Raw genomic sequence first — 57,671 nt, 5'->3', positions numbered from 1 at the left:
TGTGGACCGAATCGCTGACCGCAGCGCCGGGCTCGGTGAGCCAGGTGCGCGAAAGCGCGGCGCGGCTGGTGCGCTTTGCCAAGGAGACCGGCACCGCCGTGTTCCTGGTTGGCCATGTCACCAAGGAGGGCGGCATTGCCGGCCCGCGCGTGCTCGAGCACATGGTCGATGCGGTGCTGTATTTCGAAGGCGAGAGCGGCAGCCGGTTCCGCTTGTTGCGCGCGTTCAAGAACCGCTTCGGTGCGGTGAACGAGCTGGGCGTGTTCGCGATGGGCGAGAAGGGCCTCAAGGAGGTCTCCAACCCGTCGGCGATTTTCCTGTCCGGCGGCAGCACCCAGCAGCCGGGCAGCTGCGTGATGGTCACCCGCGAAGGCACCCGGCCGTTGATGGTGGAGGTGCAGGCGCTGGTGGATTCTTCCCCCTTGTCCAATCCGCGGCGGGTCGCCGTGGGGCTGGAGCAGAACCGCCTGGCGATGTTGCTGGCAGTGCTGCATCGGCATGGAGGCATCGTGGTGGGCGATCAGGACGTATTCGTCAACGTGGTGGGCGGTATTCGCGTGCAGGAAACCGCGGCCGACCTGCCGGTGCTGCTGGCGGTGCTGTCCTCGTTGCGCGACCGGCCGTTGTCCGAGAAGACCATCGCCTTTGGCGAAGTAGGCCTGTCCGGCGAGATCCGCCCGGTGCCCAACGGCGAGGACCGGTTGAAGGAGGCCGCCACCCACGGCTTCAAGCGCGCAATCGTGCCCCGTGCCAACGCGCCCAAGACCGCCAGCATCAAGGGCATGGAGATCATCGCGGTGGAGCGGCTGAGCCAGGCGCTGGAAGCGGCGGCGGATTAGCGGCATTCCGCTTGATTCGTGCAGGCAGCCTGCACGAGGACAACCCGGTCGGCCCGTTGCCGGGCGGGGCACCGCGAGCAGCTGCAGCAGGCGGTTGCGCTGTCGCGAGACACCGAACGCCTTGCGAGCCCAGCCTGCCGGACAGTGCGCCGTCCCGGCAGAAACGGCCTCTACCTAGGCTGCGACCGTCTGTCGGCTGGCCCGGTGTCATCCGCATCTGTGGGGACGGAAACCGTTTTCACCCGATGTGCGCTATGGCAACATGCGCGGCCGCTGCATCGAGCAGCGGATCACAAACACCGCTGACTGCCCGTACTGGAGAAACACAATGGAATGGATGTTGTTGCCGCTCAAGCGCTATGCCGACTTCGAAGGGCGTTCGCGTCGCAAGGAATATTGGATGTTCATGCTGTTGCAGGCGATCACCCTGGTCGTCCTGACCATCATGTTCGGTATTGCGGCAGCGGTCATGGGCGGCGACGGCAACCCCGGCCCGCTGGCGTGGCTGGTGTTCGCCATCATGATCATCGTGGTATTGGCGATGATGGTGCCGAGTATCGCGGTGACCGTGCGTCGCCTGCATGACCAGGACAAGTCGGGCTGGTTCTATCTGATCAGCTTCGTGCCGTACGTCGGCGGTCTTGTCGTGCTGGTCTTCATGTGCCTGGAAGGTACGCCCGGCCCGAATCAGTATGGCGAAAACCCGAAGCTGTAAGCAGCTGGTTCAAGCGTGATCGAACGATGGCGCAGGCATCCCCTGCGCCATCGTCGTTTACGCGGCCGGATGTCTACGGCGCGGCGCGTGGCATGGGGCACGACCTCATCGGCAGCTTGCTCAGCAGGCGGCGGAATGATGCGCAGTGGTTGCACTCAGGCTCTTGCCTGGCAAAAGCGGATCCTTGTCTGATGAGGCAAGTTCCAGCTTGTATCCGTGCGAATACACGGTCCGGATACGTACCGCACCACTGTGATTGCACAGCTGCAGTTTCTTGCGCAGCTTGTAGATGTGCTGTTCCATCGTGCGGTCGGTGAATTCGGTGTGGCTGCCCCAGACCGCCTTTGCCAACTGGCAGCGGCGGAAGCACACGCCAGGGCTGGAGAACAGGAGCCAGGCAATCGAAAATTCGCGCGAGGTCAGCACGATCGGCTTGCCATGCAGGTAGACGGTGTTCTCCTCGCGCACGAGTTGGTACGGGCCGACACTCAGTTGCTGGACTTCCTGGCAGGCCTGGGGCGCCGGGCTGACCGCCAACGCCGCACGCACCTGCAGCTCGTGCGAGTTGAATGGGAGCGCTAACACTTCCTGTGCGCCGGACTGGTACCAGGCCAGGATGTCGTTCGGGCAGTCGAACCGCCCCAGCACGATCAGTGGCGTGGGATGGCCGCTGTGGCAGCGCTGCCAGGCCAGCACCGAGCTGTCGTCCGAGGCCACGCAAGTGGCGTCGAAGATCAGCAGCTCGCAGGGCGAATGCCGCAGCGTCCGCAAGAGCTCCAGTTCATCGGAAAACACCGCAACGTGGGGCGTCAGCGGGGCGAGGCTCGCATTGACCTGCGAGGCCAGGCGCGCGTCCTGCGTCAACAGGAAAGCCGATCCCTGCTTCCCGGAGGCGTTGCCGTGCATCAGCCGGCCTTCCCGTACTGGCACGCAGACAGGCCATGTACTGAATGCCGGCAACGGGCGGTTGGCGCCATGATGAAACCCACATCTCTGGATAAGTGCATCGCCATACCATCGGGCTGCCGGGGGAAGGGTCTGACCGAGGTCGGACGAATGGTATGTACCATTCCAAGGGCAGAAAGTTTCACTGCTGCGCACTTTTCTTCGGGTTCGGGTAGGCGCGCTTTAACTTGCGCTCATGTATGCGTAACGCAGCTCTTACACACAGGGCATGCGCGATACGAAAGACGCATAGACGCGCAGTTGGCAGCGGAATCCTGGCGGCTCTAGCTGCGCAGGTGGCTGGGCAGCAGCCATGGAATTGGTCGTGAGAGGTCTAGACCAGGGTATTGCGATTAGGACGCTCGCGCATCGCACTTGGAATAGGTTTGCGGGGTCGGTAACCAGAAGGTGACTTCGGTTATGAGTGGCCGACGCGCGTGCGTTGAATGCTCTGGAGCATCACACGTGCCGATGCGCAGCGACTGCTAACCGCCCAAAATCCATATCGAGGTGATGTGTTGGCAGACGTTGTGCAATGAGCGCGCAGGAAGTGGCGCCAACGTGTCTTCGATGCACGCTTGAATCGGTTGCAATGTCCTGCGCTAGACATTCTCTGGCGTACGCAAACGGCAGCGGCGCTTATGCAAAACGCACGGCAGGGCCGGTGGTGGACAGAGTGAGGTTTTTTGATTTTTGCGGCGCTCCAAGGTGAGAAATTCCATTGGATCCGCTGCATACAATCGTTTGCGCCAGCGAGAGCGGCGCGCTGTTGTCATTTGCTCATCCCCCTATGAGAGAGCCCGGCATGATCCTTACCACCTACTTCGCAGCGATTTCTGCCCTGTCGTACGCAGATCGTCTTCCTACCTATACAAGCAGGATGCTGGTTGGTGCCTGGCCGCAAGGTCTGCAACATCTTCAACAACGCCGCGATGGACAGGCCGCGCCCGAGGGAACCGACGATGAAGTCGCCCTGCTCGGTGCCAGTGGCGATGCGTTGTTGATCCTGGAGTACCAGGAAGAGGCCGAAGACGCCTACCGCCACGCCCTGAAGGCAATGCGTGGCCATCAGCGGCAACTGCGGCTGCTCTCCTGCCGCAATACCGCATGGTTGATGCTCAGCCAGCGCCGACTCAGCGCCGCACTGAACTGCTTCGCGCAGCTGGCGATGGATCGCGACACCCCCGCCTGCCTGGGCGGCGAGAGCCTGCTGGGCAAGGCGCTGACCCATTTCCACCTTGGCCAGAGCACGCTGGCACTGCAGACCCTGGAGCGGGCGCACGAGGTGCTGGCGGAGCTGGAAAGCGGAGCCTCGGACTGGCTGCGGATCACCACCGCGTTGCGGCTGGACATGATCGCGCAGCTGCGCATCCGCCGTGCCGACCGCATGAGCGACCACGTGTTCTGGCAGGCCACGCTGCGCCAGGAAGATGCCGCGCATGCGTTCGAGCCCAGCGAACTGCGGGCCTGCATTGCCGATCTGGCCGAGAGCATGCCGGTGCTTGCACAGCGCATGCGGCATGTCCGCAACCTGCTGCGGATTGCCGGCGGCGACACGTTCGGCTTCGACGCCCAGATCGATGCATTGCCGGCGGCGGCGAACGGCTGCCCGCCGTGCGCGCGGCAGGATGCGCAGGTGGAGCTGGCGCTGGCGGCGCTGGCGGTGGGCCGGGCCGATCTGGCCGAGCGTGCGCTGGCCGGTGCCGGGCGGCATCACGCGCCACGCTGGAATCTGGAGTACGAGTATTGCCAGGCCAAGATCAGCCAGGCGCTGGGTCGTACCGAACAGGCCTTGCTGCTGTACAACCGCTACGCGCTGGGTGCGGTGCAATGCCTGCGCAGCGAAGTGCAGGCGCCGCGGCTGCTGGAAAGCGGCACGCCTGCGCATGTGAGCGACGACATCTCCGCGCGGTTGCCGGCCAAGTACCGGCGCGCGTATAGCTACATGATCACCAACGCGCACCGCTCGGATCTGTCGATCAATGAAGTCGCCGCGCAGATCGGGGTCACCGGGCGCGCGCTGCAGCAGGCGTTCAAGTCGGCCACCGGGCTGTCGCCGACCCAGGTCCTGCGGCGTTACCGCATGCAGAGCATCCGCGACGAACTGCTGGCCGACGGCGGTTGCGGCAGCGTGCTGCAGGCAGCCAGCCGCTGGGGCGTTGGCAGTCGTTCAGCGCTGGCCAAGGGGTACCGTCAGCACTTCAACGAGGCGCCGATGGAGACCTTGCAGCGTTAGTCGACCCGGCCACGGCCCGGTGCGCATGCCGGGCCGTGGCGCGTCGTTTTCGATGACCGGAGACAGGCGCCGTTGGCTGTACGCACGGTAGGGCAGGAGCCGAAGTGAGACGTGCGTACAAGATGGCCAGCGGCTATCCTTGCCGGCTCGCACTGCCATCAGGAGGCGCGTCCGAGGACGGGCGTGGCCGCCAAGGAAACGACGACGATCATGCAAGATCCTATCTCCGAGGCGACGGACGCCTCACAGATCCGCCGCGCCGGCGTCGATCTCAATGGACTGATGTCCGTGCTCAGCAAGCATCTGTATTCCACGCCGGTGGTCGCGCTGCGCGAGCTGGTGCAGAACGCGCACGATTCGATTCTGCGCCGCCGCCTGGAGCAGCCTGATTGGCATGGCGAATCGCGCATCCATGTACAGGCCGATCCGGCGCAGGGCATCGTGCGCATCATCGATACCGGTGCCGGGCTCACCCAGCAGGAAATCCACGACTATCTAGCCACCGTCGGGGTGGGATACACCCGCGGGCTGCGTCAGGGCGGGCATGAAGACAGCGGTTTGATCGGCATGTTCGGGCTGGGGTTCTTGTCTGCCTTCGTGCTGGCACGGCGCGTCACCGTGCGCACCACCTCCTACCAGAGCCCGACGTTGGGACATTGCTACATCTCCAGCAATGCCGAGCACTACACGGTGAGCCCGATTCCGGCGCGTGCCCAGGTGGGCACCGAGGTGGTGCTGGAACTGCATGAGCAATATCTGCCATTGGCGCAGCAGGGGCGGCTGCACGAGATCCTGTCGCGTTACTGCGCATTGCTGCGCGAGCCGATCTGGGTCGGCGCCGATGCGCAACCGATCAATCCCGAGCCGCCGCCGTGGCGCACGCACGATGCGGTGCCGCTGCATCCGGTGCAGGCGTGGCGCCGGCAACGCGAGTTCGCGGCACGCTTCGAGCGCAACTTCGAACCGCTGTGCTGCATGCCGGTACGTGCCGACGATGGCAGCGATGCGGTGGGCCTGCTGTGGGTGCAGGACGGCGCAACCTATGGCACCAGCGACAACCGCAATCTGTCGGTGTTTTTGCGTGGCATGTTGCTGGACGACAATGCGCGCGAACTGCTGCCGCCGTGGGCGGGCTTCATCGGCGGGGTGATCGAATCCAACCGCCTGACCCCGACCGCAAGCCGCGAGGATCTGCAGCGCGACACGGTTTACAGCGCGGTGCAGCATGCCTTGTCCGAAGCCCTGGTGCAGGGGCTGGCGGAGGTGGCGCGCCAGCAACCGGAGGCGTGGCGCCGCATCCTGTTGCGGCACAACGAAGCGTTGCTCGGCGCGGCGCTGTGCGATGAGCGCCTGTTCGAATTGCTGCTGGAACACGTGCGCGTACCCACCTCGCAGGGCGACCTGCCGGCGCAGCAATTGCCGGCGCGTGGCGCGGTGCATGTGATCCTCGACAGCGACGGCGGTTTCGAGGAAATGCTGTTCCGTGCGATGGGCGTGCCGGTGGCCTATGGAAACCGCTATGCGGTGGTGCCGTTTCTGCGTCGCTGGGCGCAGGCCAAGGGGGTGCGGCTGGTCGAACTGGGCACCGAGCACGGCAACCGCCAGCTGTTCCATCTGGACACGTTGCCGGCCGACGAACTGGCGTGGCTGGAACAGCACCTGGGCGATGGCGAAGCCCTGGTGCCGGCGCGCTTCAGCCCGGAAGAACTGCCGCTGGTGGTGGTGCCCGACCGCGAGGCCGAGCTCAAACGCCGGCTGGAGCAGGACGAAAACGACAAGCGGGTGTCCACCGCCGCATTGCGGCTGGCGCGCCAGTTCACCGCGCGCATCGGAGCACGTCAAACCCAGCGGCTGTATCTCAATCTGGACAATCCGGCGTTGCAGGCGTTGCTGGCCGCGCAGCGCGCCGGCAACCCGCAGGCAGCGGTTGCCGCGCGCCTGCTGCGCTCGCTCAAGGTGATCGTGTCGGCACAGGGGCGCACGCAGCCGCCGCCCGGCGGCGGCGCATCGGGCGGTCCGGATCTCAACCAGGCGTTCGGCGATCTTGCCGGGGCCGTGACGCAATTGCTGGCGCGCTGAGCGCCGCACTGAAGGACGCACGCGATGGAAATCTGGAACTGGGTGGAAAAGCTGCAGGACGACCTGGGCGACGCCGGGCAGCCGCAGAACGCGCAGCTGCTGACGCGCCTGACCGACCATATCTGCGATCTGCAGATCGAGCGCGCCGAGGCCCTGTTGCCCGAGGCGCGTGCGCTGGGCAAGACGCTCGCCAACCCGTGGCTGGAGGTCTTCGTCGGCCACTGGGAGATGCGCAACCGGGTCGGCAATCTGTGCGAGGGCGAGCGTGCGCTGGGCGATGCGGTGGCCTTGTTCGAGCGGGCGCACCGTGCCGATGCAGTGGAGTGCCCGCAATCGGTGTGCGTGACGCAGGATCTGGCGGCGTGCTACGCCAATATCGATGGCCCTGGCTGGGTGCAGGAGCGTATCGAGGTCTGCGACGAAACCCTGGGCCGCATCGACCCGAGCTGGTCGTGCTATCAGTGCCTGAGCTGCGAAAAGGCCGATGCCCTGCTCGACGACGGTCGCGGCGACGCTGCACTGGCGTACCTGGATCAACAATCGCAGACCATCGTTGCGCACGGCGGCGAGATCTTTGATGGCGTGCCGGACATGCGCATCTCGATCCTGCTGTCGCTGGGGCGTGCAGACGAGGCGCTGGCTCTGATCGAACAACGCGAACGCGACGCGGCGCGCGAAGGCGCGGAGTGGGCCAATTGCAGCCAGCCGCGTCGCTTGCAGAAGGCGCGCGCGCTGGCCATGTTGCATCGCGATGACGAAGCGATGGAGTCGCTGCTGCCGTGGCGCGAGGTGGCGCCGCGGTATCGCCTGCACTGGCTGCGCGCAGTGGCGGTGCTGGCCGCGCGCGCGCCTGCACGCAACACCTGGGATCTGGGCAGCCGCCTGCAGCTGATGCTCGATCATTACGCGCAGGTCGGTGCGCATCGCATTCTGATCGAGGCGGCCGAGCTGGCGATCGACCTGGCACTGCAGCGCGGCGCGGTGTGGACCGCGCGCCGGCATCTGGTCCTGGCACGCACGCATGCGTCCAAGCTGCGCCAGGACCGTGGCGCGACGCAGGCGCTGGATGGCTGGGCCGCGCGCATCGAGGCGGCCTCCACCGGCGAGGCGCCACCGGTGCCAGCCGCACAGTTGCTGGCGTGGTTGAACGCGCAGGGCGACGAGGTGGTGCGTAATCCGGAACGCGAAGCGCAATGGCTGTTGCAGGCGGCCGCCGAGCGCCCCGACGATGCCGAATTGGTCGACACCGCGGCATCGGCGCTGAGCGCCTGCGCGGCGGACGAGCAGGCCATCGCGCTGCTGTGGTCTTTCGTGCAGCGGCATGCCGACCACGAAACCAGTCCGACCTTCCGCCTGATGAACTTATTGCTGGGCCGTGGCGACGATGCCGGTGTGCGCCGCCTGGCGCTGCTGTATCGCCCGCAGGTGCCGGTGGTGGCGTTGTGGTGCGAGGCGCAACTGGCCCAGCGGCTGGCCGACTGGCCGGCGCTGGAGCAGGCCTGCACGGCGCTGCTGGAACTTTCCCCGGGCTCGCATGGCGCGCGCGGATTGCTGGCGCGCATGTATCTCACCACCGGCCGTTTTACCGAGGCGGCCGCGGTGTATCGCCAGTTGATCGCGGTGCTGGAGGAGCCACGTTCGGCGTACTGGGACCACATGACCGCGGCCAGCGCCGCGCAGGACTGGGACGCGGTGCGGGCCTCGGCAGCGGCGATCGGCATGGAACTGAGCAGCACCAGCGGGGTGGTCGAGGAAGACTGGGGCTGGGTGATCGTGCGTTGCGTCGACGATGGCGAAGTGGCCGAGTACTACGCGCGCCGCACCGGCCCGGTGACGGCGCGCATCATCGAAAACGCGCCCGCGCACCGCCGCCAGCATGTGGGCGATTGGGTCGTGTTCGATGCCGAGTTGCTGTACCCGGCGCCGGAAGACGATGCCGAGCGCGAACGCTTCGTGCCGACCTATGCACAGGTGCACGTGCTGCAGACCGGCGGCTACGGCAGCAGCTGGCTGGTGGATGGTGTGGACCCGGGAGAAGAGGTGGTCGAGGCCTTGCGTGCCGACCTGGAGATGCGTGGATGGAAGCTGTGGCGGCATAGCCGCGCGGACTACCGCGTGGTCGACCCGGAACACCCGGAGGCGTTCGACCCGGAGGACCCCGCCTCGGGTCTGCCGGGGGTGTTGTTCACGGTGGCGCTTCCGGAAAACGTCTCGCCGCAGGAATTGCATCGCGTCTTGCGCTGTACGACCTCGCGCTGGTCGCACCCGATGTGCTGGCTGCGCCTGGCCGAGGCCTGCGATCAGGATCCGCGCCCGCATCTGGATGCGGTGGAGCGCTACGGGCTGTAAGGCAGTCGGTAGATAACACGCTGCGCTGGCTGCGAGGCTGCCGCATCCGGCGGCACCCTTGCCGCATGCCGACGATCAACTGTGTGTGCCGTAGCGCTCCAGCCAGTGCGCGCAGGAGGCCGGCAGCACCTACGACGGGCCTACCTGGCCCAGTGCCAGTGCCGCCGGAGACAGCCACTGCGGGTTGGCCAGGTGCGCGCGGCCGATCATCAGCAGTGCCATCTGCCCGTCGGCCGCCACCCGGTCTGCATTGTGCGGGTCGTCGATATTCGCGGACGAGGCAACCGGCAACTGCGGCTCGCGGCTGACGCGTTCGGCGATCTGCGCCAACAGCGCCGGCCCCCACGGAATCTGCGCACTCGGCGTGCTGAAGCCCTTGCTGACATCCAGCAGGGCCAGGCCGCTGCGTTTGACGTTGCGGGCCGGCTCGATGGCCCCGGCCAGCATCTGGTAGTCGCGGCCGTCCACTTCGGGACGCGCCCATGCAAAGGACGGATGCAGGCTGGCGCCGTTCGCACCCGATGCAGCAGGGCAGCGGCACACCGCGGTCGCGGCGGCCCGCTCCGGTGGCCATCGATGCGCCGCGCGGGCGTTGTCTGCAGGCGTGGCCCGGCGCACGTTCGGTGGTGGCGCCGCAATGTCAAACTGCCGAGGTGGCGTCCTCTGACCGCTACAGATTTGCTTGCTGGTTGCCGAATCTGAATTGCTTTACTCTGCTGCGCATCGGCGTGGGGGCGCCGCGTCGGACAGGGCGCAGTCCAGCCCGCATGCCCAGCCTCTCTACTTTTTACTTTGGCGGGTGATCTCATGGTGGCACTGCAGCAGCGCTCGATCGACGCGATTCGTGACCAGGAAGCCGCGTTGCTGGCCGCCTGGCTGGGGTCGGGCCTTGGCAACGATGCGCGCATCTCGCGGCAGGATCTGCAGGCCCAGGGCGCGGACTTCCTGCGCTTGCTGGTCGCCTCGCTGAAGGACGACGGCAGCAGTCTCGACAGCGCCGAGTGGAGCGAAGTGCGGCGCTTCCTGGAGACGCTTTCGCGCGATCGCGCCACGCGCGGCTTCGATTCGCAGGAAACCGCCAACTTCATTTTCTCGCTCAAACGCGTGCTGTTCGAGCTGGTGCAGCGCGAATACGCCAGCACCCCGGAAGACCTCGGGCAGCAGCTGTGGGCGCTGTCCGAACTGCTGGACCGCCTGGGCCTGTACACCGTCAAGGCGTTCCAGAAGACCCGCGAAGACATCATCGTGCGGCAGCAGGAAGAGATGCTGGAGCTGTCCACGCCAGTGGTGAAACTGTGGGAGGGCGTGCTGGCGCTACCGATGATCGGCACGCTGGATTCGCAACGCACCCAGGTGGTGATGGAATCGCTGTTGCAGCGCATCGTCGACACCGGTTCGGAAATCGCCATCATCGACATCACCGGCGTGCCCACCGTAGACACGCTGGTGGCGCAGCATCTGCTCAAGACCGTCACCGCAATCCGGTTGATGGGCGCCGATGCCATCATCAGCGGCGTGCGCCCGCAGATTGCGCAGACCATCGTGCATCTGGGACTGGATCTGCAGGGCATCGTGACCAAGGCCAACCTGGCCGACGCGTTGGCGCTGGCGCTCAAGCGCACCGGCCTGACCGTCAGCAGGGCAGACTGACATGGAGCGCATCCCGATCCTGCGGATGGGCGACCTGTTGCTGGTCACCATCCAGGTGGACATGCACGACCAGCTCGCGCTGCAACTGCAGGAAGACCTGTCGGAAAAGATCAGCGCCACCTCGGCGCGTGGCGTGCTGATCGACATCTCCGCACTGGATATCGTCGATTCGTTCATCGGCCGCATGATCAGCACCATCTCCGGGCTGGCCGCGCTGATGGGCGCCAGGACGGTGGTGGTCGGCATGCAGCCGGCGGTGGCGATCACCCTGGTCGAGCTGGGCCTGACCCTGCCTTCGGTGCGCACCGCGCTCGATGTCGAACGCGGCATGCGGCTGCTGCAACAACCCGACGCATCGTCATGAGCGCCGGCTCGCAACCGGTGCGCACCGAGCAGGATGTGGTGCTGGCGCGGCAGACCGTGCGCAAGCTGGTGGTGCAGTGTGGCCTGCGCCTGGTCGACCAGACCAAGCTGGTCACCGCCGCCAGCGAGCTGGCGCGCAATACGGTGATCTACGGCGGTGGCGGCGACATGGACTGGGCAGTGGTGGAAAGCGGCATCCGCAAGGGTGTGCAGCTGACCTTCCGCGACGACGGTCCGGGCATCCCCGATCTGGAACTTGCGCTCACCGATGGCTGGACCTCCGGCAGCGGGCTGGGCCTGGGCCTGTCCGGCAGCCGGCGGCTGGTGGACGACTTCGTGCTGGACAGCGCTGCGGGAAAGGGCACGCGCATCACCATCACCAAATGGAAGTGAATGTTGCCGGCGCGCTCACCCAGGTCATCCGTGTCGAGGAAGTGACCCAGGTGGGGCAGGTGCGCCGTGATGCGGTGGCGCTTGCCCAGGCCAGCGGATTCGACCAGGACGCCTGTGGACGTGTCGCACTGGTCGCCACCGAGCTGTGCACCAACCTGCTCAATCACGGCGGCGGCGGGCAACTGCACCTGTGCACCGTGGCCGGGCGCGGTGGCCTCGGCGTGGAGCTGTGTTCGATCGACCAGGGCCCGGGCTTCGTGCTCGCCGATTGTCTGCCTGACGGCTATTCCACCGGCAGCACGCCGGGCAACGGCCTGGGCGCGGTGCAGCGGCATGCGGCGGTGCTGGATGCGTATTCGGATGCCACCGGCGCGGTGGTGCTGGCGCGGGTGTATGCCGATGCACAAGCCACGCCCGACCTGCCGTATGGCGCGATCCGGCTCTCGCTGCACACCGAAGTGGTGTGCGGGGATGGCTGGCACCTGGGCGTCGATGGGTCACGTGTGACGGTCACCATGATCGATGGTCTGGGCCATGGGCCGGGCGCGGCCGATGCCGCCGATGCCGGCACCCGGGTGGCGGCATCGGCCAGCGGTGAGCCCGGCGAGCGCATCGCGCGGCTGCATGCGGGCATGTGCGGCACCCGTGGCGGTGCGGCGGCGGTCATGCAGTTCGACGTCAGCAGCGGGCAGGTGCGCTTTGCCGGTGTCGGCAATCTCGGTGCAGCGCTCTGCGATGGCGATGGCGCGCGCGGCATGCCCTCGCATCCGGGCATCGTGGGGGTGCAATTTCGCAAGGCGCAGCCGTTCGATTTTCCGCAGGCCGCCGGCAAGTTGCTGGTGATGCACAGCGACGGCCTGCAATCGCGCTGGAACCTGCGCGACCACCCTGGGCTGTTGTCGCGCCATCCACGCATCATCGCCGCCGTGCTGTTGCGCGACTACGCGCGCGGCCGCGACGATGCCTGCGTCTTCGTCATGCGCCTGGGAGGCATGCAATGAATTCATCCGATGCGGCATCGGGCCACGCGCCGGGCACCGAGCTGGCGAACTTGCGCCAGCAGAACCAGGCCTTGCGCGAGGAGCTGGAAGAAACCAACCAGGGCGTGCTGGCCCTGTATGCCGAGCTCGATCAGCAGGCCGAGCAACTGCGCGAAGTGTCGGAGCTCAAGAGCCGGTTCCTGTCGTACATGAGCCACGAATTCCGCACCCCGCTGGGCTCGATCCTGAGCATCACGCGGCTGCTGGAAGACGGCATGGACGGCCCGCTCAACGACGAACAACTCAAGCAGGTGCGCTTTGTCAGCGCGTCGGCACGCGAGCTCACCGAGATGGTGGACGACCTGCTGGACCTGGCCAAGATCGAGGCCGGCCGCATCACCATTTCGCCGGGCTGGTTCGACCTGATGGACCTGTTCGCCGCGCTGCGCGGCATGTTTCGCCCGCTCACCGATGTCGGCACCACCACGCTGATCTTCGAAGATCCGCCGGTGCTGCCGATGCTCTATACCGACGACAAGAAGCTGGCGCAGATCCTGCGCAACTTCATTTCCAATGCGCTCAAGTTCACCCCGCAAGGCCACGTGCGCGTGCTGGCGCAGCTGGAAGGCGACAGCCACGTGCGCTTCAGCGTGCAGGACACCGGCATCGGCATTGCGCCCGAGCTTCACGACGCCTTGTTCGAGGATTTCGTACAGGTGGACTCGCCGCTGCAGAAGCGCCTGACCGGCACGGGGCTGGGGCTGTCGATCTGCAAGCGGTTCGCCGAGCTGCTGGGCGGCCGGGTGGGCATCAACAGCGTGGTCGGGCAGGGCTCGGAATTTTTCGTGGTGCTGCCGGTGACGCTGGCAGCGGAGAACGCAACGTGAGCAGCAGGCACCACATTCTGGTCGTCGACGACAACGCGGTGACGCGGTATTCGGTGCGGCGCGTGCTCGAACACCACCGGTTCGTGGTCGAGGAGGCCGGCACCGGCGCCGAGGGTCTGGCCAAGCTGGCCGCCCAGTCGTTTGCCGGCGTGGTGCTGGACGTCAACCTGCCGGACATGAGCGGCTTCGACATCGTGCGCACCTTGCGCGCCGAGCCACGCACCGCGCTGCTGCCGGTGGTGCATGTGTCGGCCGCCTCGATCGCCACCGGCGACATGATCACCGGCCTGGATGCCGGTGCGGATGCGTACCTGATCCATCCGGTCGACCCCAACGTGCTGGTCGCCACCTTGCGTACGTTGTTGCGCGCGCGCAACGCCGAGGAGGCACTGCGGGTCAGCGAGGCACGCTTTCGCGAGATGTTCGAACACATCAGCGCGCCGATTGCGGTGGTCGATGCCAACCTGCAGACGCACGAACTCAACGCGGCCTTCCAGCGCCTGATCGGCAGCGCCACGCCGGGCGAGGCGATTCGTGCGGCCGGGCTGGATCAGGCGGCCACGGTGCAGGCGCTGACCACCGCACTGGCCCGGCGTGAGCGCTGGAGCGGCGCGTTGTCGCTCCTGCGCGAGGGCAAGTTGTGCGAAACCGAATGGCGGGTGTCGCCGTACCGCGAGCCGGACCTGGGCCTGCTGCTGGTGGAAGATGTCACCGAACAACGCCTGCGCGAGCGCGAACAACGCCAGGAGCTGGATACCGCCACCACCGAGCTGGCGCACCAGATCGCCGAGCGCCAACGCACCGAAATCCAGCTGCTGCAGGCGCAGAAGATGGAAGCGCTGGGCAAGCTCACCGGTGGCATCGCGCACGACTTCAACAACCTGCTGACCAGCATCATTTCCGGCCTGGACATGATCCAGCTGGCGGTGGAATCCAACCGCATCGAGCGGGTGCCGCGGCTGGCCGAGATCGCCACCGGATCGGCGCACCGCGCGGCGGCACTGACCCAGCGCATGCTGGCGTTTGCGCGCAAGCAATCGCTGGATGCGCAACCATTCGACGTCAACCTGCGGGTGCGCTCGCTGGAAGACATGCTGCACCGTTCCATCGGCGAGAACATCGCCTTGGAGCTGGAGCTGGCCGACGCCTCCCTGGTGGCGATTGCCGACGCCAACCAGCTCGAGAACGTGGTGCTCAACCTGGTGATCAACGCCCGCGACGCACTGCAGGGGCAGGGCACCATCCGTGTGCAGACGGCCGCCTACACCGCGCACCAGGACCCCGAGCTGGACGACGGCGAATACGTGGCGGTGAACGTCATCGACAACGGCAGCGGCATCGCGCCGGCCATCCTCAACCAGGTCTTCGAGCCGTTCTTCACCACCAAGCCGATCGGCGAAGGCACCGGGCTGGGCCTGTCGATGACCTACGGGTTTGCCCGCCAGTCCGGTGGCACCGCGCGGATCAGCAGTCAGGTCGGGCAGGGCACGACGGTGGCGTTGCTGCTGCCGCGGGGGCTGTCTGCAGGCGAGGTGGCACCGGCGCCGGCGCCGAGCACGCCGCGCGCGCGCAACGAGCGCATCCTGCTGGTGGACGACACCGATGTGGTGCGCATGATGGTGAGCGAGGTGCTCAGCGACGCCGGGTATCAGGTGGTCGAAGCCCAAGATGCCACCGGCGCGTTGGAGCAGCTGCGCAGCGATGTGCCGATCGACCTGGTGGTGTCCGATGTCGGTCTGCCGGGCATGAACGGGCGCGACATGGCCGATGTGGCGCGCACGTTGCGGCCCGCGTTGCCGATCCTGTTCATCACCGGCTACGCCGAAAACGCAATCACCCGGCAGGAATTTCTGGCCGACGGCATGGCCCTGCTGCCCAAGCCCTTCAGCCTCAACGACCTGCTCAACACGGTCGGGCAGATGCTCGACAGCAGCGCGCAGGCGCGCACGTAGGGCGCAGCGGCGCGCGCCAGTGCAGTTGCCGCGGCCTCACCGCCAATGGCGCCGCAGCGCGACGGCGCGCTTGTGCGGCTCGCATGGCGTTGTGTCTGCCGCGGGCTGCGTAGTGGCAGGCAACCGCGATGCGCGTCTATCCAACGGCCCGGATCGCCAATCCCCCGTCGTCAGCAGTGACCGCCATCAGCGCGAATACGCATACGGCCCGAACGTGGCGCCCAGAAACCCGCCGGCGGTCTGGGTGCTGAGCAGCGTGGCATCGCCCTGCTCCAGCAGCGTCTGCCACTGGCCTGCGCCAACCGCGTAGTCCACATGCACCCGCGCGGCATCCAGCGTGACGCGCAGCTGCACCGGCTGGCTTGCATCGGGCAGCGGCGCGCGCGCCAGCACGGTTCCGGGGCCCGGGTCCTGCACGCCGGCGCGGCGATACAGCACGACCGCGGCAGCGGCGTCGTCGCGCACCAGCATGGCCGCCAGAAAGTGACTTTCCTTGGCGACCACGGCCAGACCTGCCTGTTCGCCGGCTGCCAGCGCGCTGCCATCCACGTGCGCGACCAGGGTGGCATGGTGATGCTGCAGGCGATGGCCCAGATAGGCCGGCTGACCGCGGCCAAGGTCGCCCAGCGCCACGTTCGACGGCGTGATGCGCAGACCCTGCGGGCCAGGGAGATACCACGGCGTGGCCGGTGGGTGGATGGTCATCCATTGCATCGGCACGTGCGCGTCCTGAAAGCGCTCGCTCCATTGCATCGGGCCACTGGTGGGTATCGCCTGGGTGCCAGCCGGCAGCGGCGGCCGCGTGGCCACCGGAGGGACTGCGCTGCCATGCGGCAGCACCACCGGCCAGCCATCGCGCCATTGCACCGGCAGCAAAAAGGTTTCGCGGCCCAGGGCGTAGTGGTTGCCCTGGTACGGGCGCGTAGCCAGGAACACCGCCCACCATGAGCCGTCCTTGAGTTCGACGAACTGCGCGTGCCCGGCCGAGGTGATCGGCGCGTGGCGCGTTGGGTCCAGGTCGCGCTGGGTCAGCACCGGATTGCCGCTCCAGGTTTCGTAGGGCCCGCTGATCTGGCGGCTACGGTAGATCATCTGCGCGTGCTGCTCGCCGGTGCCGCCTTCGGCGGCGGTGAGGTAGTAATAGCCATCGCGGCGGAACAGGTGCGGGCCTTCGATATGTTCCGGATTGGTCGCCGGCTGGAAGCCGGAATCCACGATCACCTGGCGCGGGCCGACCAGTTTCATGCGCGCCAGATCCAGCTGCTGCAGCCAGATGGCGCGGTGCCCGTCGTAGCGCAGCTTGCCGGCGGGCACATCGTTGTTGACCAGCCAGGCGCTGCCGTCGTCATCGAAGAACAGCGAGGGATCGATGCCCTTGGCATCCAGCCAGATGGGGTCTGACCATGGCCCGGCCGGGTCCTTGGCGGTGACCAGGAAATTGCCGCCATCGCAGTAAAAACAGGTGTTGGCGATGTAGAAGGTGCCGTCGTGGTAGCTGATGCTGGCGGCGAACAGGCCGCGGGTCAGTTCGTCGTTGCCGTAGTTGATCTGGGTCGGGCGATCGATGGCGTTGCCGATCTGGGTCCAGTGCACCAGGTCGCTGCTCTTGAACACCGGCAGGCCGGGAAAGTAGCCGAACGTGGAGTTGACCAGATAGAAGTCGTTGCCGACCCGGATCGCGGACGGGTCCGGATGGAAGCCGGCCAGCACCGGATTGCGGTATTGCGCCTCGGTGGGCAACGGCCCGTCGTCGTCGCCCTGATAGTCCACCTGGGTGATCAGCGCGCTGCCCGCGTAGGCCAGCGGGCAACTCATGGCGGCCAGCAGGCCCATCATCCATCCGACGCGTTTCAAGACAGTTCTCCGATGCTCAGCCCTGGCGCTGCGCCAGCCCGGCCAGCATGACAGCTCGCGGCCGGGCGAGGGCATGAGGGAGCGAGGTGCTGCGCGCGGTGGCATGGCGTCCGCGACCGCACCGATCTGCGTCGGTGGACGTCTGCCACGCCGCTGCAACATTGCTGACATATCGTGCGCGCGGCGCCATGCTGCGCCTCCCCCCGGCATGCCCATGCCGAACGCACTCACTTCCGCGTCTCATCCCAAGGATCCTCCCGCATGTCGTTGTACTCGTCTGTCTCCCCGTCGCTGACGTCCGCCGCCCCGCACGCCGCTGCTCGCAGCACAGCTCCGCAGCGCACGCCGCTGGCGCGTGCCTGCGCCGGCCTGCTGCTGGCCTCGATGGCGGCCGCCGCATCGGCGCAGCAAGCGCCGAGCAGCCAGGGCGAGGGCAGCCCGACCGCTTTGGATGCCGTCACCGTCACCGCCGAGCACCGCGAGCAGAACCTGCAGGAGGTGCCGGTGTCGGTGGGCGTGGTGCAGGGCGCGGCGATGCGCGAGTACACCGCCGGTGGCGACGACACGCTGCTGGCGCTGTCCGGCCGCGTGCCGGGCTTCTATGCCGAGACCACCACCGGGCGCATCTTCCCGCGCTTCTATATCCGCGGCCTGGGCAATATCGACTTCTATCTCGGCGCCTCGCAGCCGGTGTCCATCATCCAGGACGACGTGGTGCTGGAGCACGTGGTGCTCAAGTCCAACCCGGTCTACGACGTGGACCAGGTCGAAGTGCTGCGCGGCCCGCAGGGCACTCTGTTCGGCCGCAATACCACCGCCGGCATCGTCAAGTTCGACACCGTCAAACCGGGCGATACCTATACCGGCCGTCTCGATGCCAGCTACGGCAGCTACAACACCGTGTCGCTGGACGGCGGTTTCGGTGGGCCGATCAACGACGTGCTGTCGTTCCGCGTGTCGGCCCTGTACCAGCACCGCGACGACTGGGTGGACAACACCTTTGCCGGCAGCAGCGCCGATGGCACGCGTACCCCGCGCAAGGACGCCATGGGCGGCTACAACGACCGCAACGTGCGCCTGCAGGTACTGCTCAAGCCCAACGATGCGTTCTCGCTGCTGGGCTCGGTGCACACGCGCGACTACGACGGCACCTCCACGCTGTTCCTGCGCAACGCGGTCACCCGCGGCAGCGACAAGGTCGATGTGCCGCGCGACCGCGTGGCCTACGACGAAGCGCACGACAACCCGCAGGCCTATCAAACCGACGGCGGCTCGATCAAGGCGGTCTACGATTTCGGCGGCGTGTCGCTGACCTCCATCACCGCCTACGAAACCACCTCCGGCTTCAGCCGTGGCGACACCGATGGCGGCGCGGCTGCCAATTTCCCGGTCAACGGCGTGCCGAACGGGTTCGGCCAATCGATGGGGCAGATCCGCGACCTGGACCAGTACACCCAGGAGTTGCGCCTGGCCAGCGAGGGCGACGCTGCGCTGCAATGGCAGATGGGCGCGTTCTATTTCGATGGCCGCGACACCACCGATTTCTATCAGCGTGCCTTCTTCCTGCAGACCGCCGCGCGCAACCCGAACAACTGGGTGCGCCTGCGCAACACCAATACCTCGTGGGCCGGTTTCGGCCAGCTCAGCTACAAGGCCACCGACGCGCTGACGCTCACCGCCGGCATCCGCCAGACCAAGGACACCAAGCAAACCCGCCTGCTCAAGACCGCCGACACCGCCGCCGGTGCGGTGACCTACCGTGGCCGTCGCGACGTGCGCATGTCCGACACCCAGCCCAGCTGGGACCTGAGCGCGATGTATGAAATCGACCCGCAGCTGAGCGTGTACGCACGCGTGGCACGCGGCTTCCGTGGCCCCACCATCCAGGGCCGCAGCGCGGTGTTCAATTCGGATTTCACCACCGCCGATTCGGAAACCATCCTGTCGTGGGAGGCCGGCATCAAGAGCAGCCTGTTCGACAATCGCCTGCGTTTGAATGTCAGCGGCTTCACCTACACCGTCGATGACATCCAGCTCAACGGCAACGACTCGGACGGCAATGGTGTGCTGTTCAATGCCGACAAGGCCAAGGCCTACGGTCTGGAAGCGGACCTGGACTGGCGCCCGATCTCCAACCTGTCGCTGACCGCCGGCCTGAGCCTGCTGCACAGCGAAATCAACGACAAGCGCGTGTTCGCGCAGGCCTGCGCGCTCAATGGCGTGGTGGTGTGCACGGTCAACGACCCCACTATCCGCGTGGGCGCCAACACCTTCGCGCAGATCGACGGCAACCCGCTGCCCAACGCGCCCAAGTACAACCTCAACCTGGCTGCGCGCTATGACATCCCCATGGGCAACGATGGCGCGTTCTTCGTGTCCACCGACTGGAACAAGCAGGGCGAGACCAGCTTCGTGCTGTACGACTCCACCGAGTTCCGCGCCGACGGCAACTTCGAAGGCGGCCTCAAGCTGGGTTACACCGGCGGCTACGGAGCATGGGAAGTGGCGGCGTTTGCGCGCAACATCACCAACGAAAAGAACGTCAAGGGCGTGATCGAAAACTACATGGCGGCGGTGTACAACGAGCCGCGCATCGTGGGCGTGTCGGTCAACGTCAACTGGCAATAATGGGTTGACACGTTAAGTGCAGTCACTGCGGCGGATGCGTCGCAGTGATAGTTGCCGTGTGTCCATAGGCCAGCTGCGTGCATGCGCAGCTGGCCTTTTTGTTGGCTCATCGATTGCTCAGGACCGACCGCACCCAGCTGACGATCTGCGCACTGCTCACTGCGCCGGAATGCCGGCCGATCTCATGCCCGCCCTGGATGACCAGCAACGTGGGGATGCTGCGGATGCCAAAGCGCGTGCCCAGCGCCGGATGCAGGTCGGTGTCCACCTTGGCCAGCCGCACCTGTGGTTCCAGCGTGGCAGCGGCTGCGGCAAATTGCGGCGCCATGCTCAGGCACGGCCCGCACCACGGTGCCCAGAAATCCACCACCAGCGGCAGCGTGCTGCGTACCGCGTGCTTGTCGAAGTCGGCCGCCGACAGGGCGACCGGCGCGCGCTGGAACAGCGGCCGGTGGCAGCTGCCGCAGTTGGGTGCCTCGTGCAGGCGCGTGGCCGCCACGCGGTTCATCGCCGCGCAGCTGGGGCAGGCGATCAGAAGCGGTGCGTCGGTCATGCAGTGATCTCCGATGGTCAGGCAGTCCAGCGGCGGCGCCCTCGCGGCGCGCGCAACGGCGCACTGCCAGTGTACCGATCACGGCGCAAACACTTGCGTGCAACACCGCAGGCGAGCTGGTACTGCCGATGGCGGCATACAGGTGGCATGCCGCCATCGCCCGGCATCACTCAGGCCGGTTGGCCCAAGGCCACCACCGGCACGAAGCCGCCATAGATCATGCGCTTGCCATCGAACGGCATCGGGTTGACGGCCGGGTCCATGCGCGGGTCGTCCATCATCTTGCGCATGCCGGCATCGCGGGTGGCCTTGTCCGGCCATTCGATCCACGAGAACACCACGGTTTCGTCGTCGGTGGCATCGACCGCACGCTGGAAGTCGGTCCATTGCCCCTGCTGGACGTCGTCGCCCCAGCACTCCACCACGCGCAGTGCGCCATATTCCATGATGATTGCATCGCCCATGCGGGCGTGCGCGATAAATGCATCCTTGTTCGCTCTGGGGACTGCAAGGACGAAACCATCCACATACGACATGACCACCTCCGCTGACATGACGCACGGCGTGCGCCTGATGATGACGAGACAGATCCTGGTGCTGGAACGGGGGGCGGCAGGAGTGGGGGCGGCGTCATGACGCCGGTGCGCTTGCTGGCGAGCATACGGCGCATTGCGCTGCCGAGCACTGCTCGCGCTCGCATAAGACGTGTGCAGTGTCGAGCTCGCCCGGCGGGCGATTGCCTGCCAATCATTGCTGGATTTAGAAACGGATCAGTCCGCCAGCGGCAGCGCACAGCCGCGCGTCAGGCTGGCCCGGCCGCCGTTGTCGCCGTCGACAAATGCATCAAGCGTGGAGCCGCCTTGGCCACGCGCGATGGTGCAGGCACGCGCGGTCTTACCCAGCGCAACGCCTGCTGCGCTCACGCCGCCAGGTTGTGCCGCCGCAGCCTGGCTTCGAACACCACGTCGCCGTCCTCGTTGCGGGCCTGCAGCGTGCCGCCGTGTGCCTTGACGAACTGATCGGCAATGAACAGCCCCAGGCCCAAACCCTGGCTGGCGTGGAAACTCGCCTTGAACGGTTCGAACAGGCGCGGCATCAGGCTGTCGGGAATGTGCCCGGCATTGCGCACCGACAGCCGCACGACGTCGCGCTCGCGGCCGTCCAGATGTACCTGCACCGGGTGGCGGCCGCCGTGCAGCACTGCGTTGCCCACCAGATTGGAGACGACCTGCGCCAGCCGGTCGCCATCGCCGTCGCCGTCCAGGTCGCCCTCGGTGCGCAGGTCGATGGTGGTATGCGGGTTGGCCTGGGCCACCTCGCCGACCACGCTGTGCGCCACCTCGCCGAGATTGCATGGACCGAACTGCATCGACAATCCATCGGTGCGCAGGCGCGAGAAATCCAGCAACTGTTCGACCATGCGCGCCATGCGCCGTGCGCTGTTTTCCAGGTGTTCGAGCGTGCGGGCCGCCGATCCGTCGGCATCCACGTCCAGGCTCAGCTTGTCGGCGCACAGCAGGATCACCGACAGCGGCGTGCGCAGGTCGTGGGTGAGCACCGCCATCATGGTTTCATTGAGGGTGAGCGCGCGTTCCAGCGAGGCATTGCGCGCCTTGAGCAGCCGCCGCTGCTGGTACAACTCGATGAACACGTTGACCTTGCTCAGGATCACATGCGGTTCGATCGGCTTGTGCAGGAAATCCACCGCGCCGGTCTCGTACCCCTGGAAGGCGCGCATCGGATCGTTCGGCGACGCAGTCAGGAAAATGATCGGCACATGCCGGGTGCGCTGCGAACCGCGCATCAATTCTGCCAGCGAAAACCCGTCCATCTCCGGCATGTGCACATCGAGCAGTGCCAGCGCCACATCGTGTTCGAGCAGCAACTCCAGTGCCTGCGCACCGGACGATGCGCACAGCACCTGGATGCCGTCGCGCTGCAACAGCGCCTGCATTGCCACCAGGTTCTGCGGCACGTCATCGACGATCAACAGCTTGGCGGGTTCGTCGCTGTGAGCAGCGAGGCCGGTCGCGGTGAGGTTCATGGATGAAAGGTTTCCAGTCGGCTGCAGATCGCCTGCAGGGTCAGCACCGCATCGGCACCGGCGTGGGCAAGTGCAGAGGCGGGCATCAGCGGGGAGGCGGCATCGTCGGGCAGCTGAATCCAGGCGGTGCCGCCGGCCGCGCGCACGGCGGCCACACCGGCGCTGCCGTCGCTGCTGGCGCCGGTAAGCAGGATCGCCAGCAGGCGCTCGGCAAACACGTCGGCGGCCGATTCGAACAACGGGTCGATGGCCGGGCGCGAAAACAGCACCGGAGCATCCATCGACAGCGCCAGGCTGTCGCGGCTTTCCACCAGCAGATGGTAGTCGGGCGGGGCAATGGTGACCGTGCCGGGCAGCAAGGGTTGCTTGTCTTCGGCCTCGCGCACCGGTAGCGCGCAGCGCGCATCCAGCAGTTCGGCCACGTGGCTGGCGCGGTCGCGCGGCAGATGCAGCACCACCAGGACCGGCATCGGCAGGTTGACGGGCAGGCGCGACAACAGCGCCTGCAATGCCATCACGCCGCCGGCGGATGCGCCGATCACCATCGCCTCGAAGGGCGGATGCGCCGCTACAGTGCTCATGCGGCCTTCCGGTACAGGCGCTGCTCGCGTGCGCAGGTCTCGAACGCCTGTGCATGCGCGCCGAACTGCAGCGACTCCTTGCTGCCCAGCCCGAGAAACCCGCGGTGCACCAGCGCATCGAAGAACAGGCCCACTGCGCGATCCTGCAGGCTGCGGTTGAAATAGATCAGCACATTGCGGCACGACACCAGATGCACTTCGGAAAACACCGTGTCGGTGGCCAGGCTGTGATCGGCGAAGACGATGTTGCGCTTCAGGCGGCGGTCGAACACCGCACCGTCGTAGGCGGTGGTGTAGTAATCCGACAGCGAGCCACGGCCGCCGGCCTCCAGGTAGTTGCGGCTGAACTGCGCGATGCGGTCGATGCCATAGGCACCGGCCTCGGCCATGGTCAGCGCCTCCGGATTGATGTCGGTGGCATAGATCACCGCCCGCTCTAGTAAGCCTTCCTCGTGCAGCAGGATCGCCAGCGACCAGACTTCTTCGCCGGTGCTGCATCCGGCCACCCACAGCTTGATCGAGGGATAGGTGCGCAGGACCGGCACTGCATGCTCGCGCAGCACGCGGAAGTAGGCCGGGTCGCGGAACATTTCCGAGACCTGCACGGTGAAGAACTGCATCGCCTGCGCAAACGCATCCGGCTCGTGCAGCAGCCGGTGTTGCAGATCGGCCACCCGCTCGCATTCGAAGCGCGCCATTGCATGACGCATGCGTCGCCGCAGCGAGGACACCGCATAGTCGCGGAAGTCGTAGTGATAGCGCTGGTAGACCGCTTCCAGCAGCACGCGCAGCTCCAGGTCGAACAGCTCCACCGGAGTCATTGCCGCGAGCACCACACGCGGCACAGCGACACCAGCTTGTCCACGTCGATGGGCTTGGCGATGTAGTCGTTGGCACCGGCCTCCAGGCAGCGTTCGCGGTCGTCGGCCATCGCCTTGGCGGTCAGCGCGATGATCGGCAGGTCCTGCCACTGGCGGTTGGCACGGATCTGCCGCATCGCGGTGATGCCATCCATCTCCGGCATCATGATGTCCATCAGCACCAGGTCCACGTCGTGCTTGGCCAGATGCTCCAACGCCTCGCGGCCATTGCGTGCGATCTGCAGCGTGACGCCCAGCGGTTCGAGCACGCTGGACAGCGCGAAGATGTTGCGCACATCGTCTTCGGCCAGCAATACGGTGGCGCCGTCGAGTACTGCATCGCGGCGACGCGCCTCGCGCAGCAGCCGTTGCTGGTCGCTCGGCAGCGAGGCTTCCACGCTGTGCAGGAACAGTGTCACTTCGTCGAGCAGCCGCTCCGGCGACCGCACGCCCTTGATGATGATGCTCTTGGAATACCGGCGCAGGCGCTGTTCTTCGTCGCGCGTCAAGGCACGGCCGGTGTAGACGATCACCGGCGGGAAGGCGACTGCATCGTTGCCGGCCATGCGTTCCAGCAGGTCGTAGCCGCTGCCGTCCGGCAGGGCCAGGTCGGTCACCATGCAGTCGAAGGTGGAGCCGGCCAGCTGCTCCATCGCCTCGGCAATGCTGCCGACCGCAACGATGTCCAGCTGATCGCGCGCCAGCAGCAATTGCAGGTTCGCGCGCAGCGCGCTGTCGTCTTCGACGATCAGCAGGCGCCGCACCGCGCGCGCATTGGTTTCTTCCAGCTGGCGGATCGCACCGGCCAGCCGCTCGCGCGTGGCCGGCTTGATCAGATATCCCACCGCACCCAGCTCCAGTGCAATCTGGCTGCGCTCCAGCGCCGACACCACATGCACCGGGATATGGCGCGTGGCCGGGTCGCGCTTGAGGCGTTCGAGCACGCTCAGACCGGAGGCGTCCGGCAGGCCGATGTCCAGCAGGATGCCGCTGGGGCGCAGTTCGCCGGCAAGGCGCAGGGCTTCTTCGGCATTGGGCGCGACCACGCAGTCGAAGTCCAGTTCATGCGCCAGATCGACCAGGGCCTGCGCAAACCGGGTCTCGTCTTCCACCGCCATGATCAGCCGCCCGGGGCGCGTACGCTGGTCGCGATCGTCGTCGGCACGTTGCAGCGGCGCGGCGCTGGGCGCGGGAATCGGCAGCGGCTGCGGCGGACTGGCGATGGCGACGGCCTCGTTGACACGCGCGGGCACGCGGGCGCCGTCGTGCGGGTGCCGCTGCGCCGTGGTGACGGGGGGCGATCCGTTGGCCGCGCCGGGTGCCTGGGCCGCAGTGCCGGTCTCTGCAGGTGCGCCGTCGACGGGCAGTTCCAGCGTGAAGCAGCTGCCGCGTCCCGGTTCGCTGTCCACCGCGATGCTGCCGCCCATGCGTTGCGCAAGATCGCGCGAGATCGACAGGCCCAGCCCGGTGCCGCCATAGCGCCGCCGCGTGCTGCCATCGGCCTGACGGAATGCCTCGAAGATCACCTCGGTCTGTTCGCGCGCGATGCCGATACCGGTGTCGTTGACCTTGAACAGCACGCGCCCAGGCGCATGCGCCTGGACCGACAGGCTCACCGTGCCGTGCTCGGTGAACTTGATCGCATTGGCCAGCAGGTTCTTGAGGATCTGCTGCAGACGTTGGTTGTCCACCACCAGCTGGGTCGGCGCACCGGCGTCGGCGCCGATCTCCAGGCTCAGGCCCTTTTGCCGCGCCAACGGTTCGAAGGTCTCGCGCAGCCGCTGCAGCACCGAACTGGTCGCCACGGTTTCATCGGCCAGCTCCACGTGCCCGGCTTCGATCTTGGACAGGTCCAGGATGTCGTTGATCAGCGCAAGCAGATCGTTGTTGGACGACAGGATCGCCTGCGCGTACTTGACCTGTTCGGTGCTGAGCGTGCCGTCCTTGTTGTCGGCCAGCAGCTTGGCCAGGATCAGTGCGCTATTGAGCGGGGTGCGCAGCTCATGCGACATGTTGGCCAGAAACTCGGACTTGTAGCGCGAGGCAGTGGACAACTCGTTGCTGTTGCGCACCAGCTGATTCTGCGCGATCAACAAGGCCTGTTTCTGTGCCTCCAGCGCCTGGGTGCGTTCTTCCAGCTGCACGTTGGTCTGTTCCAGCTCGGCCTGCTGTTGCTCCAGATCGCTCTGCGATTGCTGCAGGCTGCGGCTTTGTTCTTCCAGTTCTTCGTTGGCAACGCGCAGTTCTTCCTGCTGCGTCTGCAGCTCTTCGCTCTGGCGTTGGGTCTCTTCCAGCAAGGCCACCAGCTGCGCACGCAGCAGCGCGGTGCGCAGCGCCAGGCCGATGTTTTCACCGCAACGGGCAAGCAGTTCCTGTTCGCGCGAACCGGCCGTCTGCGCGCCGGTGACGCGGCCCAGTTCCACCAGGCCGATCACGCGGCCGTCGGCGGTGACCGGCGCCAGCAGCAGTTCCGTGCATCCGCTCTGGCCCAGCCCGGAGGCAATCTGCAGATGCCCGGCCTCCACTCCACGCACCCGGCGCACCGTGCCACGCTGCAGCACCTCGCCCCATTGGCCGGCATTGGTCGGCAGGGTCTTCGGGATATCTGCCGGCAGCGCTGCGCCGCCGGTGAGCCGCAGGCGCTCGCCTTCGATGCGATACAGCGCGCCCACCTGCGCATCCAGCGTGTCGCACAGCGCGCGCAGGGCGGCGTCGGCCAGATCTTCCGGGCTTTGATCGCCGCGCAGGCTCGCCTCGACGGTGTTCTCGGCCTGCTGCAGCCACAGCGCGAATTCGGCCTGGCGCCGGGCACGGATTGCCTGCGTCACCACCAGCGCCATCGCCAGGAACGACACGCCACCGATGCTGCGGTTGATCGAGGAAAAACTTGAATTGGTGCTCGGCGGCGCCAGCTGGAACCCGATCGCCAACAGCACGCACGACAGCACACCCACCACCAGCGGCGCCTGCGGGCGATTCTGGAAAACGGTCACGCCCACCGCCATGAAATAGGTCAGCCACACCGCATAACCCAGGGGCGTCACCAACTCCACGCCCAGGGTTCCCGCCATCAAGGCCCCCGCGATGACCCACACCCAGCGATCGCGTGTGGTCGAGATGTTCTGCATGAGGCGCACGCACCGACGAAAGGGGGCGGTCATGGTATCCGATAAGTTTCACGCGCCAATCGCCGGGTTTTTGACGCTTTTGCGGCCGGGTTGGCTTGCACGCACCCTTCACGGCAACGTCACTAACGTCGCGCGTTTTTCCGGGAACCTCGCGCAAAATGGGTACGGAAACGGTCATCGACAACGCGGGCCCGCTGTCGCACGACAGCCGGCAGTGCCAGCTGTTGGTGCAGAGCGTTTCCGATTACGCCATCTACATGCTCGACATCGGTGGGTATGTTCGCAGCTGGAACCCGGGCGGGGAGCGAATCAAGGGCTATTCCGCCGCTGAAGTGCTCGGCTCGCATTTTTCGCGTTTCTATCTTCCCGAAGACGTGCAGCGCGACGAGCCCACCCGCAACCTGGAAATTGCCAAGCGCCAGGGGCGCCTTGCAGCCGAAGGCTGGCGTGTGCGCAAGGACGGCAGCCGTTTCTGGGCGAGCGTGGTGATCGAGCCGGTGCTGGAATTCGGCGTGCTGGTGGGGTTTGCCAAGATCACCCGTGACATCACCGAGCGCCACGAAGCGCAGCGCCTGCTGCAACATGCGCAGGAGGCCTTGTTGCACTCGCAGAAAACCGAGGCGCTGGGCCGGCTGACGCTGGGCATGGCGCACGACTTCAATAACCTGCTGACCGTGATGGTGACCAGCCTCGACCTGATCGCGCTGCGCGCCGGCGAGGATGCGCGCACCCGCATGTTGGTGGAGGCCGCACAGACCGCCGTGGATCGCGGCACCTTGCTGACGCGCCAGTTGCTTGCGTTTGCGCGCGGCCAGCGCCTGATTCCGGAACGTCACGCGGCCAACGCGGTGGTGACGCGCTCGCTGGAATTGTTGCGCCGTGCCTGCCCGGCAGGCGTCGGGTTGTCGCTGACCTTCGCCGATGCGCTGCCGGATGTGCGCGTGGACCCCGGGCAGCTGGAAGCGGCCCTGCTCAATCTTGTCTTCAACAGCTGCGATGCAATGCCCGGCGGTGGCGCGATCGAGCTGACCACTGCAGCGCAACGGCGGGTGGCGCCCTCGGATCCGCACGGCGTGCCGCGTGCGTACGTCGGCATCGCGGTGCGCGACGACGGCCCCGGCATGTCGGCGCAGGTGGCGCGTTGCGCCAGCGAGCCGTTTTTCACCACCAAGGACGTCGGCAAGGGCTCCGGCCTGGGATTGAGCCAGGTGTATGGCTTTGCTTCCCAATCCGGCGGCTTTGTCGAGCTTGACACCGCACCCGGGTGCGGCACCACCGTGACCCTGTTTCTTCCGGCCATCGAGGAGGCCGAGCATGACTGAATCCCTGCGCCTGTTGATGGTGGAAGATCAAGAAGAACTGCGCGAGTTGATCGGCGAGGCGCTGCGCGATGCCGGCATCAGTGTCGACACCGCCGACGACGGGCATGCTGCATTGCGCATGCTGCGCGACAGCGGCCCTTACGATGTGGTGTTCAGCGACATCCGCATGCCCAACGGCATGTCGGGTATCGAACTGAGCGAGCAGGTGGCGCAACTGCTGCCGGACGCGCGCGTCATCCTGGCTTCGGGCTTTGCCAAGGCGCAGCTGCCGCCACTGCCGCCGCACGTGGATTTCCTGCCCAAACCCTATCGCCTGCGTCAGCTCATCGACATGCTGAAGGGCGCTGCCGCCAACGCCTGAGCGCGTACGGCAGCGTTGCAGCGGCGGCTCAGCGACTCTGGTAGTAGACCTGGTCGATGGCGATCTCCACCGGCGCTGCCGGCGCATCGGCCGCCAGCATGAAGGGCTGTCTGACCGCCTGCAGGTCCAGGTCGTGGAATGCACCGAGCGGGATCGTGACCTCGTGCCAGGCACCATCGCGCACCACGCCGTACTGATTGCCACCGGGCGCAATGGCCACCCAGCTGTCGCCGAAGCTGGTGTTGATGCCGATCCTGAAGGGGGACGCGGTCGTGGTCTTCACCTGCAGCTTGAGCGCGCCGCCCGCGTAGGCCGCCAGATTGCGGTAATCGCTCTGGATCCCCAACCCGTACCAGGCACCGGCGTTGGCACGGTAGGCCATCACGTTGCGGCCCTCGAACGGCGCCTGCGCGATCGGGGTGAGGTTGTTCCACAGGTACAGCTCGGCGTCCTGGCCAAGGGTCAGTCGCGCGCTGGTGTCGGTCTGGTCGGTGAATACGCCGAAGCGTCCCGCCGGCGCGGCATGCTGGTTGCCCACGTATAGCTGCGCCCCGGGGTTTTGATACAGCCGGATGTAGTCCACTTCCATCTTGCCCGGCAGCGGCGCGGTTACTGCGGCCGGCGAGGTCACGCCGGTATAGGTGCCTCCGACGGCGAGATTGAGCAGCAGGTAGTGCTGCTGATGGAACTCGTGCAACGAGGCGCCCTCGATATTGGAGATCGCAAATTCGAAATAGTGCTGGCCATCGATCGAGATACGGATGAATTGCGGGTCCCAGGTCATGCGATACACATGGAAATCGTTGTGCAGGTTCACCGGGCTGGTGTAGCTGGTGTCGTAATCGGCTTGCGAGCCGTTGTAGTCCCAGTGCACGGCCGCGCCGATGCGGCGGTTGGCGGTGCCGTCGGCGATCGCGGCAGCCATGCCGGCTTCCATCAGATCGATTTCACCGCGCCCGGGCCACACGCCGATCGTGCCCAGCATCCAGTAGGCCGGCCAGAGCCCGTTACCCACCACCGGCGTCTTGATGCGCGCTTCCAGCGTGCCGTACTGGAAGTGCATGCGGCCTTCGGTCTTGAGCCGCGCCGACGTGAACGGCATGCCGCCGAAGGCTTCGCGACGCGCTTCGATCACCAGCCGGCCATTTTCGATGCGCGCGTTGTCGGGGCGGCTGGTGTAGTACTGCATCTCGCCATTGCCCCAACCGCACAGGCCGATCTGACAGCCATTGCCGACATCGTAGGTCCACTTGCTGCCGTCGATGCCGGGCCCGTTGAAGTTGTCTTCCCACACCAGTGTCTGCGCTTGCGCACCCGGTGTCAGGGCCATGCCCAGCACAACAGCGAACTGCACGGTGACGCTACGTAAGGCGCGCATGCGTGTCTCCAACGATGGACCGGATGGTCCGTGGAGGAGCGACGCTGCGCAGTGGCTACGTCGGAGTCAAAGCAATTGAACGCGGCGTTTCAGTTTCGTGGTGTTCATTCCGGAATATTCCATCATTGGCATGACGCCGGTCGCAGATGGCGCCTGCGGCATGTTGCGTGGCAGCAGCAGCGGACGGGAATGGGCATGCGTGTTGCGTGCCGTCGCGCAGTCGTATGCAGAGCGATGGCAGGTACATCGTGTTGAAGCGGTTGCAAGCGCATGCGGGGCAGCCTGGCGCGCTGCCTTCGTCCAGGCACGCGATCGCCGCATGCGGTCGAAGCGACACCCCCGTGGCGATAGGCAAACAGCGCGGTGCGCCTCGTCAGTGCCCTGCGTGCACGGTCCAGGCCACCAGGCGGATCACCAGCGGCCGCACCACCAGCACGCAGCAGAACGCGGTAGGCATGGCGATGCGATAGGCATCGAGCGCGCGCCACACCAGGTCCGGCGTGGGCCCGGTGGCGATGCCGGTGATGACCAGGCACATCAGCAGCGCCATGATCGCGGCCATGTAGAACGCAAACACGAAGGGCGTGGCGCGCGCGCCGAGCTTCCAGCGCGGGCGCACCATCGCAGACGAAGAGGGGGACGACGACATGGCAGGACCTCGGTTGCCGCACAGCGGCGGGATGGCCGAACTCTAGGGCAGCCGTGGCGCACGGAGTAGATCGCGTAAGCTTGCGGCTTACGTAAGTAAATCTTACGAATCGCGCCGCGATACTTGCTCAACTAATGAATATTCTTCAGTCGATTCGAAGCTTTGTCGGCACGGTCGATGCCGGCAGCATTGCCGGCGGGGCCAAGCTGCTCGGCGTCAGCCCTGCGGCGGTCAGCCAGAACATCGCGCGTCTGGAGCAGCACCTGGGCGTGCGTTTGCTGCATCGAACCACCCGGAGCCTGGCACTGACCGAGCGCGGCGCAGTGTACTTCGAGCAGGTGCGGCAGCTGGAGCGTGACCTGGAGCGTGCCCGGCAACTGGTGGCCGGCCCGCAGCAGGCACCGGCAGGCCGATTGCGCGTGGCCAGCACCGCCGCGTTCGCGCGTCATGTGCTGGCCCCGATGCTGCCGGCGCTGCGCCAGCAGTACCCGCAGCTGGAGATCGAGCTGCTGTGCACCGACCGGGTGGTGCAGCACGCGCAGGAAAGCGTGGATGTCAGCCTGCGCATCGAGGCGCAACTGGAAGACGGCCTGGTGGCACGCTGTATCGCGCAGGTGCCGTTCGTGGTGTGCGCCGCGCCCGAGTATCTGGCCCGCTGCGGCACACCGACGCGGCCGGATGAGTTGAAGTATCACGACTGCCTGCTGCTGCGCTATCCGGCCGATGGCCGCTTCCTGCGCTGGAACTTCATACGCGACGGCGTGCGTTTCCAGCCTCAGCTTGGCCAGGCGCTGGTCAGCGACGACGTCGATGCGCTGGCCACCATGGCCGCTGCCGGTGGCGGCATCACGCGGCTGGCCGCATTCGTCGTGCAACCGTATCTGCAGCGCGGCCAGCTGCAGCAGCTGTTCACCCCCGACAGGGCCGACACCGGCCAGGCCGCACTCGAACCATTGCGCCTGTATCTGTGCGTGGCCGACCGCCGCGACTTCACCCCGAAGGTGCGCGCTTTCATGGAACACATACTGCAGCGCCTGCCACCGGACTGGCGGGTCACCGAGCCGGCATTGGCGCCGGGCTCGGCGTAGAACCGCAGCAGCGCAGCGACCAGCGGCGTTGCTCCAGGCATGCCGCAGCCCAACCCGGCACTTGCGGACGCCTCGACAGCGGCACGCCTGTCGAGCGATGCCATGCGCCGCGTCAGTCCAGCCTGAGCATCACCACCGCATGCGCGGGCAGCGCCACCGTCAAGGCCTTGCCCTGCACGCGTGCACCGTTGAACGGCCTTGGCTCCACCACATGCGGCTGCGCGAAGCTGTTGTGCGCGGTGATCGCCGCCGCACTGAGGATCTGTCCTTCCACACGCTGCGGCGCAAGGCCTTGCACGTCCACGCTGACGTTGGCGGGTGCAGTGGCGTCCAGGTTGGTCAGCGCGACATACACATGGCCATCCTTTGCCTTGACTGCCGAGCCGTGCACCGCCGGCACCTGCGTGTTGCCGTGGCGGTAGCGCGGTGTCTGCAGCTGCAGCGGCAGGTGGGTGGCGTCTTGATAGGGCTTGTACAGGGCAAACACGTGGTAGGTCGGCGTCAGCACCATCTTGTCGCCATCGGTAAGAATCATCGCCTGCAATACGTTGACCATCTGCGCGATATTGGCCATGCGCACGCGCTCGGCGTGGTTGCTGAAGATGTCGATATTCAATGCCGCCACCAGGGCATCGCGCAGGCTGTTCTGCTGATGCAGGAATCCCGGGTTTGCGCCGGGCAGGCCGGCGTACCAGGTGCCCCATTCGTCGACCACCAGCGCCACCTTCTTGCCGGGGTCGTATTTGTCCATGATCGCGCTGTGCCTGGTGATCAATTCGTCCATCACCAGCGTGCGCGACAGCGTGTCGATCCAGGCGCTTTCGTCGAAATCGGTCGAGGAGGCGCGCGGCGGCCAGCCACCGGGCACCGTGTAGTAATGCAGGCTCAGGCCGTCCATCAGCGTGCCGGCTTCGCGCATCATCACCTCGGTCCAGTGATAGTCGTCGTTGTTGGGGCCGGGCGCGATCTTGCGCAGCGTCTGATTGGCGGGCGCCTTGACGAAGGTCTGGTAACGCCGATACACGTCGGCGGCATATTCCACCCGCATGTTGCCGCCGCAACCCCACAGCTCGTTGCCCACGCCGAAGTAGGGCACCTGCCAGGGCGCATCGCGGCCGTTGGCGCGGCGCTCGCTGGCCAGGCTGGAGCGGGTGTCGGCGGTCATGTACTCGGTCCACTGCGCGATCTCGTCCGGCGCCGCATTGCCGACATTGCCGGCGATATAGGCCTGGGTGCCGAGCAGCTCGGTGAAGTCCATGAACTCATGGGTGCCGAAGCGATTGGACTCTTCCACGCCGCCCCAGTGCGTGTTGACGCGGATCGGGCGCCTGGCCGGCGCGCCGACACCGTCGCGCCAGTGGTATTCGTCGGCAAAGCAGCCGCCCGGCCAGCGGATGTTGGGCACCGCGATGGCCTTCAACGCCGCGAGCACGTCGTTGCGGTAGCCGCGCGTGTTGGGAATGGAGGCGTCCTCGCCCACCCACACGCCGCCATAGATGCCGGTACCCAGGTGTTCGGCAAACTGCCCGAACACCTGCCGCGACACCTGTGCACCGGGCTGGTCCGCACGCAAGCTACCGGTCACCTTGACCTCGGCAGCGCAGGCGATGCAGGCACTGGTCGCCAGGGTGACGGCAACGAGCGCGGGCAGTAGCCGCCGGCGCGAGGTCTGCAACGCGAGGGAGATCCAATGCATCGGCGGGGCGCTCCTGTAGGGGTGGGTCGAGGTGTTGGCGCACTGCCGGCGCAGCCGCATGCCGGTAGCGTAGTGGCAGTGATGGTGCTGTGTCGCTGCATCGCGTTCGCCGCTGGCGAGCCCTGCTGCGCCCGCGCAATGCGACACCGCCTAGTTGTCGTTCGGCAGGCCAGGATGTGCGCGAGGGCATGGTCGGCGGACGCGCGACGCGGCTATGCTCGCGGGCTTCCATCCGCAGTGGGGCGATTCATGCAGCGAGTGTTCGGGCAGTTGCCAGACGGTGTCGAGGTTCACGCGCTCAGCTTGCGCAGCGACGACGGGCTGGAGGCGGACGTCCTCACCTACGGCGGCATCCTGAACGCGCTGCGGCTGACCACCGCTCAGGGCGTGGTGCCGCTGCTGCTGGGTCTGCCGGACCTGCCGGCCTACGCCGCCGATGGCGACAGCCTCAACATCCTGGTGGGCCGCTTCGGCAATCGTATCGGTGGTGCACGCTATACGTTGGACGGGGTGACCCACACGCTGGCCGCCAACGAGGGGCGCAACCAGTTGCACGGCGGCGAGCGCGGTTTCGGGCGACGGGTCTGGACGGTACTGGAGCAGGCACCGGATCAGGTGCTGCTGGGCTACGACTCGCCCGACGGCGAAGAGGGCTACCCCGGCAATCTGCAGGTGCGCGCCCGGCTTGCGCTGCAGCAGCGCAGCCTGCATCTGGACTTCGAAGCCCGCTGCGACGCGGCCACGCCGTTGAACCTGACCCATCACCCGTATTTCAATCTGTCCGGCGACCCGCAGCGGCGTGCCGCAGCGCAGGTGCTGCGGGTGCCTGCCGACCGCTATCTCCCGGTGGACGCAGAATCCATCCCGACCGGGGAGATCGCGTCGGTGGCCGGCACACCGTTCGATTTCCGCGACCCCGCCGCGCTGGCCGAGCGGATCGACCCGGCGCATCCGCAGGTCGTGCTCGGCAAGGGCTACGACCAGTGTCTGGTGCTGGCGCCAGGCGCCGACCGGGTCGCCGAGCTGTACTCGCCGCACAGTGGCGTGGCCATGCGCATCCTCAGCGACGCGCCGGCGGTGCAGGTCTACGAGGGGCAGCATCTGGACGCGCATCATCCGGGCCTGGGCCGCGGGGTGTGCCTGGAACCGCAGAGCTACCCGGACGCCCCCAATCACGCCAACTTTCCTTCGACCATCCTGCGTCCCGGCGAGGTCCATCGCCGCCGCATCGTTTATCGCTTCGCCACGCCAGGCCCGGATCAGCCGTGGGAGGTGGTCAGCGCTGCACTCGATGGCTGAGCAGCGCTGACAGGGTCCAGGCGGATGCCCTGCATCGCCGACCCACGCATTGCGCAACCATCGGGCAGGCGCGACCGATGTTGAGGGGCGGCACGGGTTCCGCGTCCTTGCGGCTCGTCCGTGCTGTCCGTGCCGTCCGCGCACCGTGCACCCGCGCGCAACAGCGTGTCAGCCGACCGCCGGCGCGGCTTGTTCGCGTCTGTCGGTTCGGGCCGAATCGCCGGGGTGATCTCTGGTCAGGTGCGGTGCGACACACGGGCACCGGGCCTGCAGGACACAAGCGGCCGGCCACGCGCAGGACTCGCTGCATGGCAGGCAGCGCCCGCCTGCGCGATCAGCGCGGCCCCAGCACCAGTTCGATCACGAACTTGCTGCCGAAGAACGACAGCACCAGCAGCGCCATGGCGGTCAGCGTCCAGTGCACGGCCTTGGTGCCGCGCCAGCCATTACGCCAGCGGCCGACCAGCAGCGCGCCAAACACGATCCACGACAGGATGCTGAGCACGGTCTTGTGCAGCAATCGTTGCGCCAGGAAATCCTGCACGAACAGCAGCCCGGTCAGCAGGGTCAGGCTCAGCAACACGAAGCCGACGGTGATCGTGCGGAACAGCAGGGTTTCCAGTTCGGTCAACGGCGGCAGCGCGCGCAGCCAGGGATGGAAGTCGCGCCGCCGCAACGCCCGTTCCTGCAGCCATAGCATGATGGCCAGCAGGGCGGCGATGCCCAGGGTGGCGTAGGCCAGCAGCGCCATCCAGGCGTGCAGTTCCAGCCGCCAGCCCAGGTCTGCGCTCGGCTCATGGCCGTAGGCGTGGTAACAGGCCAGCAGGATGGCCGACAACGGAAACACCACCACGCCCACCGCGGCCATGCGGCCGCGCCCGCCGAACACCGCGGTCAACGCCGCCATGCCCAGGCCGGTCAGCGACAGCGCGGCAAAGAAATGCATGTCCGGCCCGCCCGCGGTGCGGAACGCCACCAGCACGTGATAGCCGGCGTGCAGCGCAACCGCAGCCAGCGCCGGCGCCAACCAGCGCGCAGGGGCCTGGTTGCCATCGCGCAGCACTGCCCGGGTGAGCAGGGCGGCAGCCAGCAGGTACAGGGCGAACGCGATGAGAACGATTGTCATCGTGGAAGTTTCGCATATTGGTGGGGCGGGGATTCGGGATTCGGGAATCGGGAATCGGGAATGGGGAATTGGGAATTGGCAAAGCCGGGCCGGGGCGTGGGGATGGCCGGGCAGGCAAGTGTGCTGGTTGGTAGCAAGTGGGTACGGGTAAGCCTGCCTGCGGGCGTGGCCGCTGACGTCTGGTCTCTGCGGTGCTGCTGCCCTGGCTGGTTGCAGGGACTGCCGAGCGCCGGAGGGATTTGCCCTGGATTGGCTCGCTTCGGCCGGCGGGTCGATTGGGGCGGGGCGTTGGCTGGTGCCGCTATAATCGATGCCCGTTTCCCCTCACGCGGTCCCTTGCGCATGTTCGAGTCCCTTACCCAACGTCTCTCCGGCACCATGGAGCGCCTGCGCGGCCGCGGCCGCCTGACCGAGGAGAACATCCGCGAAGCCACCCGTGAAGTGCGCATCGCGCTGCTGGAAGCCGACGTCGCGCTGCCGGTGGTGCAGGCGCTGATCGAACGCATCAAGGTGCGCGCGGTGGGCCAGGAAGTGCTCAAGTCGCTGACCCCCGGCCAGGCGCTGATCAAGATCGTGCGCGACGAGCTCACCGCGGTCATGGGCGCGGCGGCGGCCGACCTCAACCTCAACGTGCCGGCACCGGCGATCATCCTGATGGCCGGCCTGCAGGGTGCGGGCAAGACCACCACGGTCGGCAAGCTCGCCAAGCACCTGAAGGAAAAGCGCAAGAAAAAGGTCATGGTGGTCTCGGCCGACGTCTACCGCCCGGCCGCGATCGAACAGCTCAAGACCCTGGCCGAGCAGGTCGGCGTGCTGTTCTTCCCGTCCGACGCCTCGCAGAAGCCGGTCGACATCGTGCGCGCCGCCATCAGCGACGCACGCAAGTCGTTTGCCGACGTGCTGCTGGTCGATACCGCCGGTCGCCTGGCGATCGATCAGGCGATGATGGACGAGATCAAGGCGCTGCACGCCGCGATCACCCCCACCGAAACCCTGTTCGTGGTCGATGCGATGACCGGCCAGGACGCGGCCAACACCGCCAAGGCCTTCGGCGAGGCGCTGCCGCTGACCGGCGTGGTGCTGACCAAGACCGACGGTGACGCCCGTGGCGGTGCCGCGCTGAGCGTGCGCTACATCACCGGCAAGCCGATCAAGTTCGTTGGTACCGGCGAAAAGACCGACGGCCTGGATGTGTTCCATCCCGATCGCGTCGCCAGCCGCATCCTGGACATGGGCGACGTGCTGTCGCTGGTGGAGCAGGTCGAGCACAGCGTCGATCAGGAAAAGGCCGCCAAGCTCGCTGCCAAGGTCGCCAAGGGCAAGAAGTTCGACCTCAACGACATGAAAGAGCAGCTCGAGCAGATGCAGAACATGGGCGGCATCCATGGGCTGATGGACAAGCTGCCGGGCATGGGTCAGATCCCGGACAACGTCAAGCAGCAGGTCACCGGCAAGGAAGTGCCGCGCATGATCGCCATCATCAATTCGATGACCAAGAAGGAGCGCCGCAACCCGGCGTTGCTCAACGGCTCGCGCCGTGCCCGCATCGCACGCGGCTCGGGCATGCAGCCGGCCGACGTCAACAAGCTGATGAAGCAGTACCAGCAGATGGAAAAGATGATGGGCAAGCTGGCCGGCGGCGGCATGAAGGGCCTGATGCGCAACATGAAGGGCATGATGGGTGCCATGGGCGGCCGCGGCGGCATGCCGTTCCGTTGAGCAACCTGCGCAGGTTGCGCGCGCGGTGAGCACATCCGCAGGCGCGCACTGCGTGCATCTGGCGCTGGCCCTCGTGCTGGCGTGGCAGCTAACGGCAGGGTGGGCGTTACTGCCGGCAAGCGTTGTGTTGTGGTTGTGTATCGCACTGGTGGTCGCAGGAATCGACCGCCTGTCTGGCGCCCGCCCGGTCGCAGCACCGGCGTCAACGCCCACCTCCCAAGCGCAGGGTGGCGGCACTGGCGGCGGCATCGGCGGTACGCCGGCAATCGCTCGCCTGCCGCGGCGCGACGCAGCCGCAAAACGCGTCGTCGCGCAGAACGTGCACGACACGTCGGTGCGCCAATGGCGGCGCCATATCGTCGACGTGGCGCCATACGAAGAAGAACGCTACCCGCGGCAGGACATCTGCACCACGGTCGAGGTGTTCCTGCGTGCGGGCGACCAGCTCGTGCTGGCGTTCCATCCTGCCAACGATGCTGCAGATGTGGCCGCGTGGCGCTGCGATGTGTGGCACCCGGGTGGCACGCAATCGCAGTGGTGGGAGGTGCCCGCCGATGGCGAGGTGGATGTGCCGGTCACCCGCACCGGGGTGTATTCGATCGGCATCGGCCAGGCCTATGGAACGTGCCCCGGCGTGGTCGCGCTTTGGCTGCGCGTGCCCGAGCCGGATCGGCTGGCACTGCCGCTGCAGCCCACGTTCGGGTCGGCCATGCGATACGCGCGTCGCGCCGACGGCGCGGCGGTGGTGCATCTCGAAGACGACGCACAGCTGCAGTCGCAGGCGCATCTGCCGTCAGTGCCCGTGCACGGCGCGCCCGCCGGCTCGACGTTGTTGTTCGCCAGTGCCGACGATGCCTGGGACGTGTCCGCAGGTTCCGATCCGGCATCGTCGTGGCGTGCCGACAACACCCATCTTTACCGTTACTTCCTGCGCCTGAGCCAGGGCGACGTGCTGACGCTGGAACTGGCCTGGGCCGGCGAGCACTTCGATCGCCCGTTGCCGTTGCCCGATCAATGCACCGGTCGCACGCAGGGCGAGCTGCGTGTGTTCAAGCTCGTGCGTGGGCCGGATCTGGTGCATGCATGGGCGAGCGCGGCACCGGCCGCCTGCATGCAGATGACCTGTCCTGTCGATGGCGATTACTGCCTGGAACTGCGGCTGTTCGGCCAGCCGGCATGGCGCCAGCAAGCCATTGCTGCAGTTGTCGACCTGCGCGTGTGGGGTGATTACCTGCAGCGTCCTCGGAGCTTGCGTGCATTCGCGTTGCAGGATGTCTGGGTCGAAGACTGGTACCGGCAAGTGATGCCGGTGCCCGTGGATTGAGAGAACGAAGAACGAACCACTGTGCTCGGCGCCACATGGGGCGGCCGGAGCTCGATGCGGCATGTAGCAGCGGTATGCACCGGCAACTGCATGTCCACCTGATCACGGTTGCCACGTTTGGTAGTCGCTCCAGACGCAACGTACGGCATGCAGTGCATGCGCGAACGACCGTCTTGCGCGTGCCGGCATCCGCATCCGTCCATCGCGGTTACCATGCTCCGTCTCGTGGCCGCCGAGGTGGTGGATGACCAGATTCTCCAACGTCGATGCCTTCCAGCAACGCTTCGGCCTGCGCCTGCCGATCCTGCTCAGCCCCATGGCCGGCGCCTGCCCGGTGCCGTTGTCGGCAGCGGTCGCCAATGCCGGTGGCATGGGCGCGATGGGTGCGGTGTTGTCGCAGCCGCAGGACATCGTGACGTGGATGGCCGCCTTTCGTGAGGCAAGTGCCGGGCCTGCGCAAGTCAATCTGTGGATTCCCGATCCGGCGCCTGCCCGCGATGCCGCTGCCGAAGCGCGCCTGCGGGTGTTTCTTGCGCAGTGGGGGCCGCCAGTGCCGGAGGCAGCAGCCGATGCAATGCCAGCCGATTTCGACGCGCAATTCGATGCATTGCTGAACGCGCGCCCGGCGGTGGCCTCATCGATCATGGGTGTGTTCCGACCCGACCAGGTTGCGCGCCTCAAGCATGCGGGCATCGCCTGGTTCGCCTGCGCCACCACGCTGGAGGAAGCACTGGCGGCGCAGGCAGCCGGGGCCGATGCCGTGGTCGCGCAAGGCGCCGAGGCTGGCGGTCATCGCGGCGCGTTCGATGCCAGCCGCGCCGCGCAGCAGATGACCGGGCTGTTTGCCCTGCTGCCGCGGCTGGTCGATGGCCTGGAGATCCCGGTCATCGCCGCGGGCGGGATTGCCGACGCGCGCGGCATTGCCGCGGCGCTGGCGCTGGGCGCCAGTGCAGTGCAGATCGGCACCGGTCTGCTGCGCACGCCCGAGGCTGCCTTGCCCGGCGCCTGGGCCGATGCATTGGCAGCCGCCGAGCCGGAACATACCCGGCCAACCCGCGCGTTTTCAGGTCGGTTGGGGCGGGCATTGCTCACCCCTTACGTGCGCGCCGCCACTGCTGCGGATGCGCCGCCGCCTGCGCCGTATCCGGTGCAGCGCGGCCTCACCGCTGCGATGCGCCAGGCAGCGGCGCGCGACAACCGTCTGGAGGCGATGCAGGCCTGGGCAGGCCAGTCGGCCTGGATGGCGCCGGCGCAGCCGGCCGCACAATTGGCCGTGCAGTGGTGGGAGCAGACGCAGGCACTGCTGTGTCGCTGATCTTCTGTAATGGCCAGGCGGCAACGGCGCAGCAACTCGGCGCGGCCGCCTTGATCAACTACGGGCACTTCACGACGCTGCAGGTGCGCAACGCCGCCGTGCGCGGGCTGGATCTGCATCTGCAACGTCTGCAACACGACAGTGCCGCCCTGTTCGGCGCACCGATCGATGCCTCACGGGTGCGCGCGTATCTGCGCGCGGCGTTGGCCAGTGCCGGTCGCGTGGATGCGAGCGTGCGCATCACCGTGTTTTCGCAGGCGTTCGCGCTGCGCGATCCATCGCGCCAGGTGGCGCTGGACGTATTGATTTCTCTATCGGCGGCTGCGCAACTGCCCGATGCCGCGCTGCGCGTGCACGCAGTCACCCATGTGCGCGAGCAGGCGCAGTGCAAGCACGTCGGCACCTTCGCGCTGTTGCATCTGCGTCGCCAGGCGATGGCCGCCGGCGTCGACGATGCGGTGTTGGTCGATCCCCAGGGCCATGTGCTGGAAGGGGCGTTCTGGAATGTCGGGTTCTGGCAGCAGGGCAGGGTGGTCTGGCCGGCCGGGCCGGCGCTGGACGGCACCCAGCAGCGGTTGTTGCAGGCCGGGCTGCAGGCGCTCGGTATCGCGCAGACCTCCCGCCCGGTCGCCCTTGACGAGCTCGCCAGCTTCGACGGCGGTTTCAGCTGCAATGCGCGGGGGCAGCAGGCCATCGTGGCCATGGGCCCGGCGCAGTGGTCGGCCCCTGCCGCGCAGCTGCCCGTGCTGGAGCGGGCGCTGCAAACCCAGGCCTGGCAAGGGATCTGAGCAAAAACACCGGCTGGCTTGGCTTCGCCGAGGGAGCCCGCTATAATCGCCGGCTTACCGCGCCACTCTGGCGACTGGGCAACTCAGGAAAACGACACCATGGTCAAGATTCGACTGACCCGCGGCGGCGCCAAGAAGCGTCCGTTCTACCACATCATCGTGACCGACGTACGCAGCGCGCGCGACGGCCGCAACATCGAGCGCGTGGGTTACTACAACCCGGTTGCGCAGGGCGCCGAACCGCGCGTCGTGCTCGATATCGCCCGCGTCGACCATTGGGTCGGCAACGGTGCACAGCTGACCGACAAGGTGCGTAACCTGTACCGCGAAGCATCCAAGTCCCAGGCCGCTGCGGCCTGATCTTGAGGCCGGGCGTGTTTGCCCGGCCAGAGTCGACACAGATGAAGCCGACCGAGCGCCGCATCCTGTTAGGCAGGATTGTCGGCGCTTTTGGTGTCAAGGGTGAGCTGAAGCTCGAATCCTGGACCGAACCGCGCAGTGCGATCTTCCGGTATCAGCCGTGGGTCGTGCGCACGCCATCGGGGCAGGAGTCGGTCGTGAGCGGCGTACGGGGACGTGATCAGGGCAAGAATCTGATCGCGGTGTTCCCCGACGTGACCGACCGCGACACCGTCGAGGCCATGCATGGCACCGAAATCTACGTTGCCCGCAGCGCCTTGCCGCCGCCCAAGCCCGACGAATACTACTGGGTGGATCTGGAAGGATTGCAGGTGGAAACCGTCGAGGGCGTCAAGCTCGGGACGGTGTCGCACCTGTTTTCCACCGGCTCCAACGATGTGGTGGTCGTGCGCGGCGATCGCGAGCGGATGATTCCGTTCGTGCTTCCGGAGTTCGTCAAATCGGTGGACTTCGAGGCCAATCTGATCGTGGTCGACTGGGACCCGGATTTCTGATCGAAGCGGTGCCCCGGCGCCGCTTTTGCTCTACCCATTCTCCACTCCCGATTCCCGATTCCCGTGCGCATCGACGTCATCAGCCTGTTCCCGGAGTTCATCGCGCACTGCGCGGCGTTCGGCGTGGTCGGGCGGGCGCAGGAGCGCGGTCTGCTGGACCTGCAGGGCTGGAATCCGCGCGACCATGCGCAGGGCAACTACCGCCGCGTGGACGATCGTCCCTTCGGCGGCGGGCCCGGCATGGTGATGTTGATCGAGCCCTTGCGGGCCTGTCTGGAGGCGGTGCAGGCCGCCGACGCGCGACCGGCGCCGGTGATCTATCTCAGCCCGCAGGGACGTCCTCTCACCCAGCTCCTCGCGCGCGAGTTGGCGCAGTTGCCGCGCATGGTCTTGCTGTGCGGGCGCTACGAAGGGGTGGACGAGCGTTTCCTGGCCAACGCGGTGGATATGGAAATCTCCATCGGCGATTACGTGTTGTCCGGTGGCGAGTTGGGCGCTGCAGTCCTTGTGGATGTGGTGACGCGGCTGCAGGACGGCGTGTTGAACGACGCCGAGTCTGCTGCACAGGACAGTTTCGAAGGCCCGCAAGGCCTGCTGGACTGCCCGCACTACAGCCACCCGTCGGCGCATGCCTGGGGGGATGTGCCCGAGGTGTTGCGCTCGGGCAACCATGGCGCGATTGCGCGCTGGCGCCGGCAGCAGTCGCTGGGCCGGACCTGGCTGCGTCGTCCCGATCTGCTCGACGAGGCAGGCCTGGACAAGCACGACCGTCGTCTCCTGGAGGAATTTCGCCGCGAACTCACCCGGGGCGACGAGAAATAAGGGCGCACCCCTAGCCCTTGAAGAATTGATTGGGGTACAATATGCGGCTTGCTGGCCAGCCTTGCGTCTGGCCCTCTTACGAACCTCGAGCAATCGCCGTGCGGCGACTGCCGGTCCAATACCACCAGACACGCGGTGCCCACCATGAGCAAACTCAACAAGACCATCCTGGCTGACTTCGAAGCCGCCCAGATTCAGCGCAAGCTGCCGGAATTCAACCAGGGCGACACCGTTGTGGTGAACGTCAAGGTGAAGGAAGGCAACCGCGAGCGTGTGCAGGCCTATGAGGGCGTGGTGATCGGTACCAAGAATGCCGGCCTGAACTCCGCCTTCACCGTGCGCAAGATCTCGCACGGTTTTGGCGTCGAGCGCGTGTTCCAGACCCACAGCGCCATCATCGACTCGGTCGAAGTGAAGCGCCGCGGTAAGGTCCGCGCCGGCAAGCTGTACTACCTGCGCGGCCTGGAAGGCAAGGCTGCCCGCATCAAGGAAGATCTGGCCGCCGCTGCGCAGGCCAAGGCCGCTCGCCAGGCTGCTGCCAAGGCCGAGTAAGCCACACTGCTGGCAGGTCTCATCGATCTGCCACTGCCAAACGGCCGCCCTTGGGCGGCCGTTTGCGTTTGTGGAACCGGAATGGCGACAGCGCTCGAAGTCGGCATGTGCCACTCGCGCACTACGGTTCTGGCCGCGATGCCCGCAGCCATCTGACAACCGCGCGCTACGTCTTGTTAGCCGTTCTCAAGTCGCAGCTTGAGGCCGGTCAGTACAGCGCATCGCCATCGATCACGTGGCTTGGCTGCGGTCGGCATGCGCGGATCAGCGTGCACGCATCAGCGCGAGCGTGTCCGGGTTGGCTCGGTGATCGGCTCGGCAATGGGGGCGGGGTCGGCAACCGGCGATGCAGGATGTGCGGGTACCTCGGCTGCCGCTGCCAGTACGGAAGGGTGGTTCGGCGTGGTCAGCATGCGCGCCTTGCGCCAGCCGCCCCAGCGGTAGTAGGCCAGCGACAGCAGCATCGAGCAGGTCGAACTGATCGGGAAGCTCCACCACACCGCGTCTGCGCCCAGATGCGGCAGCAGGATATTTGCGAGAGGCACGCGCACGCCCCAGAGCGAAAACGCCAGAATCAACAGCGGTGGGATCACTGCACCGGTGGAGCGCACCACGCCAGACACCACAAAGCTGACGCCAAACAACAGGAACGACCAGATCGCGATGTGGTTGAGATGCCGCGCGATCTCAAGGGTGGCGCTGCCTTCGGGCAGGAACAGGGCCAGGGTCCAGCGATCGAACAGGATCAACAGCACGATCAGCAGGCCCGTCATCAGGAAGTTGGCGGCGATGCCGGTACGGGCGACGGCATCCACCCGCGACCACAGGCCGGCACCCACGTTCTGGGCAGCCATGGTCGAACAGGCGGCGCCGACCGCCATCGCCGGCATCTGTACGTAGTTCCAAAGTTGCAGCCCCGCACCGAACGCGGCGGCGGTGTCGGTGCCGAAGCCATTGACCAGCGACAGCATCGCAATCATCGCCAGCGAGATCATCACCATCTGCAAGCCCATCGGCACGCCCTTGACGACGAGCGCGCGCAGGATGGCAGCATCGATCCGGAACAGATGCAGGTCGCGTCGTCCCAGCCACAGCACATTTTTTTTGTGCCGCAGATAGATCAGCAGGCCGGCCAGTGCAACCACCTGCGCAATCAGCGTGGCCCAGGCCGCACCGGCAATGCCCAGCGCCGGAAACGGGCCGATGCCGAACAGCAGCAACGGGTTGAACACGATATCCAGCAGCACCGACAGCAGCAGAAAGCGGAAGGGCGTACGCGCATCGCCGGTACCGCGCAACGCTGCCGATAGAAAGGCGAACAGATACAGCGTCGGCATCGCCAGGAAGATCACCCGCAGATATTCCTCGGCCAGCGTCTGCGAGGCGGCGGGCGTACCCATCGCGGTGAGCAGATGCGGCGCCAGGAACCAGCCCAGCACGGCGATCAGCGCCGACAGCCCGCCAAAGAAGCTGGCGCTGGTACCCATGACCTTGCGTGCCTGGGCGATGTTGCGCGCGCCCATCGCCTGGCCGATCAGGATGGTGGACGCCATGCCGATACCGAACACCGAGCCGATCAGGAAGAACATGATGCTGTTGGCGTTGGCTGCCGCGGTCAGCGCTTCTTCGCCGAGGTAGCGGCCGATCCAGATCGCGTTGACCGAGCCGTTGAGCGACTGGGCGATATTGCCCGCCATGATCGGCAGTGCGAAGAGCAGCAGGTTCTTGCCGATCGGGCCTTCGGTCAGGACAGCGGATTTGGGCATCGCGGTTGTATCGGTATGCGGACGTTGCGCACCCTAGCATTGCGCGGGTGAGATCCAGTGCAGTGCTCGCGTTGCGTACGCACTTCGGTTTGGGGGAGCTCCGCATTCGCCGCCAGCGATGCAGCCTTGGCCGGGGGGGCTGTGCTGCTTCGCTCGGCTGCGCAGCCGCGGTGGCCCTCATCCGGCGCTGCGCGCCACCTTCTCCCGCAGGCGGGAGAAGGGGTGTGGCCGAGCGCTTGTTTGAACTGCAGTGCGTTGATTGAACTGTAATGGGCTTGTGTGATCTGTACCGCGCTGGCTGGCAGTGCTCCCTTCCCCCGCCTGCGGGGGAAGGTGCCCGTAGGGCGGATGGGGGCGAGCGTCCAGCATCGAACTGGCGATCGACCCAGATGGCTGCGGCGACGGCCCAGCTTGAGTTCCGGGTGGCTGCCCAGATATCGGTTACCAGGCAGAGCGAGACAGCAAGACGCATGAATCCGGAGCTGGAACAGGGCACGACGGTCAGGCTGGACGTGTGGCTGTGGGCCGCGCGCTTTTTCAAGACGCGCAGCCTGGCCAAGAACGCGGTCGACACCGGCAAGGTGGACGTGGGCGGGCAGCGCCCCAAGCCCTCGCGCAGCCTGCGCTGCGGCGAGCACCTGCGTATCGACCGGGGCGGTGAAATCTTCGAGATCACGGTGGCCGGGCTCAGTGACGTACGCGGACCGGCGCCGGTGGCGCAGGCCCTGTACGTGGAGGGCGAGGCATCGCGCGAGGCGCGTGCGCAGTGGCGGCTGCAACGTGCTGCCGAACGCACCGGTTACCGCGCGCCGGAGGGCAAGCCCGACAAGCGCGCACGCCGCTTGATCACTGCATTGGGCGATATCGACGCGCTCTAGCGGTCTGGCACCTTGTCCCTGCCGTGCCCGATGGGCCCGCAGGGCGACACATGGCCGCTGCAATCGGGACGTCGCGCAAAAGAAATGCCCCGGTTGTCCGGGGCATGTCTGATTGCCAGGGCCTGAATCAGGCCGAACGATCCAGCGGCTTACGCCAGATCGAACCGATCCAGCTGCATCACCCTGGTCCAGGCGGCGACGAAGTCGTGCACGAACTTCTGCTGCGCATCGCTGCTTGCATAGACCTCGGCCACTGCACGCAGGATGGAGTTGGAGCCGAACACCAGATCCACGCGCGTGCCGGTCCACTTGAGCTCGCCGGTGGCGCGGTCGCGGCCTTCGTAGAGGTCCTTCGCTTCGGAGGTCGCCTTCCACTCGGTGCGCATGTCGAGCAGGTTGGCGAAGAAGTCGTTGCTCAACACGCCGGGACGGGCGGTGAAGACGCCATGCTGGGTATCGCCGGCATTGGCCCCCAGCACGCGCAGGCCGCCGACCAGCACGGTCAACTCCGGTGCGGTGAGGGTGAGCAGCTGCGCCTTGTCGATTAGCAACGCTTCGGCCGGCACCGCGTAGTTGCGTTTGGCGAAATTGCGGAAGCCATCGGCCACCGGTTCAAGCACGGCGAACGACTCGACATCGGTCTGCTCCTGCGAGGCATCGGTGCGGCCCGGTGCGAACGGCACCGTGACACTGTGGCCGGCGGCCTGCGCTGCGTGTTCCACCGCGGCGTTGCCGGCCAGCACGATCAGGTCGGCGAGCGAGATCTTCTTGCCGCCCGATTGCGCGGCGTTGAAGTCGGCCTGGATGCGCTCCAGCGTAGCCAGCACCTTGGCCAGCTGCTCAGGCTGGTTGGCCTGCCAGTCCTTCTGCGGTGCCAGGCGGATGCGGGCGCCGTTGGCACCGCCGCGCTTGTCCGAGCCACGGAAGGTGGAGGCCGAGGCCCACGCGGTGGACACCAGCTGCGCCACGCTCAGGCCCGAGGCCAGGATGGTCTGCTTCAATGCGGCCGCATCCTGCGCGTCGACCAACGCGTGGTCCACCGCCGGTACCGGGTCCTGCCACAGCAATTCTTCGGCCGGCACGTCCGGGCCCAGGTAGCGCGAGCGCGGACCCATGTCGCGGTGGGTGAGCTTGAACCAGGCGCGTGCGAAGGCGTCGGCAAACTGCTCCGGGTGCTGATGGAAACGCCGCGAGATGGCTTCGTACGCAGGGTCGAAACGCAGTGCCAGGTCGGTGGTCAGCATGGTCGGGCGGTGCTTCTTCGATGCGTCGTGCGCATCGGGGATGATGGCCTCGGCGTTCTTGGCCACCCACTGGTGCGCGCCGGCCGGGCTCTTGCCCAGCTCCCACTCGAACTTGAACAGGTGGTCGAAGAAATCGTTGCTCCACTGCGCCGGGGTGGTGGTCCAGGTCACTTCCAGGCCGCTGGTGATGGTGTCGGCGCCCTTGCCGCTGCCGTAGCGGTTGTGCCAGCCCAGGCCCTGGCTTTCCAGTTCGCCGGCTTCCGGTTCGGCGCCGACGTTGTCGGCCGGGCCGGCACCGTGGGTCTTGCCGAAGGTGTGGCCACCGGCGATCAGGGCCACGGTCTCTTCGTCGTTCATGGCCATGCGCGCGAAGGTGTCGCGGATGTCGCGCGCGGCAGCGATCGGGTCGGGGTTGCCGTCCGGACCTTCCGGGTTGACGTAGATCAGGCCCATCTGCACGGCGGCCAGCGGGTTTTCCAGATCGCGCGTGTGCGGCACTTCGCTGTCGTCGTCCTTGACCAGCACGCCGTGCGCTTCGTCTACACCGGGCGAGCCGCGCGAATAGCGGTCGTCGCCACCCAGCCACTTGGTCTCGCGACCCCAATACAGGTCCTGGTCGGGTTCCCAGGTGTCTTCGCGGCCGCCGGCAAAGCCGAACGTCTTGAAGCCCATCGACTCCAGCGCGACGTTGCCGGTAAGAATCATCAGGTCGGCCCAGGAAATGGCCTGGCCATACTTCTGCTTGATCGGCCACAGCAGCCGGCGCGCCTTGTCCAGGCTGACGTTGTCCGGCCAGCTGTTGAGCGGCGCAAACCGCTGCTGACCACGGCCGCCGCCACCACGTCCGTCGCCGATGCGGTAGGTGCCGGCGCTATGCCAGGCCATGCGCACGAACAGCGGACCGTAATGGCCGAAGTCGGCCGGCCACCAGTCCTGCGAGTCGGTCATCAGCGCACGCAGTTCCTGCTTGAGCGCCTGCAGGTCGATGCGCTTGAAGGCCTCGGCGTAATTGAACGTCTCGCCCAGCGGGTTGGACTTGTTCGAATGCTGGCTCAGCAGATCCACGCGCAGTTGCTTGGGCCACCAGTCACGGTTGGTGGTACCGGTACCGACGACAGCGTGGTTGAACGGGCACTTTGCTTCGGTGGTCATGGGATTTACCTGTGTGCGTGAGCACTTGGGGAGCGGCGTGCCGGTATGCCGGCACGTGCTGGTGGAATCGAGGTGGACGGCAGCGCCCTTGTCGTGGTCATTGATGATCACGACAGGGAAACAGTCGCCCGGCCGCTGGCGGACCCGCCGATGCTAGCGCCTGCTTGTGGCAGTCGAAACCGCCTGGCTGACGGGAAAGGCAATGGGCGGGCAGGCGCATCAGGCGGACTCATCATGGCGACGTTCGCACACGATAAAGCGCATCGATCATTTGGTGAATTCGAATTATTCGAACATATCGATAGCGTATTGCTATGGATAGCACGCCGGTGCTCGTCCGGCGTGCCCAGCGGCTACGGGACGCTCAGCGCTTGCCGAACAGGCTCCCGCCCAGCTTCATGACATCGCCCAGGCCGAGCTGGCCATCGCCGTCCTGATCCAGCACGCTGGTCAACAGGCCACTGGCGCCGGCGTTCGTGCGCACTTGCTGATGTTCCTGGGCCAGCGCGGGGCCGAGCTGGCCGGCGGCCGCGGTATCGCCGCCCAGAAAGCGCTTGGCCAGATATGCCATCACGATGGGAGCGAGCAGCTGCAGCAGCTGGCTGGCCTTGCTGGTTTCCAGCCCGGTGGCCTGGCCCAGCCCGGCAGCGGCCTGTGGCGCCTTGTCGCCGAACAGATGGCCGACGATCCCGGCGCCATTGGCCGACGCGCCGCTGGCCGAACCGCCCAGCAGCGAACCCAGCAGGCTACCGATGTCCGGGCTGGCGGCGTGGTCGCGTTGCAGGGCGCCCAGCAAGGCATCGGTGCCGCCGGCCTGCTGGCTATTGCGGCCCAGCGCGCCCATCAACAGCGGCAGCGCGGTCTGCACGGCCGATTGCGCCTGCTCGGGCGCAATGCCCAGGCGGCCGGCGAGTTGCTGCAGCTGCGGGCCCTGCAATTGCGCGGCGAGCTGATCGGTCAATGAGGCGGACGTGGTCATCGGAAGTTTTCCTGTTGGACGAGGCGTTGCCGCAGGGTGCGCCCCTCGCGCCGACAGAGCAATCCATGCGGCATCGCGGCAGCTCAGCCGTTACGCGCTGCACTTCCGCGGCCATCGATTCCTGCAGCGCATTGCATCCGCAAGCGCAGCAAGCATCAGCCATGCAGCTCCGCTCTTACGAATCCCAAATCCCGGCACCTCAAATCAACGCCTTCAACCGATACAAGGCCTCCAGCGCCTGCTTGGGCGTGAGCTCGTCCGGATCCAGGGCCTGCAGCGCTTCCTGCGCGGCGGAAGAGGGCGCGGTGAACAGCCCGAACTGTTGCGGCGCATCCAGCGCGGCCGGCGCCATCTGCGCGCTATGGCTTTCGCCGCCGCGTTGTTCCAGCTCCGCCAGGCGTCGTCGCGCCTGGGTCACTGCCGCCTTCGGCAGTCCGGCCAACGCGGCCACCTGCAGGCCAAAGCTCCGATTGGCCGGCCCATCCTTGACCGCATGCATGAACACCAGGCGCTCGCCGTGTTCGACCGCGTCCAGATGCACATTCGCAATACCGCTGGCCCCGCCGGCATGCGATTCGTCGGCCAGCGCGGTGAGTTCGAAATAATGCGTGGCAAACAGCGTGTAGCAGCGATTGGTATGCGCCAGGTGGCGCGCTACCGCGTCGGCCAGCGCCAGGCCATCGTAGGTGGAGGTGCCGCGGCCGATCTCGTCCATCAGCACCAGCGAGTGCGGGGTGGCGTGATGCAGGATGTAGCTGGTTTCGGCCATTTCCACCATGAAGGTGGATTGCCCGCGTGCCAGGTCGTCGCCGGCACCAATGCGGGTGAGGATGCGGTCGATCGGCCCGATCACCGCGCGGCTGGCAGGCACGTAGCTGCCGATATGCGCCAACAGCACGATCAAGGCGTTCTGCCGCATGTAGGTCGACTTACCGCCCATGTTCGGGCCGGTGATCACCAGCATGCGGCGGTCGGCATGCAGCTCCAGATCGTTGGGCTCGAACGGTTGGTCGCGTACCGCTTCCACCACCGGGTGACGGCCGCGCTCGATGCGCAGGCACGGCGCGCTATCGAGTTCCGGCTGCGACCAATCCAGTGCCTGCGCGCGTTCGGCGAACGCGGCCAGCACATCCAGTTCGCTCAATGCACCGGCGCAGCGCTTGAGGCCTTCCAGCTCGGTGCCCAGCGCATCCAGCAGGCCTTCGTACAGCAGTTTTTCGCGCGACAGCGAACGCTCGCGCGCGGACAGCACCTTGTCTTCGAAGCTCTTGAGTTCTTCGGTGATGTAGCGCTCGGCGTTGGTCAGCGTCTGCCGGCGGCTGTAGTGCAACGGCGCCTTTTCCGCCTGGCCCTTGCTGATCTCGATGTAGTAGCCATGCACGCGGTTGTAGCCGACCTTGAGCGTGGCGATGCCGCTGCTGGCGCGCTCGCGTTGTTCCAGATCGATCAGGAATTGGTCGGCATTGGTGGACAGGCGGCGCAGCTCATCCAGATCGGCGTCGTACCCGGTGGCGATGACGCCGCCGTCGCTGAGTTTGAGCGGCGGTTGCTCGGCCACGGCGCTGATCAACAGATGCGCGGTGGCATCGTGTTCGCCGAGTTCGGCATGCAGCGTCTGCAGTCGCGGCGAATCCAGCGGTGCCAGGATTGCGCGGACCTTCGGCAATAGTGCCAGGCCATCGCGCAGGGTGGAAAAGTCGCGCGGGCGCGCCGAACGCAACGCCACGCGGGTAAGGATGCGTTCCAGGTCGCCTAGTGCGCGGAAGGCCTCGCGCACGTCGACATCGGCGCCCGCGTCGATCAAGGTGCCGACCGCGTGGTGGCGCTGTACCAGCACTTCGCGCAGGCGCAGCGGACGGTGCAGCCAACGTCGCAGCAGGCGCCCGCCCATCGGCGTGACCGTGCTGTCCAGGACGCCGAGCAAGGTATTGCGGGTGTCGCCATCGACGCGCGTATCCAGCTCCAGATGCCGGCGCGTGGCCGCGTTCATCGAAATCGCTTCGCTGGCCACTTCCATCGCAATGGAGGTCAGGTGCGGCAGCCGCTGTTTCTGGGTCTCTTCGACATACCCCAGCAAGGCGCCGGCCGCAGCGGTGGCGCAGGGCTTGTCGTCGATGCCGAAGCCGGACAGATCGTGCAATTTGAAGAACGCCAGCAACTGGCGCCGACCACTGTCGGCATCGAACAGCCACGGTGGCCGCCGCCGCACGCCGATACGCCCGCGCAGGAACTCCGGCCAGTTGTCTTCGTCGGGCACCAGCAGCTCGGCCGGCTCCAGGCGCGCGATCTCAGCTTCCAACGCATCCACGCTGTCCACTTCGTTGACCAGGAAGCGCCCGCCGGCCAGATCGGCCCAGGCCAGGCCGTAGCCCTGCTTGCTGCGCGAAATCGCCATCAACAAGGTGTCGCGGCGCTCGTCCAGCAGCGCCTCGTCGGTGACCGTGCCGGGCGTAACGATGCGCACCACCTTGCGCTCGACCAGCCCCTTGGCCAGCGCCGGGTCGCCGATCTGCTCGCAGATCGCCACCGACTCGCCCAACGCCACCAGCCGCGCCAGATAGCCTTCATACGCATGCACCGGCACACCCGCCATCGGAATCGGCGCACCACCGGAGCTGCCGCGCTGGGTCAGGGTGATATCCAGCAGGCGCGCCGCCTTGCGCGCATCGTCGTAGAACAGCTCGTAGAAATCGCCCATGCGGAAGAACAGCAGCAGGTCGGGGTAGTCCGACTTGGCGGCGAAGAACTGCTTCATCAGCGGCGTGTGCTCGGGGGTTCCCGTGCCCTGCTTGGCTTTGTCTTTGGTGTCGGTGGTTTGCAATTACGTCTTCCGGAATCTGGCGCGGTGAGGGGCGGGCAGGTGGTGACCCGCGGTGCCGGTGGCAGGCGTGTGGCCGGGCGCTCCGCGCGGCGGCTGAGCTGGCTGGGTCAACGGCGGCGTGCAAGTTTAAGCCGAGCCGCCCGGGATCGCGATCCGGGCGCTTGCCCATGCGCCGGCGGCTCAGTTGTTGCGGGGGCGACGCGCTTCTGCCCGACCCGGCGCAGCGGTGGCGATGCCTTCATCGCAGGCAGGGGGCGCGGCCGGTGACGCTGTAAGCAAGCCGATCACCGCTGATGACAGAGGTACCGGCGGAGGCGGCGGTTGGTTGGCGCTCGTGCGACACGCTGCATCGGGCATCCGATTCAGGCTGCGTGGTGGCTGGAGGTCATGCCCCCTGTCGAGATGGCGTCCGACGGTGCTGATCAGCCGTGCCGTTATCTTGCTGAAGGCCTTCGCCTGTCTCGGCATGTGTCGCTCAGGATCCAGGGCCGAGCCACTCCACATCGCCGTGGCGGCGGCGGGGATAGAGTGCCCAGCCACTCATCACGTACGACACGCCGCATGGATAACCGACATCAGGAATGGATGCAGGCCGTCACCGACGCGCTCAGCGACCTGCTGGCCGCGCGCGTTGCGCAGGCCACGCTGCTGGAGGCCATGCTGGTCTCGCATCCGGATCCGGTCGCCTTGAGAAAGGCATGGGACGAGCTGTCGTCTCAGCGGATTGCCGTCGTTGCACAGAACAAGGCCGCCGCTGCGGTGGAGCGGCCGATGGATGGCTACACGCTGGACCAATTCCAGGCCTGGGAAGAAAAGTTTCGCCGCTATTTTCCGCGCGATGTGGATCTGGAATAAACGGAGGCGCGACCGCGCGTTCTTGCCGGCAACCAAAGAGTCGGTGTGCAGTGTGCGCCCTCGAGGCCTGCGTGCTTCGATGATGAGAGCGCTGCACAAGCGGCAGGATTCCTGAAGTCCGTTGGCGCATCTCCGGCCCACCAAGCTGGCCAGAGGCATCGGGCTGAAGGTCAGACGTCCCCCATCCGCCCTTCGGGCACCTTCCCCCGCAGGCGGGAGAAGGGACCGCGGTTGCGGTGTGCCATGCACTGGCGTGTCGCATCTCCGGCGGGGGTCACGCTGTAGTTGCCTTGCGCTTGGCAGAGCGCTGCAAGACACGGATCTCGTCGAGTGCTTTGCCATTGCCGGATCGCTTAAGCATGCTTCTGCGGCAGAAGATGACCGCAACATCGCCGCTGCTGCGTGTGGTCACCGGCCAGGCTATTCCGCTGCCGGAGAGGGTGGCCCGATCAGCCAACGCAGTTGCTGAAACGCGCCGACCTGTGGGCTCCCGGCAAGTCAGTGTCGGCCAAAATAAGCAGTTTACGGTCAATGTTGAAGCCAATACTTGGCGCATGTCAGTCCGCATCAATTGTCGTGCGGACGATGTTGGTTGTCGTCGGATAGCCATTTTTTGTCCGGTTCGCGGAGCTCGCTTGGCGTGCGGAAACAGCATGGACATGCGAGCACCAACGACACAGTGCAGGCCGAGGTCGTTGGCCGCCCAGCCACGAATGCGCGCAGTTGCCTGGCACGCGCGTCAACGCAATCTGTGCAGGGGTTAAGTGCGTATGCCGTGCCTTGCACACACGCCTGTCGCTTCAGGGCTGGAACTCTTTCGTCTTTGGAAAAGCTAAGATCGAAGCTTGTGCAATGTCGGAGGCGCCAATGATCGATCGTCGTACCTTTCTTGTCACGGGTGTGGCGGCCGCTGCCGCCAGCTTCAGTGCATCGGCGGCCCGGATCGCGCAGACGCCGCGCGCCAACGGGCCGGCGCCTTGGGGCGCAGTGCCCAGCGCACGCCAGCTGCGGTGGCATCGATGGGAGCAATACGCCTTCGTGCATTTTGCGATGAACACCTTCACCGACAAGGAATGGGGCTACGGCGACGAGGATCCGCGCAAGTTCGATCCCAGCGATTTTTCAGCCGATCAAATTGTCGCTGCGGCCAAGGCCGGCAATCTGAAAGGACTCATTTTCACGGCCAAACACCACGATGGTTTCTGTCTTTGGCCGACACGCCTGACCGAGCATTGCATTCGCAACTCGCCCTACAAGAACGGCAAGGGCGACATCGTCGGCGAAATGGCAGCGGCGTGCCGACGCGCTGGCCTGGCGTTCGGTCTTTACCTCTCGCCCTGGGATCGCAACCACGCCGAGTATGGTCGCCCCGGCTATATCGACTATTTCCGCAAACAGATCGTCGAACTCTGCACGGGCTATGGCGACCTGTTCGAGTTCTGGTTCGACGGTGCCAATGGCGGTGACGGCTATTACGGTGGCGCACGCGAATCACGCAAGATCGACGCGCCCGCTTACTACAACTGGCCGCGGATGATCGAGCTGGTGCACCAGCACCAACCAATGGCCTGCACCTTCGACCCACTCGGCGCCGATATCCGCTGGGGCGGCAACGAGGATGGTGTCGCTGGCGATCCGAGCTGGCCGACCATGCCCAATGCCCCGTACACCCAGGAAAACGGCAATTCCGGCGTGCGCGGCGGGGCGCTGTGGTGGCCGGCTGAAACCAACACGTCGATCCGCCCGGGCTGGTTCTATCACGCCGATGAAGACGGCAAGGTGCGTAGCCCGGAAAACCTGGTGCGCTATTTCGACACCTCGGTTGCGCGCGGCACCAACATGAACCTCAATCTTCCGCCCGACCGACGCGGCCGCATTCCCGACCACGACGTGGCGGTGCTGCAGAGTTTCGGCGACGCCATCCGCGCCAGCTTTGCCATCGATCTGGCCAAGGGCGCCAAGGCCAGCGCCAGTGCGTCACGCGGTGCCGGGTTCGAGCCGGCGCGCGTGCTCGACCGCCAGCCGGACAGCTACTGGTCCACGCCGGACGCGGTCACCACGCCGACGCTGACGCTGGAGCTGTCGGCAGTGCATAGCTTCGATCTGATCCGGCTACGCGAATACCTGCCGCTGGGCGTGCGCGTCACCCGCTTCGCAGTCGAAGCCGAGGTCGATGGGCAATGGCGGCGGCTGACAGAAGCGCAGTGCATCGGTGCGCAGCGCATCCTGCGCCTGGATCGCCCGATCGCCGCGCGCCGGGTGCGCCTGGTCGTGCTTGAGGCGCCGGTGTGCCCGGCGATCAGCGAATTCGCGTTGTTCCGCGCGGTTGCGCCGGTGCCGGTCGCGCGGCCGACGGCGACCGCGCCGGACGTGCTGTCCAGCGCTGGCTGGCGCATCGTCGAGGCGAGCGCGCCAGGGGCGGATACGTTGCTGGACGACGATGCCAGCACGATCTGGATCACGCCCGCTCCCACGCCGGCCCATCCTGTGCAGGTGACCATCGATTTGGGTGCGCTGCGTCAGGTTGCCGGTTTCAGCCTCACGCCCTCGCGCACAGTCATGAACGGTGCGGCGCCGCCGAAGGGCTATCGCGCCGAAACCAGCGAAGATGGCCAGCAGTGGCAGCCGGCCGGTGCCGGCGAGCTGTCCAATATCGCCTATGCGCTCTCGACTCAGCGGTTGAACTTCCCCGAAGTCCGCCAGATCCGCTACCTGCGGCTGTCGTTCGCGGAAACGGCAGTGCCTGCCGAGCGGCTGGCGATTGCGGGGATCGGTACGTTTTCGCGTATGCGATAAGCGCTTGCCCCCCCTCGCGGCCATGCGCCGCGAGGGGGGGCGTAGTTGAAGCGGTGCAGTTTCACTGGTTTGAAAATGCGTGAAATCGGTGAAGACGAGGTGGGAGCATCGGCGACTTTGCCGAGACTGTACGCTATTGCTTGCCCCTACCGCGGCATTGGCGGGTTGTATGTGTCGACGTAGACAATCGAATGCAAGTGTTCAGGTGAAGCGACGAGGACGGGAATAGTTATCTGACGATATGTCAACGGCACTAACAAATAGTGCTGCATGGATTCCTGAGTGCGAAGTCCCGGGCCCACGAAATGCCGCAGGCCCGGGGTTGCGATTCTTGCTGCTACCGGAAATTAAGTAACCGCATAAATGTCCCGTGCGCAAGAAAATGCGGTTATCAGTCAAATTTTCTGATAGTCGCAGGTCAGATTTTCAAACTCGGGTAAATATCCTTGGTGGTCATAAGTCCCGCCGGCGTAGGTGCATACACGCTCAAGAGTACGTCCCGAAAGCCTGACTTTGCCATTCCATTTGTTCTCGCAACCCTTGTATGCCGGGATAACATAAGAATTGGGTGTTCCACCAGTCACGTGCAGCTTGCCAAAGCGTTCGCCCATCAAGACTGCGGCTCTGCCCTTGAAGCCCGGTTTAGGCTGGCACTGCGTAGTTTCACTCCGTTCGTGGCATGCGCTCCAGCTAGAGCCTTTGCTCCCGCTCAAGGAAAACGGGCCCCAGCCAGCAGGGGCAGGGAGCTCGAAGCTTGCACCAAGTTCAAACGATTCTTCATAGCACTGGCTCGTGCCAGACGTCAGCGAAACGACAACGCATTCGCCTCCTCGGTCGTTATAGCATGTGGCCCACCTTGAAGGGTCGATAAATTCTGATTTCTGATTTTTGCCTAGCCATCCTTGAAAAGAGGTGGTTAATTCTGCCGCCTCAGCAACGCCAACGGTCGCAGCTGCCGCAAACAAAAATGGCGCAATTTTGTTCTTTAAAAATTTCATTTTGAATCCTTGGGTGGTGATAGGTGGCTAAATGTGAAATTCAAAGCGTGAAGCGTGGCGCACGGAAAATTTATGAAAGATCCTAAATAAATATTTTATTGAGTGTTTTAGGTGCGGCTAGATTTAAATACAATTTTCCGCAGTTCAAAATCGTTACGGCACTGCCGTAGCCGATGAAACTGAAATTGATGCACTAGCATGGTCTCTGCCACACTAGTTTGGAAATTGAAATTTTTCTGGTCTATGCCTCGGGTATTTTAGGCTATCGGCTCAAAAATCGGGTTTCGTTTGCGAATCGCTATTAGCTGTGGCCCGATACGATAACTTGTCTAAATCTATCGCGTTCTTCAGTGGTTGCCGACGGCCGCGCGACTGCGCTTACAAGCGTGGCGCGAAGCGGCGGGGTCAACTCGACGTCTCCGCTATTGATGGAATCAAGCGTTTGCATGACTAATGAACTGTTTGCATCGCGTCTGATGAATTCAACCGCTGCATCAGCGGCGCCTTCAGGTGAGGAAAGTCTATATATCTTCTGAGCTGCCAAGCCACGAACGACCTCTTCGCTTTGGCCGGAAACAACCGAGTTCAATTGAGAAATTGCGCTGGTCCGTAACTTTCCTGCATCTGCAGAATCGTCTTTTTCTATCGTTCCAATGAAATTTAGCGCGGCAACTGCGGTGCGGGTGTCCGTACTTTGGTCGCTGAGACTTGATAGGGCATTTGCCAGAACATTTCGTGATGCTTGACCCGGAAGGTTCGAATACGTTTCATACATATGCGAATACAGAGTCTT

Annotated in this window: 46 protein-coding genes and 1 other RNA gene (2 of these 47 running past the window's edge); 28 read left to right on the top strand and 19 right to left on the bottom strand. The window is 66.1% G+C overall.

Annotated elements, in window-relative coordinates:
• A protein-coding gene (gene radA, locus XnspCFBP7698_RS10295) for a DNA repair protein RadA (RefSeq protein WP_123137411.1) crosses the window boundary here: on the top strand, positions 1-839 show its 3' portion. 553 nt of this gene lie to the left of the window's left edge; 839 of the gene's 1,392 nt are visible here — the last part of the coding sequence; the start codon falls outside the window, past its left edge; it ends in the stop codon at positions 837-839.
• A 328-nt stretch (positions 840-1,167) separates the two neighbouring features.
• Positions 1,168-1,554, top strand: a complete 387-nt coding sequence (locus tag XnspCFBP7698_RS10290) for a DUF805 domain-containing protein (RefSeq protein ID WP_104581004.1) — start codon at positions 1,168-1,170, stop codon at positions 1,552-1,554.
• 120 nt (positions 1,555-1,674) lie between these two features.
• Here XnspCFBP7698_RS10290 and XnspCFBP7698_RS10285 read toward each other — a convergent pair whose 3' ends face one another.
• Positions 1,675-2,460, bottom strand: a complete 786-nt coding sequence (locus tag XnspCFBP7698_RS10285; protein WP_166743421.1) for a response regulator transcription factor — start codon at positions 2,458-2,460, stop codon at positions 1,675-1,677.
• A gap of 919 nt (positions 2,461-3,379) precedes the next feature.
• Between XnspCFBP7698_RS10285 and XnspCFBP7698_RS10280 the strand changes: the two genes are divergently transcribed.
• From XnspCFBP7698_RS10280 to XnspCFBP7698_RS10270, 3 genes are all read left to right on the top strand, one after another.
• The gene (locus XnspCFBP7698_RS10280; RefSeq protein ID WP_179455065.1) at positions 3,380-4,735 is read left to right on the top strand and encodes a helix-turn-helix transcriptional regulator; all 1,356 of its coding nucleotides are present in this window, start codon (positions 3,380-3,382) and stop codon (positions 4,733-4,735) included.
• 210 nt (positions 4,736-4,945) lie between these two features.
• The gene (locus tag XnspCFBP7698_RS10275; protein WP_199680133.1) at positions 4,946-6,814 is read left to right on the top strand and encodes an ATP-binding protein; all 1,869 of its coding nucleotides are present in this window, start codon (positions 4,946-4,948) and stop codon (positions 6,812-6,814) included.
• 24 nt (positions 6,815-6,838) lie between these two features.
• Complete coding sequence (locus tag XnspCFBP7698_RS10270; protein WP_104581006.1) at positions 6,839-9,163, top strand: hypothetical protein; 2,325 nt, start codon at positions 6,839-6,841, stop codon at positions 9,161-9,163.
• Positions 9,164-9,292: 129 nt separating this feature from the next.
• Here XnspCFBP7698_RS10270 and XnspCFBP7698_RS10265 read toward each other — a convergent pair whose 3' ends face one another.
• Positions 9,293-9,631, bottom strand: coding sequence for a hypothetical protein (locus XnspCFBP7698_RS10265; protein ID WP_147423592.1), 339 nt, complete (start codon positions 9,629-9,631; stop codon positions 9,293-9,295).
• Between the two features lie 339 nt (positions 9,632-9,970).
• Between XnspCFBP7698_RS10265 and XnspCFBP7698_RS10260 the strand changes: the two genes are divergently transcribed.
• From XnspCFBP7698_RS10260 to XnspCFBP7698_RS10235, 6 genes are read left to right on the top strand one after another with little or no spacing between them, the layout of a single operon-like run.
• The gene (locus XnspCFBP7698_RS10260) at positions 9,971-10,813 is read left to right on the top strand and encodes an STAS domain-containing protein (protein WP_039410094.1); all 843 of its coding nucleotides are present in this window, start codon (positions 9,971-9,973) and stop codon (positions 10,811-10,813) included.
• A 1-nt stretch (position 10,814) separates the two neighbouring features.
• The gene (locus XnspCFBP7698_RS10255) at positions 10,815-11,177 is read left to right on the top strand and encodes an STAS domain-containing protein (RefSeq protein ID WP_047695998.1); all 363 of its coding nucleotides are present in this window, start codon (positions 10,815-10,817) and stop codon (positions 11,175-11,177) included.
• The gene (locus tag XnspCFBP7698_RS10250; protein ID WP_039410100.1) at positions 11,174-11,569 is read left to right on the top strand and encodes an ATP-binding protein; all 396 of its coding nucleotides are present in this window, start codon (positions 11,174-11,176) and stop codon (positions 11,567-11,569) included. Before XnspCFBP7698_RS10255 ends, XnspCFBP7698_RS10250 begins: the two co-directional genes overlap by 4 nt.
• Positions 11,560-12,570: an ATP-binding protein gene (locus XnspCFBP7698_RS10245; RefSeq protein ID WP_104581008.1), complete on the top strand. Its 1,011-nt coding sequence runs from the start codon at positions 11,560-11,562 to the stop codon at positions 12,568-12,570. Before XnspCFBP7698_RS10250 ends, XnspCFBP7698_RS10245 begins: the two co-directional genes overlap by 10 nt.
• A complete protein-coding gene (locus tag XnspCFBP7698_RS10240) occupies positions 12,567-13,436 on the top strand; it encodes an ATP-binding protein (RefSeq protein WP_047696002.1) in 870 nt (289 codons plus the stop codon). The genes XnspCFBP7698_RS10245 and XnspCFBP7698_RS10240 overlap by 4 nt, the downstream gene beginning before the upstream one ends.
• Positions 13,433-15,388 (top strand): response regulator, encoded by a 1,956-nt coding sequence (locus XnspCFBP7698_RS10235; protein ID WP_104581009.1) that lies wholly within the window; start codon positions 13,433-13,435, stop codon positions 15,386-15,388. The genes XnspCFBP7698_RS10240 and XnspCFBP7698_RS10235 overlap by 4 nt, the downstream gene beginning before the upstream one ends.
• Positions 15,389-15,574: 186 nt before the next feature.
• On the opposite strand, the gene XnspCFBP7698_RS10230 is transcribed toward XnspCFBP7698_RS10235, so the two are convergent.
• Positions 15,575-17,224: a glycoside hydrolase family 43 protein gene (locus XnspCFBP7698_RS10230; RefSeq protein ID WP_104581010.1), complete on the bottom strand. Its 1,650-nt coding sequence runs from the start codon at positions 17,222-17,224 to the stop codon at positions 15,575-15,577.
• 279 nt (positions 17,225-17,503) lie between these two features.
• Between XnspCFBP7698_RS10230 and XnspCFBP7698_RS10225 the strand changes: the two genes are divergently transcribed.
• Entirely contained in the window at positions 17,504-19,870 is a 2,367-nt protein-coding gene (locus XnspCFBP7698_RS10225) for a TonB-dependent receptor (protein ID WP_104581011.1), read from the top strand.
• A gap of 106 nt (positions 19,871-19,976) precedes the next feature.
• On the opposite strand, the gene trxC is transcribed toward XnspCFBP7698_RS10225, so the two are convergent.
• The 6 genes from trxC to XnspCFBP7698_RS10195 all read right to left on the bottom strand — a co-directional run bounded on the left by trxC (position 19,977) and on the right by XnspCFBP7698_RS10195 (position 27,036).
• The gene (gene trxC, locus XnspCFBP7698_RS10220; protein WP_047696008.1) at positions 19,977-20,423 is read right to left on the bottom strand and encodes a thioredoxin TrxC; all 447 of its coding nucleotides are present in this window, start codon (positions 20,421-20,423) and stop codon (positions 19,977-19,979) included.
• 170 nt (positions 20,424-20,593) lie between these two features.
• On the bottom strand, positions 20,594-20,959 hold the full coding sequence (locus XnspCFBP7698_RS10215; RefSeq protein ID WP_039410146.1) for a DUF1428 domain-containing protein: 366 nt from the start codon (positions 20,957-20,959) through the stop codon (positions 20,594-20,596).
• A gap of 383 nt (positions 20,960-21,342) precedes the next feature.
• The gene (locus tag XnspCFBP7698_RS10210; RefSeq protein ID WP_039410116.1) at positions 21,343-22,467 is read right to left on the bottom strand and encodes a hybrid sensor histidine kinase/response regulator; all 1,125 of its coding nucleotides are present in this window, start codon (positions 22,465-22,467) and stop codon (positions 21,343-21,345) included.
• A complete protein-coding gene (locus tag XnspCFBP7698_RS10205) occupies positions 22,464-23,048 on the bottom strand; it encodes a chemotaxis protein CheB (protein WP_047696011.1) in 585 nt (194 codons plus the stop codon). Before XnspCFBP7698_RS10205 ends, XnspCFBP7698_RS10210 begins: the two co-directional genes overlap by 4 nt.
• On the bottom strand, positions 23,045-23,893 hold the full coding sequence (locus XnspCFBP7698_RS10200; protein WP_179454789.1) for a CheR family methyltransferase: 849 nt from the start codon (positions 23,891-23,893) through the stop codon (positions 23,045-23,047). The genes XnspCFBP7698_RS10205 and XnspCFBP7698_RS10200 overlap by 4 nt, the downstream gene beginning before the upstream one ends.
• A complete protein-coding gene (locus XnspCFBP7698_RS10195) occupies positions 23,866-27,036 on the bottom strand; it encodes a response regulator (protein ID WP_104581012.1) in 3,171 nt (1,056 codons plus the stop codon). Before XnspCFBP7698_RS10195 ends, XnspCFBP7698_RS10200 begins: the two co-directional genes overlap by 28 nt.
• A 158-nt stretch (positions 27,037-27,194) precedes the next feature.
• Between XnspCFBP7698_RS10195 and XnspCFBP7698_RS10190 the strand changes: the two genes are divergently transcribed.
• Complete coding sequence (locus XnspCFBP7698_RS10190) at positions 27,195-28,358, top strand: PAS domain-containing sensor histidine kinase (RefSeq protein ID WP_104581013.1); 1,164 nt, start codon at positions 27,195-27,197, stop codon at positions 28,356-28,358.
• Positions 28,351-28,719, top strand: coding sequence for a response regulator (locus XnspCFBP7698_RS10185; protein ID WP_047696016.1), 369 nt, complete (start codon positions 28,351-28,353; stop codon positions 28,717-28,719). Before XnspCFBP7698_RS10190 ends, XnspCFBP7698_RS10185 begins: the two co-directional genes overlap by 8 nt.
• A gap of 28 nt (positions 28,720-28,747) precedes the next feature.
• On the opposite strand, the gene XnspCFBP7698_RS10180 is transcribed toward XnspCFBP7698_RS10185, so the two are convergent.
• Positions 28,748-30,097, bottom strand: coding sequence for a glycoside hydrolase family 16 protein (locus tag XnspCFBP7698_RS10180; RefSeq protein ID WP_104581014.1), 1,350 nt, complete (start codon positions 30,095-30,097; stop codon positions 28,748-28,750).
• A 373-nt stretch (positions 30,098-30,470) separates the two neighbouring features.
• Entirely contained in the window at positions 30,471-30,746 is a 276-nt protein-coding gene (locus tag XnspCFBP7698_RS10170) for a DUF2798 domain-containing protein (protein WP_047696020.1), read from the bottom strand.
• A gap of 134 nt (positions 30,747-30,880) precedes the next feature.
• On the opposite strand from XnspCFBP7698_RS10170, the gene XnspCFBP7698_RS10165 reads away from it, so the two are divergent.
• Positions 30,881-31,834, top strand: a complete 954-nt coding sequence (locus XnspCFBP7698_RS10165; RefSeq protein WP_104581016.1) for a LysR family transcriptional regulator — start codon at positions 30,881-30,883, stop codon at positions 31,832-31,834.
• A 112-nt stretch (positions 31,835-31,946) separates the two neighbouring features.
• On the opposite strand, the gene XnspCFBP7698_RS10160 is transcribed toward XnspCFBP7698_RS10165, so the two are convergent.
• On the bottom strand, positions 31,947-33,530 hold the full coding sequence (locus XnspCFBP7698_RS10160) for an alpha-L-arabinofuranosidase C-terminal domain-containing protein (protein ID WP_104581064.1): 1,584 nt from the start codon (positions 33,528-33,530) through the stop codon (positions 31,947-31,949).
• Positions 33,531-33,779: 249 nt separating this feature from the next.
• Here XnspCFBP7698_RS10160 and XnspCFBP7698_RS10155 point away from each other — a divergent pair, with 249 nt between their 5' ends.
• Positions 33,780-34,829, top strand: coding sequence for an aldose epimerase family protein (locus tag XnspCFBP7698_RS10155; RefSeq protein WP_104581017.1), 1,050 nt, complete (start codon positions 33,780-33,782; stop codon positions 34,827-34,829).
• A gap of 334 nt (positions 34,830-35,163) precedes the next feature.
• Here XnspCFBP7698_RS10155 and ccsA read toward each other — a convergent pair whose 3' ends face one another.
• Positions 35,164-35,955, bottom strand: coding sequence for a cytochrome c biogenesis protein CcsA (ccsA, locus tag XnspCFBP7698_RS10150; RefSeq protein ID WP_047696025.1), 792 nt, complete (start codon positions 35,953-35,955; stop codon positions 35,164-35,166).
• A 342-nt stretch (positions 35,956-36,297) separates the two neighbouring features.
• On the opposite strand from ccsA, the gene ffh reads away from it, so the two are divergent.
• From ffh to XnspCFBP7698_RS10105, 9 genes are all read left to right on the top strand, one after another.
• Positions 36,298-37,674, top strand: coding sequence for a signal recognition particle protein (gene ffh / locus XnspCFBP7698_RS10145; RefSeq protein ID WP_047694273.1), 1,377 nt, complete (start codon positions 36,298-36,300; stop codon positions 37,672-37,674).
• A gap of 25 nt (positions 37,675-37,699) precedes the next feature.
• Complete coding sequence (locus tag XnspCFBP7698_RS10140) at positions 37,700-38,998, top strand: hypothetical protein (RefSeq protein WP_104581065.1); 1,299 nt, start codon at positions 37,700-37,702, stop codon at positions 38,996-38,998.
• A gap of 244 nt (positions 38,999-39,242) precedes the next feature.
• A complete protein-coding gene (locus XnspCFBP7698_RS10135) occupies positions 39,243-40,313 on the top strand; it encodes a nitronate monooxygenase (RefSeq protein WP_104581018.1) in 1,071 nt (356 codons plus the stop codon).
• On the top strand, positions 40,304-41,101 hold the full coding sequence (locus XnspCFBP7698_RS10130; RefSeq protein WP_104581019.1) for an aminotransferase class IV family protein: 798 nt from the start codon (positions 40,304-40,306) through the stop codon (positions 41,099-41,101). The genes XnspCFBP7698_RS10135 and XnspCFBP7698_RS10130 overlap by 10 nt, the downstream gene beginning before the upstream one ends.
• Positions 41,102-41,200: 99 nt before the next feature.
• Positions 41,201-41,461 (top strand): 30S ribosomal protein S16, encoded by a 261-nt coding sequence (rpsP, locus tag XnspCFBP7698_RS10125; protein WP_039414145.1) that lies wholly within the window; start codon positions 41,201-41,203, stop codon positions 41,459-41,461.
• Between the two features lie 41 nt (positions 41,462-41,502).
• Positions 41,503-42,015, top strand: coding sequence for a ribosome maturation factor RimM (gene rimM / locus XnspCFBP7698_RS10120; protein WP_039566183.1), 513 nt, complete (start codon positions 41,503-41,505; stop codon positions 42,013-42,015).
• 63 nt (positions 42,016-42,078) lie between these two features.
• A complete protein-coding gene (trmD, locus tag XnspCFBP7698_RS10115) occupies positions 42,079-42,837 on the top strand; it encodes a tRNA (guanosine(37)-N1)-methyltransferase TrmD (RefSeq protein ID WP_104581020.1) in 759 nt (252 codons plus the stop codon).
• Between the two features lie 144 nt (positions 42,838-42,981).
• Complete coding sequence (gene rplS / locus XnspCFBP7698_RS10110) at positions 42,982-43,389, top strand: 50S ribosomal protein L19 (RefSeq protein WP_005989873.1); 408 nt, start codon at positions 42,982-42,984, stop codon at positions 43,387-43,389.
• A 105-nt stretch (positions 43,390-43,494) separates the two neighbouring features.
• Positions 43,495-43,571, top strand: a non-coding RNA gene (locus tag XnspCFBP7698_RS10105) — sX9 sRNA.
• 96 nt (positions 43,572-43,667) lie between these two features.
• Here XnspCFBP7698_RS10105 and XnspCFBP7698_RS10100 read toward each other — a convergent pair.
• Positions 43,668-45,155, bottom strand: coding sequence for an MATE family efflux transporter (locus tag XnspCFBP7698_RS10100; protein WP_123137408.1), 1,488 nt, complete (start codon positions 45,153-45,155; stop codon positions 43,668-43,670).
• Positions 45,156-45,625: 470 nt separating this feature from the next.
• Between XnspCFBP7698_RS10100 and XnspCFBP7698_RS10095 the strand changes: the two genes are divergently transcribed.
• The gene (locus tag XnspCFBP7698_RS10095) at positions 45,626-46,033 is read left to right on the top strand and encodes an RNA-binding S4 domain-containing protein (RefSeq protein ID WP_104581022.1); all 408 of its coding nucleotides are present in this window, start codon (positions 45,626-45,628) and stop codon (positions 46,031-46,033) included.
• A gap of 149 nt (positions 46,034-46,182) precedes the next feature.
• Here XnspCFBP7698_RS10095 and katG read toward each other — a convergent pair whose 3' ends face one another.
• The 3 genes from katG to mutS all read right to left on the bottom strand — a co-directional run bounded on the left by katG (position 46,183) and on the right by mutS (position 52,163).
• Positions 46,183-48,429, bottom strand: a complete 2,247-nt coding sequence (gene katG / locus XnspCFBP7698_RS10090; protein WP_123137407.1) for a catalase/peroxidase HPI — start codon at positions 48,427-48,429, stop codon at positions 46,183-46,185.
• 364 nt (positions 48,430-48,793) lie between these two features.
• Complete coding sequence (locus XnspCFBP7698_RS10085) at positions 48,794-49,408, bottom strand: DUF937 domain-containing protein (protein ID WP_123137406.1); 615 nt, start codon at positions 49,406-49,408, stop codon at positions 48,794-48,796.
• A gap of 199 nt (positions 49,409-49,607) precedes the next feature.
• Positions 49,608-52,163, bottom strand: coding sequence for a DNA mismatch repair protein MutS (gene mutS, locus XnspCFBP7698_RS10080; protein ID WP_343203219.1), 2,556 nt, complete (start codon positions 52,161-52,163; stop codon positions 49,608-49,610).
• A gap of 627 nt (positions 52,164-52,790) precedes the next feature.
• Here mutS and XnspCFBP7698_RS10075 point away from each other — a divergent pair.
• Entirely contained in the window at positions 52,791-53,084 is a 294-nt protein-coding gene (locus XnspCFBP7698_RS10075) for a hypothetical protein (RefSeq protein WP_052077005.1), read from the top strand.
• 867 nt (positions 53,085-53,951) lie between these two features.
• Positions 53,952-55,880 carry an alpha-L-fucosidase gene (locus tag XnspCFBP7698_RS10070; RefSeq protein ID WP_123137477.1) on the top strand — a complete coding sequence of 643 codons (1,929 nt, stop codon included), beginning with the start codon at positions 53,952-53,954 and terminating at the stop codon, positions 55,878-55,880.
• 395 nt (positions 55,881-56,275) lie between these two features.
• On the opposite strand, the gene XnspCFBP7698_RS21360 is transcribed toward XnspCFBP7698_RS10070, so the two are convergent.
• On the bottom strand, positions 56,276-56,878 hold the full coding sequence (locus XnspCFBP7698_RS21360; RefSeq protein WP_147423591.1) for a hypothetical protein: 603 nt from the start codon (positions 56,876-56,878) through the stop codon (positions 56,276-56,278).
• A 301-nt stretch (positions 56,879-57,179) separates the two neighbouring features.
• Positions 57,180-57,671, bottom strand: the 3' end of a protein-coding gene (locus tag XnspCFBP7698_RS21745) for a hypothetical protein (RefSeq protein WP_233548954.1). Its footprint extends 531 nt past the window's final position; only the last 492 of its 1,023 coding nucleotides appear in the window; the start codon falls outside the window, past its right edge; it ends in the stop codon at positions 57,180-57,182.

The sequence above is a fragment of the Xanthomonas sp. CFBP 7698 genome (assembly GCF_003600855.1).
GTDB classification, from domain to species: Bacteria; Pseudomonadota; Gammaproteobacteria; order Xanthomonadales; family Xanthomonadaceae; genus Xanthomonas; species Xanthomonas cannabis.
The sequence above is the reverse complement of the archived record's forward strand: the minus strand, read 5'-3'. Positions and strand labels throughout refer to the sequence as shown.

Bases quoted from the DNA above. Each gene is read 5' to 3' on its own strand.
- XnspCFBP7698_RS10250 (WP_039410100.1), top strand. From the start codon at position 11,174: ATGAGCGCCGGCTCGCAACCGGTGCGCACCGAGCAGGATGTGGTGCTG.
- XnspCFBP7698_RS10190 (WP_104581013.1), top strand. From the start codon at position 27,195: ATGGGTACGGAAACGGTCATCGACAACGCGGGCCCGCTGTCGCACGAC.
- XnspCFBP7698_RS10275 (WP_199680133.1), top strand. From the start codon at position 4,946: ATGCAAGATCCTATCTCCGAGGCGACGGACGCCTCACAGATCCGCCGC.
- XnspCFBP7698_RS10070 (WP_123137477.1), top strand. From the start codon at position 53,952: ATGATCGATCGTCGTACCTTTCTTGTCACGGGTGTGGCGGCCGCTGCC.
- rplS (WP_005989873.1), top strand. From the start codon at position 42,982: ATGAGCAAACTCAACAAGACCATCCTGGCTGACTTCGAAGCCGCCCAG.
- XnspCFBP7698_RS10290 (WP_104581004.1), top strand. From the start codon at position 1,168: ATGGAATGGATGTTGTTGCCGCTCAAGCGCTATGCCGACTTCGAAGGG.
- XnspCFBP7698_RS10100 (WP_123137408.1), bottom strand. From the start codon at position 45,155: ATGCCCAAATCCGCTGTCCTGACCGAAGGCCCGATCGGCAAGAACCTG.
- XnspCFBP7698_RS10185 (WP_047696016.1), top strand. From the start codon at position 28,351: ATGACTGAATCCCTGCGCCTGTTGATGGTGGAAGATCAAGAAGAACTG.
- XnspCFBP7698_RS10285 (WP_166743421.1), bottom strand. From the start codon at position 2,460: ATGCACGGCAACGCCTCCGGGAAGCAGGGATCGGCTTTCCTGTTGACG.
- ffh (WP_047694273.1), top strand. From the start codon at position 36,298: ATGTTCGAGTCCCTTACCCAACGTCTCTCCGGCACCATGGAGCGCCTG.
- XnspCFBP7698_RS10170 (WP_047696020.1), bottom strand. From the start codon at position 30,746: ATGTCGTCGTCCCCCTCTTCGTCTGCGATGGTGCGCCCGCGCTGGAAG.
- XnspCFBP7698_RS10160 (WP_104581064.1), bottom strand. From the start codon at position 33,530: ATGCATTGGATCTCCCTCGCGTTGCAGACCTCGCGCCGGCGGCTACTG.
- XnspCFBP7698_RS10255 (WP_047695998.1), top strand. From the start codon at position 10,815: ATGGAGCGCATCCCGATCCTGCGGATGGGCGACCTGTTGCTGGTCACC.
- XnspCFBP7698_RS10230 (WP_104581010.1), bottom strand. From the start codon at position 17,224: ATGATGGGCCTGCTGGCCGCCATGAGTTGCCCGCTGGCCTACGCGGGC.
- XnspCFBP7698_RS10165 (WP_104581016.1), top strand. From the start codon at position 30,881: ATGAATATTCTTCAGTCGATTCGAAGCTTTGTCGGCACGGTCGATGCC.
- XnspCFBP7698_RS10205 (WP_047696011.1), bottom strand. From the start codon at position 23,048: ATGAGCACTGTAGCGGCGCATCCGCCCTTCGAGGCGATGGTGATCGGC.
- mutS (WP_343203219.1), bottom strand. From the start codon at position 52,163: ATGAAGCAGTTCTTCGCCGCCAAGTCGGACTACCCCGACCTGCTGCTG.
- XnspCFBP7698_RS10095 (WP_104581022.1), top strand. From the start codon at position 45,626: ATGAATCCGGAGCTGGAACAGGGCACGACGGTCAGGCTGGACGTGTGG.
- XnspCFBP7698_RS10270 (WP_104581006.1), top strand. From the start codon at position 6,839: ATGGAAATCTGGAACTGGGTGGAAAAGCTGCAGGACGACCTGGGCGAC.
- XnspCFBP7698_RS10215 (WP_039410146.1), bottom strand. From the start codon at position 20,959: ATGTCGTATGTGGATGGTTTCGTCCTTGCAGTCCCCAGAGCGAACAAG.
- katG (WP_123137407.1), bottom strand. From the start codon at position 48,429: ATGACCACCGAAGCAAAGTGCCCGTTCAACCACGCTGTCGTCGGTACC.
- XnspCFBP7698_RS10260 (WP_039410094.1), top strand. From the start codon at position 9,971: ATGGTGGCACTGCAGCAGCGCTCGATCGACGCGATTCGTGACCAGGAA.
- XnspCFBP7698_RS10195 (WP_104581012.1), bottom strand. From the start codon at position 27,036: ATGCAGAACATCTCGACCACACGCGATCGCTGGGTGTGGGTCATCGCG.
- ccsA (WP_047696025.1), bottom strand. From the start codon at position 35,955: ATGACAATCGTTCTCATCGCGTTCGCCCTGTACCTGCTGGCTGCCGCC.
- XnspCFBP7698_RS10210 (WP_039410116.1), bottom strand. From the start codon at position 22,467: ATGAACCTCACCGCGACCGGCCTCGCTGCTCACAGCGACGAACCCGCC.
- rimM (WP_039566183.1), top strand. From the start codon at position 41,503: ATGAAGCCGACCGAGCGCCGCATCCTGTTAGGCAGGATTGTCGGCGCT.
- rpsP (WP_039414145.1), top strand. From the start codon at position 41,201: ATGGTCAAGATTCGACTGACCCGCGGCGGCGCCAAGAAGCGTCCGTTC.
- XnspCFBP7698_RS10240 (WP_047696002.1), top strand. From the start codon at position 12,567: ATGAATTCATCCGATGCGGCATCGGGCCACGCGCCGGGCACCGAGCTG.
- XnspCFBP7698_RS10280 (WP_179455065.1), top strand. From the start codon at position 3,380: ATGCTGGTTGGTGCCTGGCCGCAAGGTCTGCAACATCTTCAACAACGC.
- XnspCFBP7698_RS21360 (WP_147423591.1), bottom strand. From the start codon at position 56,878: ATGAAATTTTTAAAGAACAAAATTGCGCCATTTTTGTTTGCGGCAGCT.
- XnspCFBP7698_RS10180 (WP_104581014.1), bottom strand. From the start codon at position 30,097: ATGCGCGCCTTACGTAGCGTCACCGTGCAGTTCGCTGTTGTGCTGGGC.
- XnspCFBP7698_RS10135 (WP_104581018.1), top strand. From the start codon at position 39,243: ATGACCAGATTCTCCAACGTCGATGCCTTCCAGCAACGCTTCGGCCTG.
- XnspCFBP7698_RS10075 (WP_052077005.1), top strand. From the start codon at position 52,791: ATGGATAACCGACATCAGGAATGGATGCAGGCCGTCACCGACGCGCTC.
- XnspCFBP7698_RS10155 (WP_104581017.1), top strand. From the start codon at position 33,780: ATGCAGCGAGTGTTCGGGCAGTTGCCAGACGGTGTCGAGGTTCACGCG.
- XnspCFBP7698_RS10245 (WP_104581008.1), top strand. From the start codon at position 11,560: ATGGAAGTGAATGTTGCCGGCGCGCTCACCCAGGTCATCCGTGTCGAG.
- XnspCFBP7698_RS10225 (WP_104581011.1), top strand. From the start codon at position 17,504: ATGTCGTTGTACTCGTCTGTCTCCCCGTCGCTGACGTCCGCCGCCCCG.
- trxC (WP_047696008.1), bottom strand. From the start codon at position 20,423: ATGACCGACGCACCGCTTCTGATCGCCTGCCCCAGCTGCGCGGCGATG.
- XnspCFBP7698_RS10085 (WP_123137406.1), bottom strand. From the start codon at position 49,408: ATGACCACGTCCGCCTCATTGACCGATCAGCTCGCCGCGCAATTGCAG.